At 44.4% G+C, this 57,671-nt stretch carries 50 protein-coding genes and 1 pseudogene (1 of these 51 running past the window's edge); 40 read left to right on the plus strand and 11 right to left on the minus strand.

Annotation, left to right across the window (positions count from 1 at the left end; genetic code table 11):
- Positions 1-892 precede the first annotated feature (892 nt).
- The 9 genes from B151_RS18685 to B151_RS0112315 all read left to right on the plus strand — a co-directional run bounded on the left by B151_RS18685 (position 893) and on the right by B151_RS0112315 (position 10,040).
- On the plus strand, positions 893-1,198 hold the full coding sequence (locus B151_RS18685) for a tyrosine-type recombinase/integrase (RefSeq protein WP_281103937.1): 306 nt from the start codon (positions 893-895) through the stop codon (positions 1,196-1,198).
- A gap of 85 nt (positions 1,199-1,283) precedes the next feature.
- Positions 1,284-1,748: a hypothetical protein gene (locus B151_RS0112280; RefSeq protein WP_020403942.1), complete on the plus strand. Its 465-nt coding sequence runs from the start codon at positions 1,284-1,286 to the stop codon at positions 1,746-1,748.
- Positions 1,749-1,866: 118 nt separating this feature from the next.
- Positions 1,867-3,237, plus strand: coding sequence for a TolC family protein (locus B151_RS0112285; protein ID WP_020403943.1), 1,371 nt, complete (start codon positions 1,867-1,869; stop codon positions 3,235-3,237).
- 34 nt (positions 3,238-3,271) lie between these two features.
- Positions 3,272-4,531 (plus strand): efflux RND transporter periplasmic adaptor subunit, encoded by a 1,260-nt coding sequence (locus B151_RS0112290; RefSeq protein WP_020403944.1) that lies wholly within the window; start codon positions 3,272-3,274, stop codon positions 4,529-4,531.
- A gap of 43 nt (positions 4,532-4,574) precedes the next feature.
- Positions 4,575-7,679 carry an efflux RND transporter permease subunit gene (locus B151_RS0112295; protein ID WP_020403945.1) on the plus strand — a complete coding sequence of 1,035 codons (3,105 nt, stop codon included), beginning with the start codon at positions 4,575-4,577 and terminating at the stop codon, positions 7,677-7,679.
- Between the two features lie 65 nt (positions 7,680-7,744).
- Positions 7,745-8,065: a P-II family nitrogen regulator gene (locus B151_RS0112300; protein WP_020403946.1), complete on the plus strand. Its 321-nt coding sequence runs from the start codon at positions 7,745-7,747 to the stop codon at positions 8,063-8,065.
- Between the two features lie 153 nt (positions 8,066-8,218).
- On the plus strand, positions 8,219-8,785 hold the full coding sequence (locus B151_RS0112305; RefSeq protein ID WP_020403947.1) for a helix-turn-helix domain-containing protein: 567 nt from the start codon (positions 8,219-8,221) through the stop codon (positions 8,783-8,785).
- Between the two features lie 120 nt (positions 8,786-8,905).
- A complete protein-coding gene (locus tag B151_RS0112310; RefSeq protein WP_020403948.1) occupies positions 8,906-9,343 on the plus strand; it encodes a hypothetical protein in 438 nt (145 codons plus the stop codon).
- A 43-nt stretch (positions 9,344-9,386) separates the two neighbouring features.
- Entirely contained in the window at positions 9,387-10,040 is a 654-nt protein-coding gene (locus tag B151_RS0112315; RefSeq protein ID WP_020403949.1) for a class I SAM-dependent methyltransferase, read from the plus strand.
- Between the two features lie 18 nt (positions 10,041-10,058).
- Here the strand turns inward: B151_RS0112315 and B151_RS0112320 are convergent, their stop codons facing one another.
- Entirely contained in the window at positions 10,059-10,679 is a 621-nt protein-coding gene (locus B151_RS0112320) for a rhomboid family intramembrane serine protease (protein WP_020403950.1), read from the minus strand.
- 189 nt (positions 10,680-10,868) lie between these two features.
- On the opposite strand from B151_RS0112320, the gene B151_RS0112325 reads away from it, so the two are divergent.
- From B151_RS0112325 to B151_RS0112340, 4 genes are all read left to right on the plus strand, one after another.
- The gene (locus B151_RS0112325; RefSeq protein WP_020403951.1) at positions 10,869-11,213 is read left to right on the plus strand and encodes a SpoIIAA family protein; all 345 of its coding nucleotides are present in this window, start codon (positions 10,869-10,871) and stop codon (positions 11,211-11,213) included.
- 136 nt (positions 11,214-11,349) lie between these two features.
- Entirely contained in the window at positions 11,350-13,944 is a 2,595-nt protein-coding gene (locus B151_RS0112330; protein WP_020403952.1) for a heavy metal translocating P-type ATPase, read from the plus strand.
- A 44-nt stretch (positions 13,945-13,988) separates the two neighbouring features.
- Complete coding sequence (locus tag B151_RS20175) at positions 13,989-14,165, plus strand: hypothetical protein (RefSeq protein ID WP_020403953.1); 177 nt, start codon at positions 13,989-13,991, stop codon at positions 14,163-14,165.
- A gap of 89 nt (positions 14,166-14,254) precedes the next feature.
- The gene (locus tag B151_RS0112340) at positions 14,255-15,253 is read left to right on the plus strand and encodes a sodium:calcium antiporter (RefSeq protein WP_020403954.1); all 999 of its coding nucleotides are present in this window, start codon (positions 14,255-14,257) and stop codon (positions 15,251-15,253) included.
- On the opposite strand, the gene B151_RS0112345 is transcribed toward B151_RS0112340, so the two are convergent.
- The gene (locus tag B151_RS0112345; RefSeq protein ID WP_020403955.1) at positions 15,250-15,792 is read right to left on the minus strand and encodes a signal peptidase II; all 543 of its coding nucleotides are present in this window, start codon (positions 15,790-15,792) and stop codon (positions 15,250-15,252) included. The genes B151_RS0112340 and B151_RS0112345 overlap by 4 nt on opposite strands.
- A gap of 123 nt (positions 15,793-15,915) precedes the next feature.
- Here B151_RS0112345 and B151_RS0112350 point away from each other — a divergent pair, with 123 nt between their 5' ends.
- From B151_RS0112350 to B151_RS0112450, 18 genes and pseudogenes are all read left to right on the plus strand, one after another.
- Complete coding sequence (locus tag B151_RS0112350; RefSeq protein WP_020403956.1) at positions 15,916-16,245, plus strand: ArsR/SmtB family transcription factor; 330 nt, start codon at positions 15,916-15,918, stop codon at positions 16,243-16,245.
- Between the two features lie 44 nt (positions 16,246-16,289).
- Positions 16,290-18,437, plus strand: a complete 2,148-nt coding sequence (locus tag B151_RS0112355; protein WP_020403957.1) for a heavy metal translocating P-type ATPase — start codon at positions 16,290-16,292, stop codon at positions 18,435-18,437.
- A 105-nt stretch (positions 18,438-18,542) separates the two neighbouring features.
- Complete coding sequence (locus B151_RS0112360) at positions 18,543-18,983, plus strand: hypothetical protein (protein ID WP_157470981.1); 441 nt, start codon at positions 18,543-18,545, stop codon at positions 18,981-18,983.
- 126 nt (positions 18,984-19,109) lie between these two features.
- Positions 19,110-21,623, plus strand: a complete 2,514-nt coding sequence (locus B151_RS0112365) for a heme lyase CcmF/NrfE family subunit (protein WP_020403959.1) — start codon at positions 19,110-19,112, stop codon at positions 21,621-21,623.
- Between the two features lie 147 nt (positions 21,624-21,770).
- Positions 21,771-21,992: an SHOCT domain-containing protein gene (locus B151_RS0112370; protein WP_026166649.1), complete on the plus strand. Its 222-nt coding sequence runs from the start codon at positions 21,771-21,773 to the stop codon at positions 21,990-21,992.
- Between the two features lie 131 nt (positions 21,993-22,123).
- Positions 22,124-22,609, plus strand: a complete 486-nt coding sequence (locus tag B151_RS18690; protein ID WP_020403961.1) for a DUF411 domain-containing protein — start codon at positions 22,124-22,126, stop codon at positions 22,607-22,609.
- A 49-nt stretch (positions 22,610-22,658) separates the two neighbouring features.
- Positions 22,659-23,417, plus strand: coding sequence for a plastocyanin/azurin family copper-binding protein (locus B151_RS19645; protein WP_020403962.1), 759 nt, complete (start codon positions 22,659-22,661; stop codon positions 23,415-23,417).
- A 21-nt stretch (positions 23,418-23,438) separates the two neighbouring features.
- Entirely contained in the window at positions 23,439-24,002 is a 564-nt protein-coding gene (locus B151_RS18700) for a TlpA disulfide reductase family protein (protein WP_020403963.1), read from the plus strand.
- 30 nt (positions 24,003-24,032) lie between these two features.
- On the plus strand, positions 24,033-25,829 hold the full coding sequence (locus B151_RS19650) for a protein-disulfide reductase DsbD family protein (protein ID WP_051069751.1): 1,797 nt from the start codon (positions 24,033-24,035) through the stop codon (positions 25,827-25,829).
- A 53-nt stretch (positions 25,830-25,882) separates the two neighbouring features.
- A complete protein-coding gene (locus B151_RS0112395; RefSeq protein WP_020403965.1) occupies positions 25,883-27,418 on the plus strand; it encodes a multicopper oxidase family protein in 1,536 nt (511 codons plus the stop codon).
- Positions 27,405-28,664: an Lnb N-terminal periplasmic domain-containing protein gene (locus B151_RS0112400; protein ID WP_020403966.1), complete on the plus strand. Its 1,260-nt coding sequence runs from the start codon at positions 27,405-27,407 to the stop codon at positions 28,662-28,664. The genes B151_RS0112395 and B151_RS0112400 overlap by 14 nt, the downstream gene beginning before the upstream one ends.
- A 255-nt stretch (positions 28,665-28,919) precedes the next feature.
- Complete coding sequence (locus B151_RS20450; RefSeq protein ID WP_342665930.1) at positions 28,920-29,282, plus strand: Fur family transcriptional regulator; 363 nt, start codon at positions 28,920-28,922, stop codon at positions 29,280-29,282.
- A 659-nt stretch (positions 29,283-29,941) separates the two neighbouring features.
- On the plus strand, positions 29,942-34,342 hold the full coding sequence (locus tag B151_RS0112415) for a CusA/CzcA family heavy metal efflux RND transporter (protein WP_026166651.1): 4,401 nt from the start codon (positions 29,942-29,944) through the stop codon (positions 34,340-34,342).
- A gap of 22 nt (positions 34,343-34,364) precedes the next feature.
- Positions 34,365-35,564, plus strand: coding sequence for an efflux RND transporter periplasmic adaptor subunit (locus tag B151_RS0112420; RefSeq protein WP_020403970.1), 1,200 nt, complete (start codon positions 34,365-34,367; stop codon positions 35,562-35,564).
- A gap of 72 nt (positions 35,565-35,636) precedes the next feature.
- The gene (locus B151_RS0112425; RefSeq protein ID WP_020403971.1) at positions 35,637-35,966 is read left to right on the plus strand and encodes a P-II family nitrogen regulator; all 330 of its coding nucleotides are present in this window, start codon (positions 35,637-35,639) and stop codon (positions 35,964-35,966) included.
- 61 nt (positions 35,967-36,027) lie between these two features.
- Positions 36,028-36,822 (plus strand): cation efflux transmembrane domain-containing protein, encoded by a 795-nt coding sequence (locus B151_RS0112430; protein ID WP_020403972.1) that lies wholly within the window; start codon positions 36,028-36,030, stop codon positions 36,820-36,822.
- A gap of 114 nt (positions 36,823-36,936) precedes the next feature.
- Positions 36,937-37,916: pseudogene (locus B151_RS20455) on the plus strand (arsenic resistance protein).
- Between the two features lie 36 nt (positions 37,917-37,952).
- Entirely contained in the window at positions 37,953-38,831 is an 879-nt protein-coding gene (locus tag B151_RS0112450; protein ID WP_020403975.1) for a cation diffusion facilitator family transporter, read from the plus strand.
- Between the two features lie 19 nt (positions 38,832-38,850).
- Here the strand turns inward: B151_RS0112450 and merA are convergent, their stop codons facing one another.
- From merA to B151_RS0112465, 3 genes are read right to left on the minus strand one after another with little or no spacing between them, the layout of a single operon-like run.
- Positions 38,851-40,488 carry a mercury(II) reductase gene (merA, locus tag B151_RS0112455; RefSeq protein WP_020403976.1) on the minus strand — a complete coding sequence of 546 codons (1,638 nt, stop codon included), beginning with the start codon at positions 40,486-40,488 and terminating at the stop codon, positions 38,851-38,853.
- A gap of 4 nt (positions 40,489-40,492) precedes the next feature.
- Positions 40,493-41,119, minus strand: coding sequence for a mercuric transport protein MerTP (gene merTP, locus B151_RS0112460; protein ID WP_020403977.1), 627 nt, complete (start codon positions 41,117-41,119; stop codon positions 40,493-40,495).
- Positions 41,116-41,496 (minus strand): ArsR/SmtB family transcription factor, encoded by a 381-nt coding sequence (locus tag B151_RS0112465; protein WP_020403978.1) that lies wholly within the window; start codon positions 41,494-41,496, stop codon positions 41,116-41,118. Before B151_RS0112465 ends, merTP begins: the two co-directional genes overlap by 4 nt.
- Before the next feature lie 272 nt (positions 41,497-41,768).
- Here B151_RS0112465 and B151_RS0112470 point away from each other — a divergent pair, with 272 nt between their 5' ends.
- Positions 41,769-44,984, plus strand: coding sequence for a type ISP restriction/modification enzyme (locus B151_RS0112470; RefSeq protein WP_020403979.1), 3,216 nt, complete (start codon positions 41,769-41,771; stop codon positions 44,982-44,984).
- Positions 44,985-45,694: 710 nt separating this feature from the next.
- On the opposite strand, the gene B151_RS0112475 is transcribed toward B151_RS0112470, so the two are convergent.
- From B151_RS0112475 to B151_RS0112495, 5 genes are all read right to left on the minus strand, one after another.
- Positions 45,695-46,963 carry a tyrosine-type recombinase/integrase gene (locus B151_RS0112475; RefSeq protein WP_157470983.1) on the minus strand — a complete coding sequence of 423 codons (1,269 nt, stop codon included), beginning with the start codon at positions 46,961-46,963 and terminating at the stop codon, positions 45,695-45,697.
- Between the two features lie 314 nt (positions 46,964-47,277).
- Complete coding sequence (locus B151_RS0112480) at positions 47,278-48,240, minus strand: universal stress protein (protein WP_020403981.1); 963 nt, start codon at positions 48,238-48,240, stop codon at positions 47,278-47,280.
- 150 nt (positions 48,241-48,390) lie between these two features.
- The gene (locus B151_RS18710; protein WP_020403982.1) at positions 48,391-49,371 is read right to left on the minus strand and encodes a universal stress protein; all 981 of its coding nucleotides are present in this window, start codon (positions 49,369-49,371) and stop codon (positions 48,391-48,393) included.
- A gap of 112 nt (positions 49,372-49,483) precedes the next feature.
- Entirely contained in the window at positions 49,484-50,632 is a 1,149-nt protein-coding gene (locus B151_RS0112490; protein ID WP_020403983.1) for a DUF368 domain-containing protein, read from the minus strand.
- Positions 50,617-51,318, minus strand: a complete 702-nt coding sequence (locus B151_RS0112495; RefSeq protein WP_020403984.1) for a protein-L-isoaspartate(D-aspartate) O-methyltransferase — start codon at positions 51,316-51,318, stop codon at positions 50,617-50,619. The genes B151_RS0112490 and B151_RS0112495 overlap by 16 nt, the downstream gene beginning before the upstream one ends.
- Positions 51,319-51,520: 202 nt before the next feature.
- Between B151_RS0112495 and lgt the strand changes: the two genes are divergently transcribed.
- The gene (gene lgt / locus B151_RS18715) at positions 51,521-52,351 is read left to right on the plus strand and encodes a prolipoprotein diacylglyceryl transferase (RefSeq protein ID WP_020403985.1); all 831 of its coding nucleotides are present in this window, start codon (positions 51,521-51,523) and stop codon (positions 52,349-52,351) included.
- A gap of 76 nt (positions 52,352-52,427) precedes the next feature.
- Positions 52,428-53,177, plus strand: a complete 750-nt coding sequence (locus B151_RS0112505; protein WP_020403986.1) for a ZIP family metal transporter — start codon at positions 52,428-52,430, stop codon at positions 53,175-53,177.
- 88 nt (positions 53,178-53,265) lie between these two features.
- On the opposite strand, the gene B151_RS0112510 is transcribed toward B151_RS0112505, so the two are convergent.
- Positions 53,266-54,165, minus strand: coding sequence for a mechanosensitive ion channel family protein (locus B151_RS0112510; protein ID WP_020403987.1), 900 nt, complete (start codon positions 54,163-54,165; stop codon positions 53,266-53,268).
- A 136-nt stretch (positions 54,166-54,301) separates the two neighbouring features.
- Between B151_RS0112510 and B151_RS0112515 the strand changes: the two genes are divergently transcribed.
- From B151_RS0112515 to rlmN, 6 genes are all read left to right on the plus strand, one after another.
- Entirely contained in the window at positions 54,302-55,033 is a 732-nt protein-coding gene (locus B151_RS0112515) for a M48 family metallopeptidase (RefSeq protein WP_040517017.1), read from the plus strand.
- An 81-nt stretch (positions 55,034-55,114) separates the two neighbouring features.
- Positions 55,115-55,615 (plus strand): Spy/CpxP family protein refolding chaperone, encoded by a 501-nt coding sequence (locus tag B151_RS0112520; protein WP_020403989.1) that lies wholly within the window; start codon positions 55,115-55,117, stop codon positions 55,613-55,615.
- Between the two features lie 78 nt (positions 55,616-55,693).
- Positions 55,694-56,323, plus strand: a complete 630-nt coding sequence (locus B151_RS0112525; RefSeq protein ID WP_020403990.1) for an RNA polymerase sigma factor — start codon at positions 55,694-55,696, stop codon at positions 56,321-56,323.
- A gap of 3 nt (positions 56,324-56,326) precedes the next feature.
- On the plus strand, positions 56,327-56,659 hold the full coding sequence (locus B151_RS0112530; protein ID WP_020403991.1) for a hypothetical protein: 333 nt from the start codon (positions 56,327-56,329) through the stop codon (positions 56,657-56,659).
- Positions 56,646-57,158, plus strand: a complete 513-nt coding sequence (locus B151_RS0112535) for a Spy/CpxP family protein refolding chaperone (RefSeq protein ID WP_157470985.1) — start codon at positions 56,646-56,648, stop codon at positions 57,156-57,158. The genes B151_RS0112530 and B151_RS0112535 overlap by 14 nt, the downstream gene beginning before the upstream one ends.
- A 52-nt stretch (positions 57,159-57,210) precedes the next feature.
- Positions 57,211-57,671, plus strand: partial view of a dual-specificity RNA methyltransferase RlmN gene (gene rlmN / locus B151_RS0112540; RefSeq protein WP_020403993.1) — the 5' end (the start) only. It continues 652 nt past the right edge of the window; the window shows 461 of its 1,113 coding nt (coding positions 1-461); the start codon lies at positions 57,211-57,213; its stop codon lies off the right edge, out of view.

Genomic DNA, 57,671 nt, shown 5'->3' on the forward strand with positions numbered 1-57,671 from the left:
TTATGAGTCGACTGCTCTAACCAACTGAGCTACGGGCCCTTGTATGTTTAAAGCCAATGTCATTTTACTGATGACGCCAATTTTGGCTTTTTGTACCCAAGGTTGTACCCCAGATAACTTGCCAAAAACGATTGTACCTCTTGTTAAAAAAAGGTTATCGGTTTATGTGTTCTTGTTAAAGACACCGGCTTTCCTTTTCAGGTCGCTTACAAACTGTAAGCGCGCCAAAGATAAATATCTTAAAACTCAGAGTCGAATGTTTATGAGCCAAATTTTCAAATAAAACCAGATCTTTTGGTTCTAAGAAATGGCTCCCAAATTTTGCTTTTAAGGCTCTTGATTCAATTTGTTGGGGTGAATGTATCCTACAATCTAAAGTGCAGCTAAACGAACGCAGATGAATCGTTCTAATTATTTCAAGGAAACAGTAACTATATACCTCCTAATCCTGGGCGACTATTGATTAAAAAATAACCTCATATAGTAAAAGCCGAAAAAAGTATCTTTTTCATGTTTCAATGTTTCAAATACATAAAAAGTAACTCTACGTATATGTATTCCCTGTTTTTCTTGAAACATTTTATGAAACATTCATGAAACACAATGAAACATTGATACATTTTGGTGAAACAGAAATGTTTCATTCTTGTTTCAAGGATAATGGTCAATAAGTGGTTGTTATTTAATGGTTAATAATATTGAAAGGTTCTGCTATGAAACATGCATGTTTCAGGAAATGTTTCATAAAAATCGAGCTTTAAATATGAATAAAGATCGATTTTAGACTTTTGAAACATTTTTAGGGAAAAAGTTAAAGAATTCTGATTTTTGTTAAAAAAATCTTATAAAACACTATCACAAATTCAAAAAAGAACTGGATGCGTATTTAAAGATTCGTGGTAAGATAAGCCCCAGTGACTATGTGTTTATTTACACGGGTGGAAATACAAAAGGCCAACCGGTTCGGGGTATGAGAGTGTATCGGGAATTTAAGCGCTACTGCAAAGAAGCGGGAATTTCTACCTCACGCACTTTACATGGTATGCGACACCAAGCGTTTACCACTTGGATTGAGAAAGGGTTTCATACGGCTGAAGCAAGCTATATGGCAGGACATTCAAGTCAGAAAGTGACTGAAAAATACACCCATTTGACTGTTAAGCGTCTAAAAGACAAAATGGATAAGCTTCACAATTGACAGCAATATTTGGTATATTTTTAGCATAATTATGTAAGGTGTTTTGCAGCTAATAGTCTATTTTTAGCATTCACAAAATTTAGCTTTGCTTAAAAAAATCCACAAAACAAAGATTTTTAAAATCTCAGCACGACTTCTGCTGGTCGTATTTGCTATGCACGTGTTAAGTGTGCACAGTCTGGCAGAGTCATTGGTGTATTGTTTTGAAGATAATGGCGATGTAAATGTTGAATCAAAGGCAGAGCTTGGAATTTTATTTAATAGTGAAGCTGAGGTACATAAAGAGGACGGTCACGATCACGAACAGGAAACGGTTTTTCACCAAGATAATGACCACCATCAGGATGTTCCTATTTCTTTACTCTGTGCCAAGGAAGACAAGCTAAATCGCTTTGACCAGCATAAAACAGTCGCTGATCTTAAACGAGCAGTTTTTCAAAAAAGCGAAATCACTCCGGTCTCCCGTTCCCTTCAGCAAATTATTTTCTTACCGCCGGTTATAGAAAATTCTATCACCACCAATCTACAGACGGTAGTACTTCTGAATTAGGCCATACAGCCCCTCCTATCCCTAATTCACATTGAGAATGCCCTTCATACTTCACAGGATCATAGTATCCCGTGCGCATTTCTCATCAATCTACAACAGCTAAAAGGCTGAATACTACATGTCAAAATATATCAAAACGATGCTGCTCATCGGCACGCTTGTGCTTGCTGCCGGTTGCGCCAGCGAACGAACGGTACTTCAAACACCATCTGAAAGCACGCTTATAGAACATGAATCCGAGGACTATTCTTCTCAGATTCTAAACAGAAATTTAAACTCTTCGGCCAATTCGATTACTATTGGCGACACGCTGAGCTATCGAACGGCACTGGCTAAAACGCTCCTCGAAAACCCCGGTCTGCAAAGTTATGCCTGGCAAGTTCGGGTTAAGGAAGCCGAGCGCATTCAAGCTGCTTTGTTGCCCAATCCGGAACTGGAAGCCGAAATGGAAAACTTTGGAGGAACCGGCCCTTTTGAAGGCTATGATTCCAGGGAAACCACAATAAGGCTCAGCCAAAAAGTTCTCTTAGGGGCTGATCGGATGAAACGGAAACGACTGGCCGGTTTAAGCACTGAGCTCGCCGGGTGGGATTACGAAACCCAGCGTTTAAATACGCTCACCGGACTCACACAAGCTTATACGTCCGCTTTGGAAGCCCAACTGCAATGGGAACAACAAAAAGAGTTATTAGATGTTGCCCGACAATTTTATGAAAGCGTGTCGGCGCAAGTCGAAGCCGGGAAAGTTTCAAAACTGGAGCAGACCAAAGCCCAAGTGGAACTCTCTCGTGCACGCATAGATCTGGAAAACAGGCGCAATTCGATGCAATCCGCTTTTACCACACTGGCCTCATTTTGGGGAAGTGATCAGGTATCATTCTCAGTATTGTCAGGAGAGTTAGGGATGCCGGATTCTATTCCAGACTACCAATACGTGGCCGAATTTATAGAGCAAAACCCGGATGTAGCTCGCTGGACTACCGAGATTCAGCAACGGGAAGCTTCCCTTTCGTATGAGCGATCCAAAGCCATTCCTGATATAAAAATCAGCGGCGGGTATCGCTGGATGGAAGATCTTGGAGCTGAAGCTGCTTTGGTTGGTGTTTCTATCCCTCTTCCATTTTTTGATCGCAACCAAGGGAATGTAAAGGCGGCTCGTTATGAGCTCAACCTTGCGGAAAAGTTGCGGGAGTCTGCCAGAATTGAGGTGCAAAAAGCCCTTCAAAATAGCTATAACAAGTTACAGGCTGCTTTATATGAGGCCGAACAACTTCAAGCTGAAGTCTTGCCCGGAGCCCAAACGGCTTATAAAGCTGCCCAAGCCGGCTACCGGCAGGGCAAGTTTGATTTCCTGGAAGTACTGGATGCCCAGCGAACTTTATTTACCAGCCGGACCCGCTACGTGCAAGCGCTGGCTGAACTGAACCGTGCCATCGCACAGGTTGAGCGACTGATCGGTACGCCCTTGAATGAAATTTCTACCAACTAATTATTTGAATCCCATGAAACAGAGATTAAAAACAATGAAGATAATCAATGTATTAATTCCGGTGTGGATGTTGCTTTTGAGTGGAGCCCTCATAAGCGGCTGCAGTTCTCAAAATGAAAATACTCCACAAACCGAAAACCACGCTACGGCAGATGAACATGGCAGTGAAGAAACTCAACATACAGAGGTAGAAGGTGAACACTTGGAGGAACAGAGCGAAGGAACCGGTGAAGTTCATCTTTCTCAAGAGCAAATAGCTTCTCTCAGCATAAACGTAGACACCCTGAAAGCCGGGAGTGCAAGCTCCGTGATTCAACGGCCCGCCAGTGTGATGTACGATATGGATCGCATTGCAAAAGTGGGTCCGCGTATTGAGGCTAAAGTCGTTCAGGTAATGAAAGATCTCGGTGACTACGTGGAAGAAGGAGCACCCATTGCTCAAATGAGCAGCGTTGGACTTGGTAAGATCAAAGCCGATTATATTCGCCTCAGAGCAGCCATGAAGAAAGAAGAAGCCCACTTTAAGCGTGAGCAGAGTTTGTACGAGCAGGATATTTCCAGTCAGGCTGAGCTGTTGCAGGCCGAATTGGAATATGAGCAGGCCAAAGCTGAGCTTGATGCGGTCTCGGAAGCGTTGCGCTTGTACGGCTTGTCGCAAAATGACATCCAAAATATTAAGGCCGGAAGTGAAACTCCGCTTTCCTATTTCTATCTGAGCAGTCCGTTAAACGGAACGATTCAGGAGCGGAATCTTTCTCCCGGGCAAACCATCAGCCCAAATGAAACACCGATTCACGTTGCCGACCTGTCTAAGGTTTGGGTGATGATAGATGGGTATGAGCAGGATATCCGCTATCTGGCTACCGGCCAAACTGTGGAGCTTTCGGTACGAAGCATTCCTGGAATCACCTTTGAGGGAACGACCGACTGGATCTCGTACGAGCTGGAAAAAGAAACCCGTACCATGCCCGTGCGTGCGCTTTTTGATAATCCTGATGGACAACTGCGTGCCGGCATGTTTGGTACCGCTCGCATCTACACCAATTCAAAGGAAACCGCTGCCCTCATTCCGGTGGACGCCGTTCAGCAAATCGAAGGCACCGATCGGGTCTTTGTGCCCGGTGATAAGGCCGGAAGTTTCCGTCCGATTGCCGTTACGCTTGGAAATGAACGAGATGGGTTTGTTGAGGTGATCTCCGGCTTAGATCCGGGGCAAACAGCTGTTGTTTCCGGGGCTTTTGACCTGAAATCGGCCTTAACCGCCGCAACCCGGAGTGCAGATCATGGCCACTAATGCAGATCGGATCAACAAAATTATCACCCTGAATATTTGACCTATGCTTGAACAAATTATTGATAAAGTATTAAAGAACCGGCTGACCATCTTTATTTTGGTAGCCGCAGTAGCGCTCTATGGCTACTTTTCCTTTCGGGATGTACCCATAGATTCCTTTCCCGACGTTTCACCCACACTCGTTCAGGTGTTTACCTCCAGTCCTGGACTTTCTCCGGTAGATGTGGAAACCCAGATCAGTTATCCCATCGAGATCTCCATGTATGGATTGCCGAAGCTGGACCGGGTGCAGAGCACCTCCATTTTCGGGCTTTCCAGAGTGAATATTTACTTTGAGGAAGGAACCGACATTTACTTTGCCCGGCGACTGGTTAACGAACGACTGTCGCAGGCCAAAAACGAGATACCGGATGGACTTGGTGAACCCCAACTTGGCCCCATTACCACCGGACTCGGAACAGTATTGATGTACGAGGTTAAGAATAAAGAAGGCTACGATCACTCTCTGATGGACATTCGAACCGCCCAAGACTGGATCGTAAAACCGCAGCTGCGAACGGTGCCCGGTGTTACGGGTGTGCTGTCGATTGGCGGTGATGTTCGTCAGTTCCAGGTCAAAGCCGATATGAATGCCCTCGTTTCTCGCGGTCTTACGCTTGACGATCTTGAAGGTGCCCTCAACAAAAACAATCGTACGGTGGGTGCTTCTTTTCTGGAACGCGGAGGAGAGGAATACCTTGTGCGCGGTTATGGGTGGATTCAACCCGACGAAGAAGGGATTACTGATCTTGAGAATATTATCGTATCCAACGAAAACGGTACTCCGGTGTATGTAAACGATGTAGCTGAAGTGGAATTTGGCTCCGAAATCAAGCGGGGAACGCTGGTTGCCAACGGAGAAGAATCGGTAGGCGGCTTTGTGTTGAAACTCATCGGAACCAACACACAAGACTTGCTGGCCGAAATGGATAACAAAGTGGATGCCATCAACAATGCCCTGCCCGAAGGGATGGTTATGGAAACGTTCTATTCACAAGGTGAACTGGTGGAAAAGGCGGTGGGTACGGTTACCAATGCCCTGTACATCGGGGCCATTCTGGTGCTCATCGTGCTGTACTTTTTTATGGGAGATATCCGATCCACGCTGATCATTATTTCTACAGTTCCCATCGCCTTTTTGATCGCTTTCATAGGCATGAAATGGCTGGGCATATCGGCCAATCTGATGAGTCTTGGTGGACTGGCAATCAGCATCGGGATGATTGGTGACAGCGCTACCGTGATTGTGGAAAACACTTACCGCCTGCTTGAAGAACGTAAAGAGGGAAATATTTCCCTTACACGTATCGTCAGCGAAGCGGCAAGGGAGGTAATCCGGCCCGTATTTTTTGCCACCAGCATCATTATCATTGTATTTCTCCCGCTCTTCTCGCTGGAAGGCGTGGAAGGTAAAATGTTCAAGCCTTTGGCTTTCACGATCACCTTTGCCCTGGCAGGAGCCATCTTCCTGGCCCTGACCTACATTCCGGTCATCTCCAGTTTTATTCTCCCGGATAAAGGCATGGATAAGGAACCCTGGCTGGTACGGAAACTGAAGGATGTCAGCAAACCGTTTATTGAGAAAACGGCCCGGTATCCTAAAATGGTTTTTGCAACAGCGGTGGTGTTGTTTGCAGCGAGCATGGCCCTGTTCCCCTTTCTCGGCACCGAATTTGTACCTACACTTCGGGAGGGTACCTTTGCCGTTCGCTCGGTTTTACCTCCGGGCGCTAACCTCCCCACAACTACAGACTACGCCCGGCGCATACAGCAATCCATGGAAAATTTCCCTGAAGTAGAGAGCATCCACAGCCGTGTGGGGCGGGCCGAGGTAGGGGGAGACCCTGAACCGGTCAATGTGGTCTTCAATGTCGTGAACCTCAAACCATTAGACCGGTGGGAATGGGGACGTGATTACGAAGAACTTCAGACCGCGATGGCAGAAAAACTATCCGAGGATCTACCCGGCGTTTCTTCCAATTTCTCCCAACCTATTCAGCTTCGTACTGATGAGCTGCTAAGCGGCGTTCGGGCCCAAGTGGTTGTGAGTTTATATGGCGATGACCTGGATGTGCTGGCTGAAAAAGCAGGTGAAATCCAGGCCATTGCTGAAGGTGTGGAAGGAGCTGTAGATGTCCGCGCCCAGCAACAAGGCGGCAAACCGCAAATCCTGGTTCGTCCGGATCGTGAGCAGTTGGCCCGGCTGGGAATTAGCATGGATGACTTCCTTAACACCGTAGAAACCGGGATCGGTGGATCGGTATCCGGGCAAGTCTTCGAAGGCATCCGACGCTTCGATATCTTTGTTCGCCTACAGGAATCTCAGCGAACCCACATTGACCAGGTTCGCGATCTACCCATCCGTACGGCTAAAGGAGCATTGGTTCCGCTGTCACAAATAGCCGATGTGGAAGTCTTTACCGGACCAAAGCAGATCTCCCGAAATAAAGCCAGTCGCCGAACCTATGTACAGCTTAACGTGAGAGGACGAGACATGGGAAGCGTAGTCAGTGAAATTCAGCAAAAGGTGGCTGAGCAGGTCGAACTACCGGCAGGATATTTCACCGAATACGGCGGACAGTTTGAAAATCAACAGCGGGCGATGGCGCGGTTGTATGTAGTGGTTCCCATTACGCTGGGACTCATTTTTTTCATGCTGTTTTCCACCTTCAGTAGCTGGAAATACGCTGTGCTCATCTTCCTGAATATACCCTTTGCCACTATCGGTGGTATTGTAGCGCTTTGGGTGTCCGGTCTCTACTTGTCCGTGCCGGCAGCCGTGGGTTTTATCGCCATCTTTGGTATCGCGGTACTCAATGGCGTGGTGCTGGTTTCCTACATCAACCAACTTCGGGAGGAAGGACTTGAAACCCACAAGGCAGTTGTTAAAGCCGCCTTGTTACGGCTACGCCCTGTACTCATGACGGCCTTAACCACCGGTCTCGGACTGATTCCGTTGCTACTGGCAAACGATATCGGCTCGAATGTGCAACGTCCTCTGGCAGCCGTGGTAGTTGGTGGTCTGGTAACATCGACTCTGCTTACACTGGTGGTATTACCCACTATCTACAAGTGGTTCGCTGAACCAGTAGAACACGTTGAACTGTAATTATAAATAGATACAAACCTTCAAGGTATTTGAAACCTTGGAGGTTTCATTAAAACCAACTTACTATGAAAGAGATTAAAGCATTTATTCGTACCAACATGATTGATTACGTCATTGATGGCCTTGAAGCCTTACCAGAACCGCCTGGTATAACCTTATCGGATGTGCGGGGATGGGGGCACGTTAAAGCCGAAGATAAAGCACGGCTCACCAACCGTATAAAACTGGAAACCGTTGTTCCCGATGAACGGGTTGCTGAAATTATTGATACGATCATCCAAAAAGGAAAAACGGGCAATTCGGGTGATGGCAAAATATTTATATCCGAAGTAGATAAAGCTATAAGAATTCGAACTGGGGAAATCGACGATGAAGTGATTCGATAGGCTAAGATTACATCACTTTATACCCCAAGATTGCTGCCATTTGACCGTGGCAGTAGTCATCTGAAATTATATTCGTGATAACAATGAACTGGGATTTTAAATGCACCGCTTCATTGTTGTTACAACAGCAACTTTTTAAACATAACTGTGACTATGAAAGAACAAATTTTTCGTATAAAAAATATGGTGTGTGAGCATTGCGGAGAAGTACTGGAGAGTAAATTAAACGAAGCAGGTTTTGTTGTAGAATCAATGAGATTAGGCACTATAAAGCTCCAGGAACCGGTTAACGGGCAACAGTTTATCAAACTAACAAATATTGTTCATCAAAATGGATTTGAAATCATAAGTGATAAAAGCAGTCAGTTGGTGGAACAAATCAAACATCTGATTATAGATGTTATTCATGGCCGGAATAAACTGGAGGGTAATCTGTCGGAGTATATAGTGGAGAACATTCACAAAGACTATCAACATCTTAGCAGACTGTTTTCCAGTGTAGAGGGAAAATCTATAGAACGATACTTTATTTTACAGAAGATTGAGCGATCTAAAGAATTGATTGTTTATGGAGAGCAAAATTTAAGTGAGATTGCTTTCGAGCTTGGTTATAGCAGCCAACAGCACTTTTCGCGACAGTTTAAAAAAGAGACGGGACTAGCGCCATCGCACTTCAAAGAAATTAAAGAACAAAAAAGAACTTCCATTGATCGCTTGTAACATAAAATTGCATATAGATATCATACATCTGCAAGATTTCTTTGGCGGAAATAGATAGTATGGGTCAAATATTGGTATAAGAAAATATCATTACTGATTAAAAAGGGAGCAATAAATTCTATGGAAATAATTAAAATCGAACTTGGAAAATTATTGAAAAGTGTTTCTGACTCAAGAGATTTTTGCATTGACCGGCTGTTAGGCAGCCTAAAAAAACGGGAAGGAATTTTAAACATAAAAAAAAGTGAATCAGTTACAGATAAGCCTCAACTCACCATTTCTTTTGATCCAGAAATTATTAGTGAACATCAGGTAAAAAGGATGGCCCGGGAAACTGCCAATTCGCTCGATCAAACCTTTGGCCACTTTCAAATTAGATTAAAAGAATTCACAGATTCCGAAAAACTTAAGGCTGCTACTTCTGTTCTGAAAAATATGAAAGGAGTTATGAATGTTTTGATCGTACCAACCGGCAGCCTGATTGTTGAATTCAATAAATATATTACCCAAGAGTCTATTCTAAATGAGATAATTAAGAACTTAAATGTACTAAGCTAAATTTAATGAGTGGGTACTTTTGTGAACAAAAGGCACAATTATCATGGACTATGAAATACTTTCAAAAAAACAAATAAAAGAAATCTACAGTGATTGGGCGGACCGATACGATCTTTCACTTTGGTTGTTCAACCTGATTGGTTTTCAGTATCAGTTTTACAGAAGAGAAGCTATTAAAGGATTATCGCTAAAACTGGGAGATACTGTTATTGACTTGGGATGTGGTACAGGACTAAATTTTTCCATACTCCAGCGAATGGTTGGATACAAAGGCACGATCATTGGAGTTGACTTATCGGAATCGATGTTAGATAAAGCACAGAAACGGGTAAGACGACACAGTTGGAAAAATGTGCAACTGGTCGAGTCAGATATGGCTGATTTTGCTATTCCAGAACATACGGATGCTGTGCTTTCTACTGCTGCATTGACTATGTCGCCAAAATATGATCAAATCATACAGTACGTTGCTGATGAATTAAAACCGGGCAAACGGATGTCTATTTTTGAATTCAAAAAACCGGAAAAGTGGCCTGAATGGTTAGTAGATGTCACTCTTTCATTCCTGAAAACCTATGGAGTACGAAAGGCTCACACGAAAAGAACTCCATGGAAATCTATGGAACAGCATTTTCAGCAATCAGAAATGAAGGAGTATTACTTCGGAGCTGTTTATGTTTGTTCCGGAACAGCTTGAATATAAAAGCTTTATCTATTACCCTCGCCTCTTTAGTCCCCAAAATTTAATTAAGGCGTACCCAAATAGCATTCCACCCAGATGTGCAAAATTGGCCACTCCGGCCTGTGTGCCTAATACTCCGTTCATTAGCTCAATGCCTCCAAATATGGCTACAAAATATTTAGCTTTAATGGGTATAGGAGGAATAAGAAGAACGATATAACGATTTGGAAACATCATGCCAAAGGCAAGCAAAATTCCATAAACCGCCCCCGATGCGCCAACAGTAGGAACGTTGGCATTTACAAATATCAATTGAATAATTGCAGCCCCAATTCCTGTTATAAAATAATAGATAGTAAATCGCTTAGAACCCCAATAGTTTTCAATAGCTTGACCAAACATCCATAGTGCAAAGAGATTGAAAAAGATGTGTGCAAACCCAGCGTGCAGGAAGAGATAGCTCACCGGCTGCCATATTTCAAACTTTCCGGAATCGAGAGGCCAAAGTGCCCCCAATTGGTATAGAAAGTTACCTAAACCCGGAATATTCAACCCTATGAAAACCAACGCGTTTATGATAAGTAAGTTTTTAACCGCGGTTGGGAATACAGAAAATTGTGAGTTTGGTTGATATTGATCGTTTTGATAATTCAAAGTTGAAGTCTTTACTGTTAACTTTTTCTTGTAAATCTTAAACCTGTGGTAGTCTCTTTAAGTTTCGTGAAGTCAGCTTAACAGCAAAATCCTGCACAAGTACCACATAAATCTGCAAGACTCAACAGAGGTAGTATTGTACATTATGGTAAATAATTAGCAACAGTACAGGAATGATCGAAAACTATTATGATCGAAGTTAGTGAACTTAGTGATTCGTCAGTTTTGGTTTTGAATATTTCAGGAAAATTGACAAAGCAGGATCTTGATGAACTTATTCCCATGTTAAAAAATCATATTTCTCAATCTGACGATCCTCACCTTTATATTAGTATGCAGGGCTTTAAAGGGTGGGAAAGTGTAGCCGCAGCCTGGAAAGATTTAAATCTTGATGCGGACTACATTGGATATTTCGACCGAATTGCTATTGTTGGTGAAAAGAAATGGCAGGAATGGGGAACACAATTGGTCGATGCAATAAGCAAAGAAGAACTTAAATACTTTTATACAGAAGAAGCCGACAAGGGATGGTAGTGGATTAACAATACACACGAATAAAGTACCTATGCAAAATTATGTGAATAGTACATAAGAATGCACCGTTACAGCTATTCACAAGCTGGATTAGGTTGAATCCTGGTTCAGCTTTTTTAACTCAAATTAGGACATTATGGAAAAACTTAAACTTGATTTACCTGTTTTATTGCCTGAAATACCTGATTTAAAAGATCAATGTGTGTCCAGGTTAACCGGAACCTTAGAGGGGCGGGAAGGTATTTTTCGGGTGCATGTCAAAAGCGAAGAAAATCCGCCCCAGCTTTGCATTCATTTTGATCCTGATGTCATTACACTGCATCGAATAAAAAGTATTGCCGAACAGACCGGGGCTCAACTGCACGATAAATTCGGTCACTTGTTGGTTGAAGTAGTTGGAAACAGACATGCCCGTCATGCCCGAAGCATTACCCGTATGCTAAATGAATTGGAGGGTGTAGTTGATGCCTTTGCCGGGTCCAGCGGATGGATTCGAATGGAATTCGACAAAAGCAAGACTACAATTAAAGATTTGATAATTTCTCTTCAAGATATGGGGCTCAGCATTAAGCCCGCATCACTCAAACACCGAAATGAAGAGGGTGAAACTCTTCTTAAGAAGGAATCTAAGTCATTGGATAGAAGCCAAAAAATGAACAATGATATAGAAAAACCACCTGCCAAAAATGAAGAGAATCATGAGGAAAGTGAGGCTAAACATGAAGATGATAGCCATGAGCATGATCAAGACCATGCTCATGAAGACGAAGAGTCGCACGATCATACCCACGCCCACGGCGGCATCTTTGGCGAAAAAACCGAGCTGATCTTCTCGCTGATATGCGGTAGCTTGCTCGGCATAGGATTCGGCCTCTCCTATGTGAGCACGGTGCCCGGCTGGGTCTCGCTTGCACTATATGTGAGCTCCTACTTCTTTGGTGGATTCTACCTGGTGCAGGAAGCTTACACCGAAGTAAAAGCCGGAAATTTCGAGATTGATTTCCTGATGCTGGTTGCCGCGATTGGAGCTGCAATCCTTGGTGAGTGGGCTGAGGGGGCGCTTCTGCTTTTCTTGTTCAGCCTTGGACATTCCCTGGAACACTATGCTATGGGTAGGGCACGAGATGCCATCAAAGGGCTTTCTGACCTTGCGCCAAAAACCGCTCTGCGAAAAAAAGATGGAACCACCGAAGAGGTACCTGTTGAGGAGTTGCAGGTTGGAGATGTTATTGTGATCAAACCGAACAGTAAAATTTCCGCCGACGGGGTAGTTATCAATGGCGAGAGCAGCGTCAACCAGGCACCCATCACCGGCGAAAGCGTGCCCGTGGACAAGATGGAATATGACGATCCTGAATCCATCGATGAAGATGCAGATTCTATTGACGATAAGCACCGCGTGTTTGCCGGCACCATCAATGGAAATGGAAGTCTGGAGGTAAAGGTGACAAAACTTTCCAAAGATTCCACACTTTCTCGCCTGATCAAGCTGGTTAACGAAGCCGAAGCTCAGAAGTCGCCGACCCAACAGTTCACCGACAAATTTGAAAAGTATTTTGTACCGTCCGTGTTAGTATTAGTGGTGATATTGAATTTTGCTTTTCTGGTTATAGATGAATCTTTTTCAGCAAGTTTTTATCGGGCCATGGCGGTTCTTGTGGCAGCAAGTCCCTGTGCACTGGCTATTTCTACGCCCAGCGCAGTGCTTAGCGGTGTAGGACGAGCCGCAAGAGGTGGAGTTCTGATAAAAGGCGGTCGCCCCCTTGAAAACCTTGGAATATTAAAGGCGTTAGCTTTTGATAAAACCGGAACCCTCACAGAAGGCGAGCCCAGACTTACTGATGTGATCACCTTTGGTGATACGGAGGAAAACGAGTTGTTAAAAGTAGCTGTAGCTGTAGAAAGTTTAAGTGATCACCCCCTCGCTGATGCCGTGGTGCGTGATGGAAAAGAGAAGTTAGGGGAAACTGATTTTCCCGAAGCCGAAGATCTTGAATCCATTACAGGGCGGGGAGTAAAAGCGAAACTGAACAGTTCTACGGTACATATCGGTAATACGGAATTGTTTGAAGAAGCCGATGGCATCAAGCTTTCCGATGATCTTAAGCAAAAAGTTGAAGATCTGGAAGGCGAAGGAAAAACGACCATGATTGTTCGACAAGGGGATCGATATCTTGGTATGCTTGGGCTGATGGATACCCCACGAGAGGATGCCAAGGAGGTTATTCAAAAACTGCGGGACATGGGCTTGACACACCTGATCATGCTTACGGGCGACAATCAGCGGGTGGCCGATGCTGTTGCTAAAGAGATCGGTATCGACGACCCAAAAGGTAATTTACTGCCTGAAGACAAGGTGGAAGCTGTCAAAAAGCTTCGTGAAGAGGAAGGCGACGTAGCGATGGTAGGCGATGGCGTCAACGATGCTCCGGCCATGGCCAACAGCACAGTGGGCATTGCTATGGGAGCAGCCGGATCAGATGTGGCCCTTGAAACAGCCGATGTAGCTTTAATGGCCGACAAGATTTCCGTTCTTCCGTTTGCTATCGGACTGAGCCGCAAAACCAAATCGATCATCAAGCAGAACCTGTGGATCAGCCTGGGTATGGTGGCTCTGCTTGTGCCAGCTACGATTTTTGGCCTGAGCATGGGTTGGGCAGTCATCGGCCACGAAGGGTCAACCGTAATTGTTGTTTTCAATGCATTGCGGCTGCTGGCGTATAAATCCTAAGAAAGTTTATTTTAATTATACGCCACTCCAAACCCGTGACATTTATGAAATGGACATTCGAAAATCATGAAATGGATTTAAAAAATTTAAATCCACAGGTAAGAAAGAAAGCCCTGGAAATTGCAAACCGTTTGATGGAGAAAGGCAATTACTCCAAAGGTGAAGCTATGAAACAGGCAATAAAAGAAGCCCAGGAATGGTTTTTGGATATACAAGGATGATTGTACAAGATCCATTTCCATCTTTTAATTCCAACTGCCTGAGTTCAAGAAATAACAGACTATGAGTAATTAACTGATAAGGGTGTAAAATGAACGCATGGCTATGGGCCGGAGTATTGATTATAGCAGCCTGGGCTGCTCACTGGGGTGCTGATAAACTGCTGCTGCCTCTAAAGTTGTTACGCAAGCAATGGGGGCTTACGGCCTCTGCCGGAGCTGCATTTTTAGCCATCGTTACCGCAAGTCCCGAAGTGGCCATAAACATTACCAGTGCAGCGCGGGGTGTTTCGGATATTGGCCTGGGCAATTTGCTGGGCTCCAATATTATTTCCATTCCTTTAATCACTACGATTGCTTATCTGGCATCCCGCAGGCAGTTTAAAAACTACCAACAGCATCAAAAACATTTGGAAGAGAATATCTTGGCGCTGAACAAACGCTCGGTGGTCGTGCTCTCGTTGCCGTACCTGGGTATTATTGCGCTGGTGGCCTTGCTGACCCTGCCCGAAGGCTGGCGCGGACTCCAACCGGTTGACGGCTGGATTATGTTAGGAGCATACGCCGCCTTTTTGGCTCATGCAATCATAAGGGGCCGCAAAGAAGGAGAAAAGGTAAGTTGGGATAAAAAGGACATTGTACTTTCTGCGGCCGGGGCAGCAGCCATTGCCATCGGTGCCTTTTTTATCGTTAAGGCAACGGAAAACATAGTTTTGGCACTGGGTATTTCGCAGATCATCGGGGGATTATTTATTACGGGAACGATGGTTACGCTTCCCGAAATTTTTAAAACCTGGAGTGTTGTAAAAGGCGGGGAAGTAACGGCTGGCACTACCAGTGTGATTGCCGATAATGCCATTACCATGAGCGTGGCTTTTTTTCCACTGGCTCTTGTAAATACCCCGGTGGAGGACTTTCAGCTATACTGGGTAAATCTGGCATTTGTCGGTCTTATGCCCCTGCTTTATTCGGTCTTCGTCCATCAAAGCAAATCGCAGCACGGTTTTAGCAGTTGGCAGATTCTTGTGTTTGACACTGCTTATATCTTGTACATTTTAACCATGCTGTTTGTAGTACTGGAGCTTTTTTAATCAGATTGAGCCGTTTCGGTATTCGAAGGTTCCGGTAACAGGCGCCGGTTAAACAATAATAGCAGAATGATAGAAGTGCTTATAAACACGTCTGCCATATTGAAAATATAGGGGAATACCGGATCGCCGCCGATGGAAAAGTTAAAGTACAGGAAGTCATTCACCCGCCCTTGAAGGATATGTCCGTAGCCTTCTATTTTGGCCATAATCAGCCGGTCTATGATATTTCCCAGTGCGCCCCCCAAAATCAGTCCCATACAGATAAGATACCCGGTGGTTGCCTGGCTCAAATTCCTTGCTACGTATATAAAAATACCGGCGACCGCCACCATGGAAATCAGGCTGACAGCCCAGGTGGGAAACCAGTCAATTCCCAGCGCCATGCCGGGGTTTTGGGTGTAGGCAAAGGCCAGCCATCCGGGAATGATCTCCAGGTTTTGCAGGGTCGGTGTGGTACGAACCAGTTGTTTGGTGAGCTGATCGATAAGGGCGGCCAGCAGGGCCGGGGCAAACAAGAACCACAATTTTTTACTGTTCATCAGGCTGATATTATAAAGACATTAAAGGGTGCATCAATTCATGAAACAACGACTGGATTGGTATGTTGTTTTGGATAATATATATTTATATATTTATATAAACATAACTAATCAACCTTTTTTATGCCTGCCACAACCGTTGAAACCGGCACCGAACTGAAATCGAAACTGTTCCGCGGCTTCTCCGACGGCTCCCGCCTTTCCATTTTGGAGATTCTGGTAGAGGGAGATGCCACCGTGGGTGAGATCGTGGAACAAACCGGCTTAAGTCAGCCGAATGTGTCCAGCCATCTGCGCTGCCTGAGCGAGTGCGGACTGGCCCTAAGCCGCAGGGACGGCCACCATATCTATTACCGGGCCAGCGATCCCCGCGTGCACAAAATCATACAGCTTGCTGAAGAATTGCTGGCCGACAGCGCCAAAGGTGTGTACGAGTGCACCCGGTACGGATAGCAGAGCCTCCCTATGTTACCTATTAAAACTTGCACAAAGAGCCCATGAAAAAAGAAAACGAACTGACTCCCCGAACAACTTCCAAACAGAAAGAAAAAGCCCGGTTCAGGGTTTCCAATATAGACTGCGAGCACGATGCGGCCCAGCTGCGGCGCCGGCTGGAAGAAACCGAGGGCCTGGCGGGGCTGGATATCCTTCCTAAGTCTGCCCGGGTCACTATTGATTACGATCCCGATTTTCTCACCCCGAAAGAGATCGAGAAACTGTTGGATGAGGCGGGATTTCCGGTGCAGAAAGACGGCATGATTGAAAAACCCAAGCCGTGGAAAAATCCCAAGGTGGTAACATCGGCCCTGTCCGGACTGCTGTTACTGGTTGGATGGCTGCTTGGCCTTGCGGGAATCCCGGAGACGGTGTCAATCAGCATCTACTGGGTAGCCATACTTACCGGCGGTTACTATTTTGGAAAGGAGGCCCTGCAGGATCTTTGGTTTGAGAAATCCATCGGCATTGAGCTGTTGATGAGTATTGCGGCAGTTGTTGCCGCAGTGATGGGCCAGCCCGCAGAGGGTGCCATGCTGGTGTTTCTATATTCCATCTCGGAGGCCGCTGAGGGCTATACCGAGGAGAAAACGCGTTCTGCGGTCAAAGCGCTTATGGACCTTGCCCCGAAAACCGCCCTCATTTTGCGCAACGGCCACGAAGAAGAAATACCTGTAGAAGAAGTTCAGGTTGGTGATCTTTTTCTGGTCAAGCCCGGTCAATCCATTCCCACCGACGGAGTTATTGTAGAAGGAGCCTCCAGCCTGAACGAAGCCCCGGTAACCGGAGAAAGTACGCCGGTGGATAAATCCGAAGAAAGCCAGGTGTTTGCCGGTACCATCAACGGCGAGGGGTTGTTAAAAGTAGAAGCTACCAAGACCACCGCCGACAACACCCTTGCACGGATTATTCAAATGGTGGAAGAGGCCCAGGAGCGGAAGGGCAAAAGCCAGCGGTTTATTGAACGCTTCGGCAGCCGGTACAGTCCGGCGGTGCTTGCCGCAGGAGTGCTGATCGCCATTATACCTCCGCTTTTGTTTAATGCAGGCTGGGAGACCTGGATCACACGGGCCACCGTTTTTATCGTGGCCGCCGCTCCCTGTGCGCTGGTTATTTCCATCCCCATTACGCTGGTGGCCACGCTTGGAACGGCCGCCCGGAACGGGGTGCTTATAAAAGGAGGAATGTATGCCGAAGAGATGAACAAGGTTAAAGTGGTGGCCCTCGACAAAACCGGAACGCTCACCTCGGGCAAGCCTAAAGTAACTGATGTGGTGGCATTTAACGGGGCGGGTGACGAAAGCCGAATTCTGAAGTTGGCTGCCGGGATCGAAAGCGGCAGCGAGCACCCGCTGGCTCAGGCCATTGTTACCTACGGGAAAGAAAATGAGATAACCCCCGCCCTGATAACCGGCTTCCAATCATTAACCGGAGCGGGAGCAAAAGCAACCATTGACGGACAGACCTGGTATATCGGCAGTCCCGGCCTGTTCCAGAGCCAATTGGGAGTAACCCTGGATGAGTACAAAGCGACGATAGGCCGCCTGCAGGAAGATGGAAAAACCGTCGTACTGGTCGGCCGTGAACAGTCGGTACTGGGATTAATCGCCATCCGCGATACCATTCGCCCCATGGCCAAAACCGTAATTCACGAGTTGCATCAAGCCGGCATCGAAAAAGTGGCCATGCTTACCGGCGATAATGAACGTACGGCCCGGGCCATTGCCGGAGAACTGGGCATCGAAGAGGTGTTTGCCGGGCTCAAGCCGGAAGACAAATCGAATATTATACGAGAACTCTCTGAGCGCTATGAACACATCATCATGGTAGGCGATGGCGTAAATGACGCCCCGGCGCTGGCCGAGGCCACCGTAGGTGTAGCCATGGGCGCCGCCGGAACCGATGTGGCGCTGGAAACGGCTGATGTGGTGCTGATGGCCGACGATCTGGAAAAACTGGTCTACGCCTTGAAACTGGCAAAACGGAATCAAAAAGTAATCAATCAAAACCTGGCTCTTTCTGTTGTCGTTATAGCCGGATTAATTGTCGGTGCTGTTACCGGGTACTTTACGCTCCCAATAGCAGTAATAGGGCATGAGGTCAGCGAGTTTCTGGTGATCGGAAACGGGCTGCGCATGCTGCGTTCCTGAAAAAAGCTAAACAAGGCTTTATAAAGCTATAGGAACTTTTATTATGGTTCAGGTATTCTTAACTTTGTGATTGTTTAAGCCAACCTCATAATGAACTTCTTCCGGTTGACGAAAGATTTTAAAAAATATCGTATCACGGCAACCGCACTGCTTATGGTGCTGGGCATCCATGTGGTTATGCCTGTGGCTGTTCTGGCAGCAGACTACTGCAACGCTGAATCAAATGCACCGGCTGACACCGGAATTTTGATTGAAGACTGTTGCGATCTAAAACGCAACAGTGCAGCAGACCGAGATCAGGATATTGTGGGTAACTGCACCTTCGAGCGGTTCTGTAATTCTCTGCCGGCCCATTCATTTGGAGAACACAAAAGCTTGCTGCCGTCAAAAAAACAAAGTAATCCTTTACCGGCGATATCCGGCTTTGTTCATACACTTTATTCTGTCGATAAGAACCGGGAAACGTTCAGCCACACTTCTTTAGATACTTTATTACTCTATCCCGGCCCGCCCGTCTTTTTGCTGAATAGCACCTTTCTGAAATAGCCGGCGTTTTGAACAAATCATGAGCCTTTTCCAGGGCTTGTAAGTGATTTTAAATAATCAGTAATCACAATATTCTACACAATACCGCTTTCACTAAATTATTTTTCATTCCTAATTTAAATACACGTGCTGGGCACCATCGGTAATATTCTTATCAACATCGCTTTTTTATCGGGCATTCTCTCCCTGATCGGCTATTTCCTATATTCAAATAAAGAGAATAAACGATTTCTAATCCTATCAAACTGGTTGTTCGGTCTCAAGGGACTACTGATTCTTGCTGCTTCCGGAATCCTGATCCACCTGATCCTGACACACCAGTTTAACTACTACTACGTTTATAATTATACCAGCAGTGATCTTCAGCTCAAATACCTGATCTCTGCTTATTGGGGCGGACAAGAAGGGAGCTTCATGCTATGGATTCTCTTCTCTGCACTTACGGGATTTGGCCTGATGAACTGGGTGCGCGAGCCCTACCGCGGGCCGGTACTGTTCTTTCTAACGCTCAATCAACTGTTTTTACTGTCGATGATTCTGGGCCTTGATTTTGGTGCCTTTAAAATCGGGGCATCTCCTTTTCGAACCCTGGCTGAGGCCATGCCCAATGCTCCGTTTATCCAGTCGAATCCCGATTTTGTACCAGCCGATGGTAAGGGGCTGAACGATTTGCTGAAAAGCCCGTGGATGATTATCCACCCGCCTGCACTGTTCCTCGGGTTCTCTCTGATGGCCGTACCTTACTGCTTTGCCATGGCAGCTCTCTGGAAACGCAAATATCACTCCTGGGTTAATGCGGCTCTTCCGTGGACGCTTGCGGCCAACCTCTCACTGTTCACCGCCATCTTTCTGGGTGGTTACTGGGCGTACGTTACTCTCTCGTTTGGCGGCTACTGGGCATGGGATCCGGTCGAAAATGCCTCTTTTATTCCCTGGTTGATCGGTACGGCCGGCATACATACCATGCTTATACAACGAAAAAGCTCCACTTCGCAGAAAGCCTCTATCATTCTAGCCATGCTGGCATACGTGGCGGTAGTCTATGAAACTTTTCTGACTCGATCAGGGATATTGGCCGATTCTTCCGTCCACAGTTTTGTGGATCTGGGATTGTACAATCAGTTGTTGCTATTTATGGTAGTCATTGTGGGTGTGGGCATCGGTATGCTGATTTATCGATATAAAGACCTGCCCTCCCAGCAAAATGAGTCCAGATTCCTCAGCAGGGAATTTATGACTTTTGCCGGGGCCATGGTACTATTCCTGATCGGGATGGTGATGGCTCTCGGTACCAGTTCTCCCATTATAGGGCGGCTGTTTGTGGAAAATCCTACGCCGCCGGAAATCAGTTTCTATAACGAGTGGACCACTCCGCTGGCTATTATTGCAGCCATATTGACTGTCATCGGTCAATACCTGTTCTGGGAACGCCACAGTGCAGAATCATTGGCTGAGGAACTTCTATGGCCCTTAGTCGGTGCCTCTATTGGCACCATTGCCACTATTGTGATTGGTAATGTCCGTGATTTATACTACATGATTTATCTGCTATCGGCCTGGTTTGCCCTGTTTGGTAACGGTTTTGTCATGTTCCGGCTAGCCCGCAGGAAGCCCCGCCTGATCGGTGGATCTCTGAGCCATATCGGTTTTGGGATCCTGCTGTTGGGATTCCTGGGCTCTTCAGCCTATCAGAGCAATCTGCTTGATATGCAAACGCGAAACTACAACGTCGCTGTCAAAGAGGGCGAAATCAGAGACAAGGAGGGTTTTACGGTTTCAGAGCCGATCACCCTTTTGGAGCTTAAACTCAATGAGCCGAAAGTAGTGAACGATAAATACCTGGTTACCTACCAGGGCTATACCCTTCGAAACCAGGATCGGCCCGGCCAGCAGGAATATAAGATCAAGTTCGAAAACATCAATCAAAATGGAAGCGGAAACGCCTTCTATCTATATCCGCAAGTGTATCCTATGTCATCGGCCGACAAAATTCAGTGGTCGGTAGATGTGGACGTAAAAGCCGGACTACTTAGCGATGTGTATTTATATGTGGCCGGCAGTTCATTTGTGGAAGGTAAAAATGAAGAGTACAAAAAGATGAAGAACCTTCGTAGCGGGAATAATATTCAGCCCGTCTCCCAAGAGGGCCTAGAAGCTGAGCAGGACACTGTACCTACCCAGAAAATTTCCCTTGCACGGGGAGACTCAGTTCGGATGGGGAATTATACCTTTATCTTTCAGGATTACAGCCCCGTAGATCAATCTCAACTTCCCGACAGCACCTCCATCGCTGTACGTGCTTTGGTGGATATCATGTATGATGCCAGCCAAACCCCGTACCGCACACAACCCTTATTCGTGCTTTATGCTAAGGATGGTAAAAACTGGGTGTATTCCCCGCCTGTTAAACTTGCTGAACATAATATTGAAGTTCAGTTTACCAGCATAGAGCCGGAAACGGGAAAAATTGAACTGACCATTGAGGGTATTAGCGAAAAACCGAAAGAAGAGTGGGTATTGTTGATGGCCGAAGAAAAACCGTTTGTATCGCTGGTATGGCTGGGCACCTTTGTGCTGATGGCCGGATTCAGCGTATCCATCCTCCGGCACTGGGATCGTGAACGGAAAAGACACCGATAGCAAGATGAAGAAGAGCGAGGGCTGAATTGATTACTCCTCCCTTGCACGAAACCCATCGCGGCAGGCACGGGTGACGCCAGCCTGCCGTTTATAACTATATACAGGTGACCCGATATATCGGGTCGTCTCAACTAAACCAATAAAACTATGATGGACTGGTCAACTTTTTGCGGAGGCGGTATGCTGATGATGATTGCGTGGTTAACACTGATTGTTCTGGGCATTGTAGCCCTGGTCAAATGGATATCGGGAACAAAAGGCGAGGACTCAAAACCTGATTCAGCGCTTGAAATATTGCGCAAACGATATGCCAGCGGAGAAATAACCAAGGAAGAATTTGAAGAACGCAAACAGAATCTTAACCAATAACAAAACGAGGAAAAGTTATGGACATGGATAACAATGATGATGGGCGGTGGCAGTCAGAACGGGAAGGACTGAGTAGAAAATAAAATTTCTGTTTTAAATAGTTATTTAATCCATAACAAAAGAGGAATATCATGAAACACATAAAACAGTTCTTGCCATTCACTCTTGTTCTTCTCCTGGTGGCAGGTATATCGGCCTGTTCCCAGGAAAAGCAACCCAACGCAGAAACAAAGCATTCATCGGCTGCCAAAACAGTCAGCGTAACCATGTACAAAAACCCAAACTGTCAATGCTGTTCTAAATGGGCAACATACTTGGAAAACAATGGGTTCTCAGTTGAAGAAATACCGACAGATACTCTTGCTTCCGTCAAGAAGCAGAAAGGCGTCCCTGATCAATTAGGGGCCTGTCATACGGCGGTGATCGACGGGTATGTAGTAGAAGGTCACGTACCGGTAGAGGCGATCAACAAAGTGCTAAAGGAACGCCCTGAGGCCAAAGGCATTGCCGTACCTGGCATGCCGGCTCAATCCCCCGGGATGGCGGAAGTTCCCGGACCGGTTGATGTATATTTCTTCAACGGACCAGACCAAGTGGCCTATTTTGACAAGTTCTGACTAATTAAAGATGATTACCTGTTTTAACTCCTTTTACCCCTAATATGCGATGACATCTAAAAATAAACTTAAATACCTGTTTATTCTGGGAGTGTTGATTGCCGCCGGTTTCGCCCTGGCGGATTCTCTGGGCTTTTTTAACCCGAAGCCCTACACGGCGGTAAACCACGGCTCGCATAATCACTACGTGCCGGACAACCGGGATTCCGGTGTTGGTATCAACCGATTTCCCATGGAGGAACCCGGACCCGGAGAGATGATTACCCCGACGGGGCAAATCGTAAAGACAGCCGAATGGGAACAGCAGCAAAAGACGGCCGCCGAAAGCTCTGAAAAGGGGAAGGCAACCGGTGATAATATTCGAACCATTGATATCACCGGTACCGACCAGATGAAGTTTGTTGTTGAAGAGGAAGGAGAAGGGCTTGCTACGGGAAGTTCTATCAAAACCTTCAACGGTAAATCCTACTTGATGCTGAATCAGATACAGGCCAAGCCTGGGGAACTACTCAAGATTCGCCTGAGAACGCTTAGTCAGCTCAAACCCCAGATGATGGCACATAACTGGGTACTGCTGGACCAAGGCGTTAATGCCCAGGCGTTTGTCAATGCGGCCAGCCGGGAAAACGACTACATCCCCTCCACCAGAGAAAAAGACATTATCGCTAATACCGGAATGGCTGCCGAGGGAGAAACTGTAGAAATTTCTTTTACCGTCCCTGATGAACCCGGCCGGTATGAATTCCTGTGTTCATTTATGGCCCACTTTGCCGCCGGAATGCGGGGACAATTAATCGTTCAATCATGAATAAATAAATAAACAGATATTATGAAGTACTTAATACTTTCAGGATTATTAATTTTTATTGCCGCTTGTGGAGCTAAACAAGGCGAGTCTCAACAGACCGAGACTAAGCGCGTTGAGCGGCTCGATCCGGCTTCCGCTCCCCTGTATGCTGCCCAAAAACTGGCACAAGCCACCGATTTTGAAGTGACACTTTTAAGCGGTGAAACCTTTCGGCTTTCCGGCCAAAAAGGGAAAGTCGTCTTGATGAACATCTGGGCTACCTGGTGCCCGCCCTGCCGCGAGGAAACCCCCGAATTAGAGGAGCTATACCGAAAATATAAAAATGAGGGATATGTCACGCTCGGGGTCTCCATCGATGAGCAGGGTGAATCGGTAGTGCGCCCGTTTATGGAAGAGTTCGATGTCACGTATCCGATGTACATCGACACCGACGGTACCGTCATGGACAAGTACGGCCCTACCATGGGCATCCCCACCACCTATATTATCGGCCGGAAAGGCAACATGCGGTACTTTACGGTAGGTGCGGTTACAAAAAAAGAGCTGGAACCGAGGATTAAAGAATTGCTGGCAGAAGAAAGCTAAGTGTCAACTATTGAAATCTTTCAACGCCCTATGAAAATACACCAATTCATTATTGTTTCACTGGCTGCCCTGCTTTTATCCGGATTAGGGATTATAGTTACAGCCCAACCGACGGGCAGCACCGGAAAATTGGCCACCGAGGTCCGGCTTTCTCAAAATGTGGTTCCGGCCGGAGATTCCGTTGCCGCCGCTGTGGTGATGAACATTGATGAGGGCTGGCACGTTAATGCTCACCAGCCCACCCTCGATTACCTGATCGGTACGGAGTTAACCATCGATGAGCAAGCCGGTTTCAGGGTTTCAGGAATTCAATATCCAGAATCAGAGGAATTTAACTTTGCTTTCGCCGGGGAACCGCTGGATGTGTATCAGGGCGGTGCTCCCATATTTTTCACACTGGCAACAGCCCCCGCCCTGGCCCCCGGCTCCTATACCCTTACCGGCAGCCTGCGCGTGCAGGCCTGCGATGACAAATCCTGCCTGGCGCCTTCCACGCTGGATATATCCATTCCTGTGGAAGTTGTGGCGGCTAAAACGGCCTTCAAAACGATCAATCAGGGACTGTTTACCGAATATTCTGGCAGAGAAGGGTGGGACTCCCCGGCTTCCCTGACCGACAATTCCATCGCCTCGATGTTCAGCGAACGGGGCACGATTCTGGCTTTTCTGGGGATATTCCTGATCGGACTGGCGCTCAACCTCACCCCCTGCGTCTATCCCATGCTGTCGGTCACAGTCTCTTTGTTCGGCGGGCAGGCGGAAAAAGAAACCCGTACCCGGAAGACGTTTATGATGGCCTCGATCTACGTGCTTGGGATCGTCAGCATGTACAGCGTGCTGGGCGTGGCGGCCGCCTACACCGGCAGCCTGTTCGGTAATTGGCTTCAGAGTTCAGCGGTTCTGGCAGGAGTCGGTATTATCCTATTGGCCATGGCGCTGAGCATGTTCGGACTGTACGAGCTGCAACCCCCGCAATGGCTGATGCAAAAACTGGGCAGCGCCGGGGGCAGCGTAGGCCCGGCCGGCCATTTTCTGTCCGGGGTGATGGTGGGCATTTTTGCCGCCCCCTGTATCGGTCCGCCGGTCATTGCGCTGCTGACCTTCGTGGGCGCCCAAGGCGATCCGCTGTTTGGTTTCTTTACCTTTTTTGTGATGGCCCTCGGGCTTGGGCTTCCGTATCTCATCCTCGGCACCTTCAGCAGCCTGCTTTCCAAGCTGCCGCGATCCGGCCAGTGGATGGTATGGGTGAAAAAAGTGTTTGGCGTGGTACTGGTCGGTGCTGCTCTGTTCTTTCTGGCACTGGCCTGGTTTCCGAAATATGTGCTGTACACCCTGCCGCCAACGCTGATCCTGGGTGGGATCTACCTCGGCTTTATAGAATCATCGGGCCGCAACCGGAAGATTTTTTCGCGCGTGAAGCGGGTGGTGGGTGTTGCCGGTATGATAGGCGGACTGCTTATCATTGTAAACCTGACAAAATCTACCGTTCAGTGGGAGTCCTATCATCCCGACAAACTGGAGGCAGCCGTTTCAAAAGGAACGCCGGTGGTGCTGGATTTCACGGCCGACTGGTGCGTGCCCTGCCTGGAACTGGATCGCATTACTTTCACCAATCCGGATGTGATTGCGGCATTGCAGCCATACCGGACAATAAAAGTGGATCTCACCGATTACGGATCGCCCGAAGCCGAAGCGCTCCGCAAACAGTTCGATGTGGCCGGGGTGCCGACGATTATTTTTCTGGACGATGAGGGAAATGAAATTGAGGAGGCCCGCATTACCGGGTTCGTAGATGCTGAGGAATTTTTGAAGCGAATGCCTGAATAAAGGATTGAAAATTAGACAAGAAACAAACACAGAAAATTAAATACAAAGCCGTCATGAAACGTAAAGAATTCCTTAGACTTGCAAGTATCGGAACCGGAATAGCAACACTTTCACCGGCCCTGCTGGCCTGTAGCCCGGAGGGGAAAAACAGCATCATCTTTCCGGAGGATGCCTTTAGCCGTCCACTGGCATTTCCGGAAGAGATTCGTGCCACCGATTTTGAGCTGGCTGCTGAAACCGCCCGGAGAACACTGGCCGGAGATACCGCCTCGGATGTCTATACCCTGAACGGCTCGCTGCCCAGCCCTACCATCCGTGTGAAGAGGGGTGAAAGCCTGGCTATCGACTATCAGAACCGCATCGACCAGGAAAGTATCATTCACTGGCACGGGCTGATCGTCCCGCCCGAGATGGACGGCCACCCCAAAGACGCCGTGCAACCCGGACAAACCTACAACTACCGGTTCGATGCGGATCAGCGGGCAGGCACCTACTGGTACCATCCGCATCCCGACAAGCTGACCGGACCGCAGGTTTACCGGGGACTGGGCGGTTTTTTCATCATTGAAGACGAAGAAGAGCAGTCGTTCAATTTACCGTCCGGTGATTACGAACTACCTTTAATCGTTCAGGATAAACGCATCAGCGACCGGGGCCGCATAACCTATAACCTGAACAGGATGGACCGGATGATGGGCTTCTTTGGTAATTCCCTGCTAGTGAACGGCATACAGGCACCCTACCACGAAGTAAGCAATCGCTTTTACCGGCTCCGCCTGCTGAACGGCTCCAACGCCCGCATTCTGGATTTTTCCTTCAGCGACAACAGCTCATTTTATGTGATCGGCAGCGACGGAGGACTTCTCGGCCGCCCGTATGAAATATCGTCTATCACCTTGGCGCCGGGCGAACGGGCCGACCTGCTGGTGGACTTCAGCGGCTATAACGTGGGAGAGAAGGTTCAGATGACCGCCGAACCCCGAAACGGTATGGGCGGGATGATGAACGGAGACGGCGGTGGCATGATGGACGGGAGAGGGATGATGAGAGGCTCCGAAAACAGGAGGGGGATGCGTGGAATGATGGGCAGAGACAGACGTAATTCTGAAAATGGCGGAGCCTTCCTCGAATTTCGTATCACCAAAGAGGAAGATGATTCCTTTCGTTTGCCGCAAATACTTACAGAGCTATCATTTCCCAACGAAGATGACGCCGGCCGTACCCGCCGCATCGAACTGACTATGAAGATGATGCAGGGGGCGGCTATCGATGGTAAGTTTTTCGAGATGCTGCGGGTGGATCAAAAAGTTCAGCAAGGCGCACTGGAGGTCTGGGAGTTCAACAACCGCACGATGATGGCGATGCCGCATCCCATGCACCTGCATGCCACCCAGTTTAAGGTACTGGAGCGCAGCGGCGGCAGCCTGGCCCCGCACGAGCGCGGCTGGAAAGATACCGTCCGCGTGGATGCCGGAGAAACCGTGCGGGTGCTTACCAAATTTGATGCTGAAAAAGGGCTCTACGTTTTTCACTGCCACAATCTGGAGCATGAAGACAACGGAATGATGGCCAATTTTGAGATTATATAAAGCCATGCTCGTTTTAACTGTTGATCAATGTTTCATATACAAATACAAAAAGTTCTGCATCCTGCTGGCGGTATTTTTTGGGGGTTTAACCGTCCCGCTTTGGGCACAGCAGGCACAACTTTCTGATAAGACACAGGTAAGCCTTATCACCGCCTCGCCGGGCAATGAACTCTATACAATTTTCGGCCATACAGCGCTTCGGATTTCCGACCCGGTCAACAACATTAACCGCACCTACAACTACGGCACCTTCGATTTTGATACAGACGGATTCTACTGGAAGTTTGCCCTTGGCAACCTGCAATATTTCCTTTCGGTAAACCAGTTTGAAAATGCAAAAGAGGGTTATCTGAAGGCCGGTCGCGCCATCACCGAACAGAAGCTCAACCTGAGCCCGCAGCAAACCCAACAGCTGTTCCGCTATTTAGAAAACAATGCAAAACCCGAAAACCGGTACTATTCTTATGAGTTCTTTTATGACAACTGCACCACGCGGGTCTATGATGCCCTCAACACAGTCATCGGTGATTCGCTCCGGTTTCAAAAACCACTAAATCCAGCAAAGAATAGTTTTCGGCAGTTTATTAATCCCTACCTGAAATCCGTTTCCTGGGTAAAATTTGGGATTAACTTGCTGTTGGGTACTCCCGCCGACCGCAACCCACCCGAGTCGGAAACGCTGTTCTTACCCGACCTGTTAAAAGAGGGATTTTCACACGCCCGGATTCAGCAAGCTGATACAAGTCTTGCCTTGGTTTCAGAGCAGAGATTTTATGCCCCTCAGAAACGGTCTGTCATTAGTCCTGCGAGTGTAAGCCCCACTTTAAGCTTTTGGTTTTTGCTGATTACAAGCCTGCTTGCCGGGTTTTTCTATAGAACTAATCACACATTCTGGTTTTGGTTCGACCGTCTGTTATTCGGGATAATTGGGTTGATTGGAGTGTTGATCATTTTTTTGTGGTTTTTTTCTTCGTATCCCTCAACCAAATGGAATTGGAATATAGTGTGGTCTGCCCCGGCTTTGTCGGCCTTTATATTTTCTTTTATGGGCAGAAAACGACTTTCAGAAAATTATAAAGTGTTTTTGGTACTATATGCAGCTATTCTTCTGCTCTTTCTCCTAAGCTGGTCATTTATTCCTCAACAGATCCCCTCTGCAATTTTGCCTCTTCTTTTTTTGTTGGGATTTCGGAGTATTAAAAAGCAATCCGAATCAGTAAATCAGGAAATGGTCAATGTGTTATAGCTTGCCAATCTTTCACTTATTTAGAATTTTGGAAACGAAAGATAACTGCCCCGAACCCATATATTTATGTCAAAATTACCAAATATGAGTTTCAAAGATTTTAGTGGTAATTTAGAATTGAATTGGGAAAATTTATACAGGCGACCGGCCCTATGTATGAATATTACTTGTACACATTAATCAACGAATATTATTTCAATGAAGATGACTATTCATGAAAAAAGATTGCAGAGCAGAGATATACAACCGACCGCTATGCGCATGCGGATTCTTCTTTTCATGGCTGAAACTAAGTCGGTAATAAGCCTATCAGATCTTGAAGAAAAGTTTACCCATGCAGATCGGACAACGCTTTATCGTACCTTAAAAACATTCTTAGAACATGGTTTGGTGCATCAAATAAACGATGCAAGTGGGATAACTAAATATGCCCTTTGTTCTGAAAACTGTACCTGTTCGTACCCGGATGATGTGCACGTTCATTTTTATTGTTTATCCTGTGAACAAACATTTTGTTTTCCACATCTTGGCATTCCTAACTACGATCTGCCCGAAAATTTTACTCCATCCAACGGCAATTTTGTGATAACCGGGAGTTGTCCTTCCTGTTCTTCCTGATCTTTGCAATTGAGTTGCATTACAAATAATCCTTATTATCTGCATTCTACTTAATCACAATATTTCCCCTTAAAGAATTGTATTTTTTCAGAGCATACATACGTAATCTGAATGTTGCGACAATCGCATCTTTTCTTTTTTCATGGGCAGGGTTTTTCTTTTTTCTACCCTTAAGTGTTTCTGTATTAGCAAGTACTCATGATGTTTCCTCTACCTACAACTTAGATAAAGGCTGTTTTGAAATTGTATTACAACATTCAGAAGAGACTAATTCTGAGTACAAAACAGTTGAAAAAAAGCACCATCAATTTCAAAATCAGTGCTGCTATGATGATGCACTGTTAAGAAATGAGTGCCCGGACTGTAAGTTTATGTTTCCAATCATTCCTTATTTGTTTGGGAACTATGGTGACCCTGTTGTTCAAATTACGTTACCTGTATATCTAAAAGACAACTTATCCCCTCCAATAACTCTTAAAGTTATTAAAGTCACACAACTTCTGATTTAATACCTGCCTTTCTCTATTTAGCAGAAACAAATTCTGCCCCATCCATTTTTTTCAACGAGCTGTTTAACCTCTGGTCATTCTGTGGTTTCAGCCAAAGTATTTGAAAAAGATCGGCATCAAAGACTAATCTATATTCACTCAGCTGTAAACATGATCAACAAAATTATTGCCTTTTCGATTAAGAACAAGTTTATCATCGGCTTGTTTATCCTGTCTCTAATAGGAGTAGGATTATATTCTATGATGACCATTAATCTAGGTTCGGTTCCTGATATTACAAATAATCAGGTACAGGTGATTACGGTATCGGAAAATCTATCTACCGAAGACATTGAACAATTTGTAACCTATCCCGTGGAGCTTGCCATGGGTAACCTGCCAGGAGTAACTGAAATCCGTTCGGTATCCCGATTCGGGTTATCCGTGGTTACCATCGTTTTCGAAGATGATATGGGTACCTATTTACCCCGGCAACTGGTACAGGAAAAACTCAGTGAACTGGGCGAAACGATCCCCGAGAATTTTGGAAGTCCATCCATGGGGCCCATTTCAAGTGGATTAGGCCAAATTTACGAGTACTCCATTCAGGTGGACCCTGCATATGAAGATCAATATACGCCTGATGAATTGCGCACAATACAAGATTGGATTATTAAGCGCCAAATGGTGCTCCTGGAAGGGGTTATAGAGGTCAACTCCTTCGGTGGAGGCATCAAACAATATGAAGTAGCCATAAGTCCTGATAAACTAAATGCAATGGGAGTTAGTATTTCAGAAGTATATGAGGCAATGTCCAGGAATAATGTAAATACCGGCGGGGCCTATATCGAGAAAAACAAGATGGCTAATTTTATTCGTGGCGAAGGATTGATACGCAGCCTTGAAGATATAGAAAACATTGTAGTCAAGAACGAAAACGGACTACCCATCCTAATCAGAGATGTAGCAGAAGAGGTTACCTTTGGAACTCAAATTCGTTATGGAGCTTTTACTCAGGATGGTGAGGAAGCAGTAGGTGGCATTATTATGATGCTGAAAGGCTCAAACCCGAATGCAACCATTCAAAACGTTCAGGATAGAATTGCTGAAATTCAAAAGTCACTGCCTGAAGGTTTAAAGATTGAGCCTTTCCTTGATCGAAGTGCTCTTATTGAACGAACCACCAGTACAGTTACCACAAACCTGGTGGAAGGTGCATTGATTGTAGTTTTCGTTTTGGTAATACTCTTAGGAAGTTTACGCGGAGGGTTAATAACCGCCTCACTTATTCCGCTTTCCCTTCTTTTTGCTTTTATAATGATGAAGGCCACCGGGGTGTGGGCCAATCTAATGAGCCTTGGAGCCATCGACTTCGGTATTATTGTTGATGGAGCCGTAATTATAGTGGAAGGCACGGTTCATGAAATTGAAAAAAGGGTGAAATCCGGAAAACGTGCTTTTAGTAAAACACAGATGAATGAAATTGCCTACAAGGCAAGCAGCACCATGATGAATGCTGCCTTCTTTGGACAGTTGATCATCCTTATTGTATTTGCCCCTATCCTGTTTCTGGAAGGAGTAGAAGGTAAGATGTTCCGTCCTATGGCATTCACCTTTGGGTTTGCTGTATTAGGTGCTATTATTTTATGTCTTACCTATGTACCAATGGTCTCGGCACTGTTTATGAAACCCTCACAAAATAGAAAGGGATGGTTTGCCCGGTTCGAGCGAGGCCTCGATCGGATCAGCAACAAACTTATATCCTTTATTCAGAAGGGCTACGATCCGGTTATCCAATGGTCGTTAAAGCGAAAACCTGTTGTGATTGTAGCTGCCATACTGCTTTTTGGCGGTGCGATGTTCACCTTTTCGAGAATGGGAGGTGAATTTATTCCACAACTGGATGAGGGAGATATTGCCATGCAAGCCCTATTCCGTCCGGGCAGTGGATTATCAGAGGCGATCGATCAATCCAAGAAAATTGAGACGACACTGCTGGAAGAATTTCCAGAGATAGAAACAGTAACAGCTCGAATTGGGGTAGCTGATATTCCCACTGATCCTATGCCCATGGACATTGCCGACATGTACATCATTCTGGACAAGAATAAAGAAAACTGGATCTCTGCCGAATCTAAAGAGGAGCTGATAGAAAAAATAAAGAGTAAACTCGATCAGACCATGATAGGTGTGAATTTCGTTTTTACCCAGCCGGTAGAGCTTAGGTTTAACGAACTTTTGGAAGGTGTACGAGAAGATATCGCCGTAAAGCTATACGGAGACGACATAGATGTATTGGCGGAGAAAGTTCAGGAAATGGCTCAAATTATTCAAACTATTCCAGGGGTGGGTGATGTGAGTCCCGAACGTACGGCTGGACTACCTCAAATGACCGTTAGGTATGACCGGCAAAAAGTGGCTCAATATGGACTGGATATCACGAAGCTCAATCAATACGTAAGTTCAGCTTTTGCCGGAGGTGTTGCTGGAGTTGTATTCGAAGGCGAAAGACGATTTGATCTTGTGATCCGCTTTGATGAAGCTCATCGTACTGGCATTGAGGATATTCGCAATCTGTATGTAGATCTGGAAAACGGTGCACAGGTGCCGGTTAAAGAAGTGGCGGATATCAGTTATCAGCCGGGGCCTATGCAGATCTCGCGAGATAACACCTTTCGCAGGAGCTATGTTGGTGTGAATACACGCGGGCGGGATGTGGAATCGGTGGTTTTGGATATTCAAGAAAAACTGGAGGCCGAATTGAATCTGCCGCCGGGTTATTACATTACTTATGGGGGTGAATTTGAGAATCTGCAACGGGCCAAGAACCGATTGGCTATTGTAGTGCCTATAGCCCTGTTTCTTATCTTTGTGCTACTGTACTTCGCACTAAAATCGTTCTCACAGTCGGTAATGATCTATCTGGCTATTCCCCTGGCTTCTATTGGAGGTGTCTTCTTCCTGGCTTTACGTGGAATGGACTTCAGTATTTCTGCCGGAGTTGGTTTCATTGTATTGTTCGGAGTGGCTGTGCTAAACGGCCTTGTGCTCGTCAGCCGGTTTAATTCATTAAAAATCGAAGGTGTTATGGATTTACAAGAACGAATTTTGACAGGTACCAAAGAGCGACTTCGCCCCATTTTATTGACCGCTACGGCGGCTATTATGGGTTTTCTTCCGATGGCGTTTTCAACAACAGCCGGTGCTGAAGTACAGCGGCCGCTGGCCACTGTTGTAATCGGCGGGTTGATTAGCGCCACGCTGCTTACGTTGGTCGTGCTGCCCATCCTTTATGCGTACATAGAAAAGCGTAAAATGAGAAAACACAAGCCGGGTAGTACTTCTATGGCCTCCGTTGTGTTGCTGATTATTGGTGGAAGCCTGCTGCTTTCTCCCGATTCTGTACAGGCTCAGGAACAGGTGCTGAATGATACCCTCCCGCAAATTGCTCTGGATCAGGCCGTTCAAAAAGCGATAGCAAATTATCCTTCTCTTGAGGCAGCCAGGCTTGGAATTGACAACAGGAAGGCTCTTCAAAAAACAGCCTGGGACTTTGGCGATACGAACCTCTTTACCGGAGGTGAAGAGTTCGGCAACGGTTCGGACGGTGTTACTACAAAATTTGGCATTCAGCAGCAGTTTGATCTGTTCGGTGTTTTACCAAGGCTAAATCATCGGAATGAACAAACAGAACTTGCCAGGCTGAACTATGAATTGTCTGAGTTAGAGCTCAGGCTCCGGGTAAAGCAGGACTGGTCAACGGTTTTCATCGCTAAACAACAATATGAGATCTATAATCGCCTGAACCAGCAATTCAGGGATATTGCTAGGGCTGCGGAAATAAAATTTGAAACGGAGGAAATTTCCCGGCTGGGATATCTTAATATCATGAATCAGGCCAACCAAATTACCATACAAACAGAACAAGCCTTCCGCGATTATGGGGCTGCTGTTCGAGCTTTTAACAAATGGTTTGAGGGGGACTCGTTATACACGGTTCAAAGTGTTTCAGCCGAACAGCTTGTTCAACCTTTACAGGTAGATTCTACATTCGACCATCCGCTGATTGCTTTATATCAACAAAAAATTGACGTGGCGGAAGCATCGATTAAAGAACAAAGAAGTCAGTTTTTACCAAGTTTTCAAGCCAGTTATGGCTGGCAGGAAATAGCTGGGCAAGGTGGCTTTAATTCCTATGAGATCGGGATCAGACTTCCGGTATTCTTCTGGTCTAAGGCCGGGAAAACTCAATCCGCCCGGATTGAACGAAATATTGCCCGTCAAAACCTAGACCAGGCTCAGAGAGAATTCAACAGTACCTATAACAGTATCCGGGAAAATTATCAGAAATGGTTGCGCTCGTGGGAATATTATCGACAGGAAGCACTCCCTCTTGCCAAAGAACAACAGCAAGGTGCCATCACCTCTTATGAAGAAGGAGCCATAGACTATGTGGCTTTCTTTCAAAGCATCAGAGATGCCATTCGCATTGAAATCGACTCATGGAATGCATTTGGCAATTATCTGAATAGCCATTTCCAATTAGAATACTACCTCAACAAAACTCAATAACAGATTTTAAATCAACAAAAAAATGAATAAATCTAATTTATATATAATTTTATTGGCTGTCCTTGCATCTGTTTTTACAGCCTGCGGCGAGATCAATAGCGATGAAAAAGAACAAGAAGCAACAGAACTTGCCGGTGTGGCTGAGGCAGAAGAAAACATGGTTCATCTGTCGGAACTGAAGTTCAACAGCCTTGGAATGAAACTGGATACTTTGTCCCTGCGCTTTCTCTCAGAGAGCGTAGAAGCAAATGGTCAGCTGGAAGTTCCCCCGCAGCATGAGGCAAGCGTAACTGCGGTTTTGGGAGGTAATATTGGTTCCATAGAAGTTATTGAGGGAGATCAGGTGTCAAAAAATCAGACTATTGCCTTCCTTTCCCATCCTAATTTAACCAAAGTCCAAACTGAATACGTACGGTTGTATCAGCGCATGTTGTATTTAGATCATGAATTTAAGCGACAAGCAAGGTTATATGATGAAAAGGTAGGCTCCGGCCAAACTTACCAACAAACTAAAGCCGAATACGAATCAGTTAAGGCGGAGGTCAAAGGTTATGAGGCTCAACTGAATCAGCTTAACCTGGACGTTGAACAAATACAAGACGGAGATATTTATTCATCGGTGCCGGTAGTAAGCCCTATTGATGGTTACATTGAAAAGGTTCTGGTTCAAATCGGTCAGTATGTAGATCCCCAAACAACCATGTTCGAAATTGTGGATAACGAACATGTTCATGCCGATTTGATGGTCTTTGAAAAAGATGTGCACAAAGTTAAAAGGGGCCAATCCATCTCTTTTACTGTACAGTCAGTACCGGATCAAATACTTACAGCTACCATTTACTCTGTAGGCAAACAATTCGAACAAAATCCTAGGGCAGTGCATGTGCACGCCGAAATTGATCAGAAGGCAAGTTTCCTGATTCCCGGGATGTATATCAACGGCACGATTCACACTTCAGAGACTAAAGCCTTTGCTTTGCCTGAGAATGCCATTGTTGAGGACGAGGGTAAAACCTACCTATTCACCGCAGAACAACAAGAGGAAAACGGAAATACCGAATGGTCTTTCACTCCGGTAGAAATTATGACCGGCATTGAGGAAGATGGTTGGGTTGAAGTGAAGTTGTTAGAACCATTGCCGGATGGAGCACGAGTAGCTTGGAACAATGCCTATTACCTGATCTCTGAAATGAAGAAAAGCCAGACTTCCGACGATGATTAACAAAAACTTTCCGGCAAAGCCATATTCATGTTTTTATGGCTTTGCCGGGGTTAATGCATAACACATAATATTATGAAAGAAATAAAAGCCTTTATAAAACCAAACAGAGTAGAAAATGTAGTTGCAGCACTCCAAGAAGCAGGACATGAAAGTGTTACGCTTTCCAAAGGAAAAGGTACCGGAGCATACAAACAGAAAGATGCGTCCCCATCGCTGGATTTTCACTTTACGGACAGTCCAGTCGTAAAATTAGAGCTGGTATGTCAATGCAAAGAATCCGATAACGTTGTTCAACTTATCTGCGCCAATGCCAAAACACCGGAACGCGGTGACGGCATCATTTACGTTACAGATATTCAAAAAGCGTTTAGGATTAAAACCTGTGAGCCTTTTGAGGGGTAAGGAACAGGTGATTCTTTGTCACAGTTAAGTTGAAGATGAAAATAATCCCATATATTCAACCATGAAAAAATCCACATTTAATATTCCACAAATGGACTGCTCAGCCGAAGAGCAAATGATTCGAATGAGGTTGGAAGAGTTTGAAGATATTAAATCTCTAAACTTTGATATCCCGAATCGTACATTAGAAGTGTATCACGAAAATAGGCTTAATGAGATTGAGAAAGCCCTTGACTCCCTGAGTTTGGGTTCTAAATTGAATTCAACAAAAGAGGCTCAAATGTCGCCTTTCGCTTCTGATGAGCAGCAACAAAAGAACATTCTATGGTGGGTTTTAGGGATCAACTTTCTCTTCTTTATCATTGAAATGACAGCCGGATGGATTATCAATTCTATGGGGCTGATTGCAGACTCACTAGATATGCTGGCAGATTCATCCGTATATGCGCTCAGCCTTTTTGCTGTTGGAGCAGCGGTAGCAAGAAAAAAGAAAGTAGCAAAAATTAGCGGCTATCTTCAGATGGGTCTGGCATCACTGGGATTTCTTGAAGTACTGCGGAGGTTTCTTGGAGTGGGTGAAATGCCCGACTTTCATTGGATGATCATTATTGCTTCAACGGCTCTTGTTGCAAATGTTTTTACCTTATGGCTTATCAATAAAGCGAAAAGCAAAGAAGCACACATGCAGGCAAGCACAATTTTTACCTCCAATGATATTATTGTAAATGGTGGTGTAATTTTGGCCGGAATTCTTGTTTATGCACTGGATAGCAGGTGGCCGGATCTGCTCATCGGAGCTATTGTGTTTAGTTTTGTCATGAGAGGAGCAGTAAGAATTTTGAAACTCTCGAAATAAAAGATTATGAGACTAAATTAACGACAAAAGACGATGAAAAACCATCTTTTATCTTTTCGATCAATTTCGGCGTTCTCACGACAGGACTTCTGGAAATGAGCGGAGTATATTAGTATGAATTCGATTAACAGATATCAGTCACTTATTATAGCGCTGGCAGTCATTGCAGGTTTGCTGGCTGGGCAGGTGGAAACAGTGGCATCGGTTGCCGGATATGTGATCGTCCCTTTTTTAATGCTCATGCTATTTGGGCTATTTCTTAACATCCCGATCAACGATCTGCTGAAGAGCTTTTCCAATTTAAAATTCTTTTCAGCAAACCTGGCCATCAATTTTCTCTGGACACCCTTTTTTGCCTGGGTACTGGGCTACCTGTTTCTTCAGGATCACCTAAGCCTTTGGATAGGTTTTGTCATGTTGATGATAACCCCCCCTGTACGGATTGGTACCTGATTTTTACCGGTATTGCAAAAGGAAATACGACGCTTAGTGCCTCTGTGCTTCCTCTGAACCTGATTTTACAGGTGATTTTATTACCCGTGTTTTTACTACTCTTTTTTGGTGCATCCGGTTCGGTGAACCCGGCATTTCTGTTTGAAAGTATCGGCCTTGTGTTGATCGTACCCTTTGTTGCAGCGCAAGTCACAAAATATCTGCTCCACAGGTTCAAGCAATCCGTATTTCTTGAAACCAAGCTGCTGCCTTTTTTTTAGCTATCTCAGGTACTATTTCTTGGGTTAGCGATCATGGCTATGTTTGCATCTCAGGGTGATTACCTTCTTCAAAACATCAAAACTGTTCTTATTCTGCTGATCCCCCTAATGATATTTTTCGCCATAAATTTCCTGGTGAGTCGCTTTACAAGTTATCTGCTCCATTTTGATTATGAAGATTCGGTCAGCTTAAACCTTACCACACTTGCAAGAAATTCACCCATTGCATTGGCGATAGCTCTTACAGCTTTTCCCGACAGTCCCCTGGTAGCACTGGCTTTAATCGTTGGGCCTTTGATAGAATTACCGGTGCTGGCTTTGATATCTCAATTATTACTGAAAATCAGAGATAGCAGAGTTTCGGAAATCACAAAATCATGAAAAATTCTTATTGACAAAAAATAAACCCCAACCAACATGTCACACGATCATTCACACGAACACGAGCATGGAAACATCAAACTCGCCTTTTTTCTCAATTTTGGATTCACCATTCTTGAATTTTTTGGAGGTATGTATGTAAACAGTGTGGCCATTATCTCCGATGCCCTGCACGATTTGGGAGATAGTCTATCCTTAGGACTCTCCTGGTTTTTGGATCATAAATCTAAAGAAGGAGCAAATTCATCCTTCACCTTTGGTTATACCCGGTTCTCGCTGCTTGGTGCTTTGATTAACAGCTTGGTACTGATCGCTGGATCTGTCTTTGTGATCAATGAAGCGGTTGCCAGAATTTTATCGCCGGAACATACCGATGCTCAGGGAATGCTTCTTTTTGCCATCGTGGGGGTGGCAGTGAATGGGTACGCTGCATGGAAGGTGAGTCATGGCAAAACCCTTAATGAACGAGTTATTTCCTGGCACCTGTTGGAAGATGTATTGGGTTGGGCCGCCGTTCTTGTAGTGTCTATTGTATTACTTTTCAAAGACATTCATTATTTAGATCCTGCACTGTCTCTCTTTATTACTGCCTATGTACTTTGGAATGTGGTAAAACGATTGAAGGAAACCCTACACATTTTCTTACAGGGAACTCCGGATGATATAAGCATTGATGAACTGCGAGAAAAATTCCTCGAGCAAGATATAGTGGCCGATACCAATCACCTGCACTTATGGTCGCTGGATGGAGAAAAGCATGTGTTTACTGCTCACCTCATTCTTAAAAATGTAGAAAGCTATTCAGACATTCTGGAAGCCAAAAAGAAAATTCGTGATATTCTTAAACCTTACAACTTCAGCCACAGCACGATTGAAGTGGAGCTGGATGAGGGAACTTCATCTTTGATTGAGTGAAACGGTTATTGATACTCTTTTAAACCGCACAGCAGCTCAATTTCTTCACGTCTTTGTCGAAAGTGAGAGCCGCAAGTTTAATTCCTTCAGAAAGGGTCAGATAGGGATGAAATTCTGACTTGAGCGACTGAATGGTTACCCCATGCCTCATAGCCAGAGCCAGTTCCATCAATAGTTCCGAGCCCTCCGGTGCCAAAATGCGAGCTCCAATCAAGTGGTCATTATCTTTGTTTCGGATTAACTTGATAAAACCACGTGTATCTCTCGCAGCAATGGATCGGGGTACATTATCCAGCGTAAGTTTAGTTGCTTGATAGTTAAGTCCCGCTTCTTCCGCTTGCTGTTCGTCCATACCCACTCCGGCCACCTGTGGATCAGTGAAAATAACCCATGGTAAGACTGAAAAATCGGCTTTTCCATGACTATCTCTCATCGCATTTTCAGCAGCGATTTTTCCTTCATAAGCAGCCGTATATACAAACTGCCGTTCGCCAAGTACATCGCCGGCGGCAAAGATGTTGGATGTATTGGTTCGCATGGTTTCATCCACTGGAATATAGCCGCGACCTTCGGTGTCAATCCCTGCGGATTCAAGATTCAGGTTCCCTGTATTTCCCTGCCTGCCGGTAGCGACCAATATCTGATCAGCTTCAAGTTTTTTTTCCTCTCCATTTACCGTAAAACGGATGCTTCTATTTTTATCTGTTTTCGTTACTTCCAGAATGTCTGTATTCGTCAAAATGGTTAATCCTTCCTCTTCCAAATATCCCGTTAAGGCTGTTGCAAGCTCTTCGGGTTGATCACTTAACACATGTTCTGATCGCTGTAGTACCGTCACTTTGCTTCCCAGTCGACTAAAGAGTTGTGCATTTTCAAGAGCAATATATCCGCCACCCAAAATGATGAGATCTTCCGGGAGCTGCTCAAGTTCATAGGCCGATTCATTGGTCAGATATCCCGCTTCTTTGAGTCCGGGTATTTCAGGAATAAACGGGGAAGCTCCTGTGGCAATTAAAATGTTCTCGGCGGTGTAGGTTGAATTATTTACCTGAACCTGATTTGTTTGAATTAACTTTCCGTACCCTTCAATAAGGGTGATGCTTGGATCATCCTTTATCACATTCACATACTTCTCCTGCCGCAGGTCCAGAACCATCTCCCGTTTTTGCTCAATCACTTTTTTGAAATCACTAATGGTTGCCGTGGTTTCAATCCCTTCAAATCTCGGATGGGAAGCATTGTGAAAGGCTTCTGCTGTTCGGATCAGTGTTTTGGAAGGCACGCACCCCACATTTACACAGGTTCCACCGGTTGGCAGACCTTTATTGATAATCAGTGCGGTTCCTCCCAATTCACTGGTTCGGATAGCCGCAGCAAAAGCAGCCGAACCGCCCCCGATAATAATCAACGAGTAACGGTGTTCACCAGACTGCTCTTTTCCGGTTTCGCCAACTACCTGATACTTACCCGTCTCATTTACGGCTTCAATCACTGAAGCTTTATCAAGGGTGGATTCATCAAATGATACCGTAGCCGTTCCGTTGGGGTAGCTTACATCCGCCTTCTGTATTCCGTTTAGTTTGGATAGATTATTTTCAATAGACACGGCGCAATGATCACACGTCATGCCCGCTATGTCCAGTTCCAGTTCTTTCATCCTATTATTCGTTTTCTTGCTCTTGTTGAAGGTTGGCTGTAAATCCGGTCTTATTGATCGCATCCTGAAGTTCTTTTTCCGTGAGCTTCGTTTTCAAATACGAAATAGTAGCCGTTCCGCTGTCGTAGGATACCTCGGACTCAACAATTCCATCCAGTTTACCCAACTCATTTTTTACACTGGCTTCACACCCAGCGCAGGTCATGCCCTCCACATTAAAGGTTACATGTTCTACATCTTCCTCGGAAACATATTGTACTTGAGTGGGTTGAGCGTCAGAGAAAAACCAATGAGAGTAGTTTGGAAAAGCCAACAAAAGTGCCGCCACTACGGTTACGATGCCAAGAAACGATTTAGACTGGGTGAAACGGGCTTCTTCAGGATCACATTCACAGTCGATCTCTTTTGAGGGCTTCAGTTTTTGGTACCATGCAAACCCAAGTAAAAGAACAGTCAACCCAATTAAATAAGGTCGAAATGGGTCCATGAATGAAAACGTAGAGGCGATACCACTTGTGCCTGCCAGAATAGCCAGCACCGGAGTGATGCAGCAAAGGGAGGCGATAAATGCAACTCCGAGTCCCGCACCCAGCCATTTGGTATCAGAATTATTTTTCTGTTGCTTGTTCATGCGGCTAATACCTCCATAATGGTATTGTTTTCAATTTGGTTGAAAAGTGGTTTCAAAAGATCGTCATAAGGTTTTTGCAGGGAATAGAAAATGAGCTTTCCCTCTCTTCTTGAATCTAAAAGTCCGGCGTCTTTCAATTTTCGCAGGTGTTGTGATACCGCCGGTACGGTCATATCTAAAATATCGCTCAAATCGCACGGGCATAAATCTTTCTCCGTGCTCAACAAGAACAGGATTTTCAGGCGTACATCATTTCCGGCCAGTTTCAATATGTCGGATAGTTTTAAGATGGATGATTCTACCGCATGGATAGAATCAATGCAGCGGTTGATCTGGTTCAGATCGGCTACATCTCGAATACAGGATTGTTTGCTCATAGGAATTATTATTTAAGTGATTGCTTAAATATATAGTCAATGAAACGTTTAAGCAAATGATTAAATGAGGAAGTAAGTTAGGTACATACCCGTGTCTAAGGGCGGTTACTTATAAAAAAATTCGGAATTATTGAGTGAGATTATAGTATCCAAAGGCGTGATCATATATTGAATAAAGGAAACGTTGTTTATAGCCATCATTGGCAGGAAGAAATTACATTGTCTTTGAGCACTGATTTTGTTAGCCTAAGCGCCAACCAAATTGTTTATCTATGACCATTCAGGAATACGTTGATCAGTTAAATCTAAGATATAAATCAGGCATTTCGAGGGAACACAGTTATCGGGGCGATTTGCAAACGTTGCTTGGGGAGCTGTTGCCGGATCTGCTTATAACCAATGAACCCTCACGAACAGATGTTGGAGCCCCCGATTATATCCTCACTAAAGGCAAAATTCCCGTTGGATACATTGAAGCCAAAGATATAGGCGATCCGGATCTTGAGGGTATGAAGAGGAATAAGGAGCAGTTTGAACGCTATAAAACCGGTCTTCCGAATCTGATCTTTACTGATTATCTCAATTTCCGTGTATATCGGGATGGAGAATTCCTGACATCCGTTGCTATTGCTGAAATCAAAGACGGTAGCATCGTTGGGTTGACTGAGAACTACAACGAGTTTGAAAACATCATCAAAGATTTTGGGACACATGTGGGGCAAACCATCCGCAGTGCCAATAAGCTGTCGAAGATGATGGCCGGTAAAGCCCGAATCCTCGCTGATGTTATTGAAAAAGCCCTGAATGCCGATGAACAAAAGCAGAAAAACAAAGTAAACGAGACGGCTAATAATACCCTGCGGGAACAACTTGCTGCATTTCAGAATGTGCTAATTCATGATATCAGCGCTAAGGAATTTGCAGATATCTATGCACAGACCATTGCTTACGGTATGTTTGCTGCTCGATTACACGATTCGACTTTAGATACCTTTGATCGACATGAGGCAGCTGCGCTTATTCCAAAAACCAATCCTTTTCTTCGTAAGCTTTTCCAATACATAGCCGGTTATGACTTGGATGATCGTATCACATGGGTGGTAGATGGATTAGCTGATATTTTCAGAGCTACCGATGTTGATGGCCTTCTCAAGAATTTTGGCAAAGCTACTCAGCAGCAAGATCCCATCATACATTTTTATGAAACATTCCTGGCTGAATACGATCCCAAGCTTCGGAAAAGTCGCGGAGTTTGGTACACACCTGAGCCAGTGGTGAACTTCATTGTACGAGCGGTTGATGATATTCTGAAAGACGATTTTGGCCTCAAAGAAGGTTTGGCTGACACCTCCAAAACAAAAGTGAAGGTAAAAGTCCCCACTCACGACAAGCGTCACAAGGGTGGCATGGTTGAAGAAGAACGAGAAGTCCATAAAGTACAGATTTTAGACCCGGCTGCTGGGACTGGAACATTCCTCGCTGAAGTGATCAAACAAATTCATTCCAAGTTTGAAGGACAGCAAGGCATTTGGGCCACCTACGTGGAAGAACACCTGATCCCCCGCCTGAATGGATTTGAGATATTAATGGCCAGTTATGCAATGGCACACCTGAAACTGGATCTGCTGCTACGTGAAACTGGTGTCGAGCCAAGTGGTAGTGAACGGTTTAGAGTATATCTCACCAACTCCCTGGAAGAACACCACCCCGACACCGGTACTCTTTTTGCCGGGTGGCTAAGTGAAGAAGCCAATGAAGCCAACCATATCAAACGCGATACTCCGGTGATGGTGGTTTTAGGGAACCCCCCATATAGTGGTGAAAGCGCTAACAAAGGTAAGTGGATTATGAAACTAATGGAGGACTACAAAAAAGAACCGGGTGGTAAGGTGAAATTGAAAGAGCGAAACCCCAAATGGATTAACGATGATTATGTGAAATTTATTAGATATGGTCAGCATTTTATTGAAAAAAACGGGGAAGGAATTTTAGCGTTTATCAATCCTCATGGGTTTTTAAACAACCCTACTTTCAGAGGAATGAGATGGAATTTACTTAAGACCTATTCTAAAATTTATACGATTGATTTACATGGCAACTCAAATAGAAAAGAAAAGACACCTGAAGGTGGGAAAGATGAAAATGTATTCGATATTCAGCAAGGGGTGTCTATTAATATTTTTATCAAAGAAAAAGATTATTCTGAAGAGTTGGCAAAAGTATTTCATAAGGATGTCTATGGATTAAGGGAGAGCAAATATGGCTTTTTAAATGATAATGATATTTCAAGTATTGATTTTGAAGAGCTTAAAAATGTAAAACCAAATTACTTTTTTTCACTAAGTAATTATGAACTTCAGAAAGATTTCCACTCAGGAATTAAATTAACAGAATTAATGCCAACAAGTACAGTTGGAGTGGTTACATCAAGAGATGATTTTGTAATAGATTTCAACAAGAAAAAACTTATAAAAAGAATTGAAGACTTTGAAAATCTTGATTCAGATTTACTTATAAAGAAATATGGTATTAATGAGAATAAGAGTTGGACAGTTAAGGAGGCAAAAAGTGATATCGGTAATGTGTCAAATGATTTGGTGCAGAAAATAAGTTATAGACCTTTTGACGAAAGGTTTATTTATTACGATGATGCTTTGATTGAACGAAGCAGAAGAGAGGTAATGCAAAACTTTCTTAAGTATGAAAATATTGGATTGATTACAGGAAGAAGTAATAAATCCCCAACATGTGACCACTTTTATATTTCTCAGAATCTTTCAGAGGCAAAATGTGGTGAAAGAACAACCCAGTCGGCTATATTTCCTTTATATCTCTACCCCGAAGAATCCACCCAACAAACCCTCGATGGCAAACCGGATCGTACACCTAACTTAAATAAAAAGATTTTAGGTGAAATAGCGAAAAAGCTTGGACTAAAATTCACTCCGGAAAAAGAGGAAACAGAAGGCACATTTGCTCCTATTGATCTACTCGATTACATCTACGCAGTACTGCATTCCCCAAGCTACCGGGAGAAATACAAAGAGTTTCTGAAAATCGACTTTCCAAGAGTGCCTTACCCCGAAGACCCCGAGCTTTTTTGGCAACTCGTAGAACTTGGTGGAGAGCTGCGCCAAATTCACTTACTGGAGCATCCGGTTGTAGAAAAATTTATAACCACCTATCCCGTTGCAGGAAGCAATGTAATTTCCAACCGGCTTACAAAAACAGATCCGGGATTTATTCCGGAAGACGATGATGAAACTATAGGCAAGGTCTGGATTAATGATGAGCAGTACTTCGGTAAGGTTCCCAAAAAAGCCTGGGAGTTCTACATCGGCGGCTACCAACCTGCTGAAAAGTGGCTCAAAGACCGTCGGGACCGTAAATTATCTATTGATGAAATTCGTCATTATCAAAAAATCATCGTCGCCCTTATGGAGACAGATCGGTTGATGCAGGAGATTGATGAAGTGTTGGACGTTTAAAAGCTTTCCTGGAATTCTGCGGAGTTATATGAGTAAACTGGAATAAAACAGCATTTAATGCAGCTCGGTATTTAAAAAAAGACTCCCCAAAGGCGAAAATAGCTCAATTTTTTTAAACGAATCTCAAAAAGGCTCAATTAAACAGTAATTTATAAGTTTCAAATCACGAATTATTTCTAATATCCCTCACATCTTTCAAAGAAATTGACAGTAAGTATTAGTTAACGAAAGTTATTAGCCTAAATGTGGCCTAATTCAAGTGATTTGTTATAAGGAATCATTCAATAATGACTAGATACCGAAACCCGAATGTCTATTTCTTTCAAATAAATAAAGAAAAACCTATGCTAAGCTGCTAAACACTGCTAAGTTTTTTAAAAGATGGTCCGGTTTATATAAAAGAAGGGATATTGGTTTTAGCAAAGATTTAAAGAAAATGCTAAGAACTGCTAAAGTGTGCTAGAGATTTTAGCAGCTTTTAGCACCTGTTAGCAGACCTTAGCAGTTAGTTATTTGTAAATAAACGATGATTTAATGGGTGTTTTGATAGATTTTGGGTCAATCTTAGCAGTTTAGCAGAAAAAGCCCTGGATTTGTTTAAACTTTTTTGAATACTGACTATCCGAATCAATTTTTTCTAAAAACACTGGGGTTAACAGCTGATTATCTACTGTTTATTTCCATAAAAAGTAGGTAATCATAGCTATGAGTTAAGCAGAATAACTCGTTTCACTGAAGAAATAGTTGACTGTATCAATCTGAGTCGCTGGCTTCTTTTGCTCTTCCTTAGCTTCTTCAGCTTTTCGCTTTTCTATCTTATCCATTTTTCTTTTGAGGTTCTTTACCGAAAGGTGCGTGTACTTCTCGGTAACCTGCTGGCTGGAATGTCCGGCCATTAAGGAAGCCTCTGCAGTATGAAAACCATCCTCAATCCAGGTAGTGATGGCCTGATGTCTCATTCCGTGAAGGGTTCTGGTTGTAGGTACTCCGGCTAACTTCGCATAGCGCTTGAATTCGTAATACACCCGATCACCACGTACAGCTTTGCCTTTGGTTGGTCCTCCCTGATAGATAAATATGAAATCATCATTTTTTACAGAACCCCGAATTTTTAAATAATCTTCCAAATACCCACGAAGTTCTTTGCAAATTGGAATAAATCGCTCTTTTCTTCCTTTTGTCGGGCCCAGATAGATAAAGGTGAGTTCATCATCTACATATTCAAGATTTTGCCCTTTTAGTCCCGAGTATTGTAATTCAGGTGTATGACCAACTTCATGTTTACGCAATCCGGCATAGTAATAAAGAGCCAGAATAGGCTTAAACCAGTGCTGAACTTTTCTGGGGTCAAATTCCGGAAGTTTCTTTTTTCGCTCTAGTTCTTCGTCAAATTTTTCAAAAACCGACATGAGTTCTTCTTCAGAAATCATTTTTGGTCGAATACTGGATCGGACTTTGGGTAATTCTTCCCTTATCTGATCGATCAGATCTTTAGTCACAATCTTCCGTTTTTTTAAATAATACCACCAGGTTTTTAGATGTTTGAAATAAAATCCCATAGTGGCTGTTTTAATCTCTTTTCTGAGAATGACCCTTTCAAAATGCTTGAGGTGTATCCTGCGTGGATCAATTTTTTCAAGATCATTTAATTCCACAAAATATTCTAAAACTCTTTTATATGCAGCAATAGTCGCAGGTGATAAATGTTTCTTGGATTCATAAAACATATCTATCGCCTCCCGAACCGTTCGGCAGTTGTAGGGGTTTTCCACTTCTTTTAAGGCTGCAATAGGGTCAAAACTGGGATGGAATGGATCAATTTTACCGAGGCTCTCCAAGCGCTCCAGCTTCGAGATCATTTTGAGTGCTACATCCTTATGCCGGGTTTTAAGCGATTTAGTAATGGTTTGAGAAACGCCTTTTACGGAACTATGATATCGGACATAATAATAGCGGTTTCGTTTCTTGAGATATGCCATGATAAGTCTCCAAAAATGTACCCCAAAACGAACCAGATTCAAGGGAATGGAAGGGAATAAAAGTGTACAAATCATTCCCTAAAATTCGCTTACAAAAGTAAGTAAAGGGGCTTTTTTTTTAACTATTGAGGCACTTTTTGGCGTTTTCAGTACTTTAAAAACACACAAGATAAGCTTCGTACTTTCCGCCTTATGAGTCGACTGCTCTAACCAACTGAGCTACGGGCCCATGGAGTTGGTCTCTTTTTAAGAGGGTCGCAAATTTACAAGGTTTCCCCGCCAGATAAAAGCCTTTTTTACTTTTTTGGCAGCCTTTATTCAGGCCGCATGGTCAGCAATGGTTTCTCAAGATGTTGCGCTACAATTCCGGTGGTGGAACCTAATAGAACACGAGCTATACCTGTCCGGCCGTGTGTACTCATCACCACTAAGTCGGCATTCTCATTGGCATAATCGTAAATCTCTGAATGAGCAGAAAATCCTTTCTTCACAAGGCTTACCACTCGTACAGATTCGCTTTTTTTATTCTCTTTTCGGGTCATCATATCTTCAAAATCAGTACCTGTTGATTTTATACTCAGTCCCAGTTCAGGATGTTTTCCAAAATAACCCTGAATATTCTTAATTAGTGCTTTATATACCGATTCATCATCTTCAATGGTCATTGGCAGCACTTCCATTCCCAAAGTATAGGGCTCAATAATATGCATAAGTGTGATTCGTGCATCGAAAGCAAGCGCCATTTCGAATGCTTCGGCCAAAGGAGTTGCCGATTCATCAGAACCGTCAACCGGAACCAATATTTCATTGATACCCTTTTTATCGAATGCTTTATTCAGACTTAAGACCGGTTTTTCGGAATATCGTATCACTTTCTCGGTGATGTTACTTCGGGCATCTTTGGTCTCATGTTTACCCTTATTCGCCATAATGATAAGATCATACTGGCTGTTTTTCGCTTGTTCTGCGATCACATGTGAGGGTTTTCGGCCCACTAAATTGATTAACTGACCCCGGTGCTCTTTGGGAAGATATTTTTCTGCGATCTCATGCATTTTTTCGTTGGAAGCTTTCAGCACTTTGGGATACAGATCTTTCTCCATGTCGAATGGAACGCCAAGATGTTCCATACTTTCATCATAATAACTCATTAATGGTATTACGTGGATCAGATCCACGGTACTGTCATACAGCTCCACAAACCTGGCAGCCATTTTTACAGCCTCTAAAGATGCTTCCGAAAAATCAGTGGGAACTAAGATGTGACGCGCTTTCATAACAACCTCCTCTGTTATTAGTTGTTTATGCGATCTTAACAAAAAACTGTGAAGGTTGAATGAAGAATTTTAGCGTTACTTTTTGTGAGGCATAGCCCCATCCTGCTTAAAGCATTACATTTCTGAAAACAGAGATCCCAAGTCTGTTCTCTATTTCTTCAACTCCGGCTTGATCGTGACTTGAGGAATTTCAAGATGTTGTATCACCTGTTCAGCTGTTGAGCCGAGTAACATCCTGGAAAGTCCTGTTCGTCCGTGTGTACTCATCACCAGCAGATCTGCATGTTCATTCCCATAATCGATGATCTCGTGGTGAGCTGCAACCGACTTCAGAATCACCGTTTTGAAATCCAGTGTCTGTTCTTCTCCATCCACCGTATGAATCAGTTTATCCTGAAACTGTTTCTCTCCATCTTCAACCCGAAAATCATGCTCTTTAAAATCCTTGAAAAAAGACCTCAGCCGGCCTTTAAGTCCGCCATATACTGCTTCTTCATCAATACCGATTGACATGGGCTCAACACCATGCACATCATGCGCGTACATTTCGATCACATTTAGAATCTCCAGCTTGGCACCAAACTTAAAAGCGAGATCAAATGCCATCGGAATGGCTGCCAGGGAATGATTGGAAAAATCACAAGGAACTACGATGGTGTTGATCTTATCGGATTTCATTTTCTCCGAAAGCGTCAATACAGGAGTTTTAGACCTTCGAATGACTTTATCAGTTGCACTACCATGAAAGAATTCACCCACATGTGACCCTTTTGCACTCATCATCACCAAGTCATATTTACCTTTCTCAATTTGTGAAAGAATGGAATCGGAGGGCTTTCGGTCAATGGTGACGATATACTCTCCCCTTTTCTCTTTTTTCTTGATATGCTTATTGGCGAAAGCAGAGAGTTCTTTTCGCTGGTTTTCGATCAGCTTGGGATAGATGTCCCTGTCCATACTCAGAGGCACTCCAATTTTGTCAAAACTATCCCCAAGATATTTTGAAAGCGGGATCACATGCATCAGATCTACCGTACAATCGAAGCTTTCGATAAACAGATCGGCTGACTCAAGCGCCACATTACTCTCTTCTGATAGATCGGTGGGAATTAGAATTCGTTTGACGTCCATGGCTTCTCCTCAATTTGATTTATAACCTATTATTTAAAATAAGTTAATGGACGATAATGTTCCATTCCCCAATAAAAAATAATTTAACCCAATTTAAGGGATTTGAGAAGGATCACTTGTCTCTCAGCCGCTCCAATCCCCCTACCATAATCATTCCAACAATTATTCCGGCTACTCCGCCCCAAACGTTGGGATGATCCGCTTTTTTGGCTCCAATCCAGCCGGGAATATATGGTTCAGATTTGATCAGTTTGTTTTTGACCGTCTCAATTTCAACCTGCTTCATCTCATCAAAATTGGATTCAGCATTTCGGATCTTTCCTATACGTTCATATTCCGGAAGATTTGTACTCTGTGGGTTTTCCATTAATTCCTGAGCCCGGGGATCGGTCATGTACACGACCTCTGTTTCCCGTACCTGTTCTACGAACTCTCTGTGCTGATAAGGCCAAATCACATATAAAGAACCTATCAGGAAACCGATCAATACCGCTATGGTTTGCGAATGATATTTGGATAACAGCCAGGATAAAAACCGTGAGAAAGCGGCTAATCCTACAATGGCACCAAGTATAAAAGGCAACAAGCCTATTAGTCCGTCTACAGTTTCAACTCCTCCCAGCTTGCCGATCTGCGAAAGCAGGTAATCATACTTACGCATGATAAGTAACAGGTATGAACCGGAAATTCCCGGTAAAATCATGGCGCAAATAGCTATGCTTCCACTTAAAAACACAAAAGCGGGGTGTTCCGGTGTATCTGTTGGCACCAAAGAGACGATCCATATGCCAAATGCTATCCCTATGAGCAACATCAAAAACTCTATTTTTGAAAAGCGTTTCAATGTTTTGATCAGGATATAAATGGAGCCTACGATCAAGCCAAAAAACAGGCCATAGACGATCTCAGGATGGGTAAACATATATACCTGCAAGGGTACTACTTTTGTAAAAAAAGCCAGTGCAGAAAATATACCCGCAAACAAAGTGACCAGGAAAAAAATATGCATTTCCTGAAAGGCTTCTTTCCACTTCAAGGAAAAGAAAAGCTTAAGAAACCGTCCGTTTACACTTTTGATGGCATTCAACAGTCGTTCATAAATACCTACGATCAAAGCCATGGTGCCACCGCTAACGCCCGGCACAATATCCGCCGATCCCATCAAAAACCCTTTGAGGGCTAAAAACGGAGCTTCTTTAAATGTGGTGGTATCTTTTGGGGAGGTTGATTTTTTTGGATCAGCCACTATGATTCTCCCCATCCCTTTTCGCCGATGAGGGGTACAAATTTAAAATCGGCCAATTCTTCTCGATCATATTCATTTTCTGAAACTCGTGTAATACGCAACATCATTTGTTTTTCATCATTTCCAACCGGGATCACTAATCGTCCGCCAATAGCTAATTGTTGCACCAGATCATCCGGAACCACCGGGGCGCCGGCCGTTACTACAATGCCATCGTAGGGTGCATAAGTGGACCAGCCAAGGGTTCCGTCGCCTACTTTCAGCATGGCCCGGTATCCCAATTCATGCAGCGATTCTTTTGCTCTGTGATATAATTCCTTATGCCGTTCCACACTGTAAACTTCGGCTCCCAATTCACATAAAACCATACATTGATAGCCAGAACCGGTCCCAATTTCCAATACTTTATCTCCACGATCTATCCCCAATAATTCGGTTTGAGCCGCTACGGTAAAAGGCTGAGAGATCGTCTGCCCCATCCCAATTGGAAGCGCAGTATCATTGTATGCCTTGGAATGCAGGGCTGTGTCGATGAGCCGGTGTCGGGGTATTTTTCCTATGGCCTGAAGTACCTGTTCATCTTCAATGCCCTTTTTGCGGAGCTGCTCCACCAACTGCCTTCGCGGCCTTACAAATCTACGATCGTCCTGCACCTTTTTTTGATTAAATCCCGGTTCTGTTGAAGGATTAAGTATAGGCATTTCGTTCAAAAAATGAGGGTAGAATTTGATTCTTATGGATCTAATTTTTTAGCATGGATATTGATAAGAAAGCGGAGGCGCCGCCTTATTTGGCAAAACTCCTGAAGGCGTAGCCTTTGGAGATCTTTAGAACCGGAGAAGTTTATTTTTTTATCAAAGGCAGCTTTGTATTTTTGAGATGACCTAATCATCAACACGACCTATGATCTTAGCTTTCTTGGAAACTCTCAAATGGGGTATCGATCCCGTTATATTTGAACTCGGTCCGCTTGCCCCACGCTGGTATGGACTATTATTTGCCGGAGCTTTTGTTTCGGGCTATATGTTTGGGGTAAGAATGTGGAAAGATTCCGGACGAAAGGTTGAGGAGATGGAAAGCGTGCTAACCTGGATCTTGGTCGCCACGGTAATTGGAGCCCGCCTGGGCCACGTGATCTTTTATGATCCCTCCTATTACCTGCGTAACCTTGGCGAAGTTCTCGCTATCTGGAAAGGGGGACTCGCAAGCCATGGGGCTGCGATTGGGATCATCATCGCTATGTATTATCTCGCGAAGAAACATGCGAATATGAGTTTTTGGTGGTTAGCCGATCGTGTTGTGATTCCGACTGCGGTTGGGGGAGCTTTCATCAGAACGGGGAATTTTTTCAATTCCGAGATCTACGGCCACGAGACGGATTCTGTTTTTGGTGTCATTTTTACCAATCTGCCCGGACCCATGGGTATGGTGCCGCGGCATCCAACCATGCTGTATGAAGCGGTGTTATGTATCGCCGTTTTTGCCGTGCTTTGGTTTATCTACAAAAAATATAAAGCACATCCTCCGGAAGGTTCTTTGTTTGGAACATTCCTTATTTTACTGTTCACCGGCCGTTTTTTCCTGGAGTACACTAAGATCCCACAAGCTAATTTTGCCAGCGACTGGATGTTCAACATGGGACAATTACTGAGTATCCCTATGGTTTTGATCGGAATTTATATTGTCGTGAAGATGGTGGATTGGAGAAAGCCGGGGCCTGACGCTTCTATTTAATTCCATTCTAAATTTGTCGGAAAGGTAGCTAAAACCTTGTAAGGCAGGTATATTCATCGCTCAATAAACCAAGCGTATGGAATTTTTATCCTCGACCGTATTTTTAGTATTTGCATATGCCCTGCTAACGGCTGTAGCTACCGGTATAGGAGCAATACCTTTTTTCTTCATCAAAGATATTTCCCCCTCCCTTTTAGGGAAATCAAATGCAGCTGCTTCGGGCCTGATGCTTGCTGCCAGTTTCAGCCTTATCATGGAAGGGTACAACATTGATCAGTGGATGACCTTAGCCGGAATGTTGGCCGGTGTGATCATTATCATCCTTGCCAACAATTGGATGGAAGGTCGCTCGGAGGTTAAGATCACAGACGTAGCCAGTGGCAAACGAATGGCTATGATAATGTTTCTGGGTATCATGACCGTGCATTCCTTTGCTGAAGGTGTGAGCGTTGGTGTGTCTTTTGCCAGCACCATGGAATTCGGGATATTTATTGCTATTGCAATCGCCGTTCATAACATCCCGGAAGGCCTGGCCATCAGCTTGGTGATGGTGCCCCAGGGTACCTCTCCCCTCAAAGCTGTTTGGTGGAGTATTTTTTCCAGTTTACCACAACCTATTATGGCTGTTCCTGCCTTTTTATTCGTTGAAGTTTTCAGGCAATACCTGCCTTTTGGATTGGGGCTTGCAGCCGGGGCCATGATATGGATGGTTTTTGCTGATTTGATCCCTGAAGCTTTGGAAAAGTGTGAACCCAAAAAAGTAGGCCTTTGGGTTACCCTTGCCATTTTAGCTATGAGTGCATTTCAGATCTTGATTGGGCACTAATCGCTCCTACGCAGAGCATAGGAGCGAGCTGCTTTAAGACAGCGTTTCAGAGCCACTTATTCTTAGATCATTAAATTTGAAGTTTGAATCAATTTGAACCGGGCTTCCCATTTTTGAGCATGGAGTCCAGCTTTTCGCCACCTCGAATTCCAAAATCCAGGGTAGTGATGGGATATGGGATCATGATGTCGTTCTCATCAAAGGCTTTTTTGAGTGTGATCATAGCCTCACTTCTTGCTCCAAGATATTGCGGAAGGGTATTGAACTTGATCCAAAACCGAAGCTTGAAATCTACCGAGCTTCCACCAAAAGAATCATAATACAATTCCACGTCTCTGGATTGATCCCGATGTTCTAAATCTTCGATGGCTTCAATAGCAACTTTTCGGGCTTTCTCAAGATCATCCCCATAAGATACCCCACAACTTAGGTCAATTCGTCTCATTCCTGTTTTGGTGAAATTAGTGAAGGGATTTTCATAAACCGATTTATTGGGAACATATACGATCTGTCCTTGCGGTGTTCGAATCACTGTATTTCTAAGGTTTAGTTTTTCAACAGTTCCAAAATATCCGTTTGTATCGATGATATCCCCGATCCCAAAAGGATGCCGAACTGAAAGCAATACTCCTGAGATAAAATTCGAGGCAATATCCTGAAAGGCAAAACCTAAGGCCAAACCTATGATACCTGCACCGGCAAGCAGACTGGTAACGGCTCCATCCAAATTTAAAATACTGAGGGCAAAGAATATTCCTGTTGCAAGCACCAATACCCCAATAATAGTCTGGATTAATCCGGTTACTGTTTTGTTGGAGGTTACCCTATTCAACACCCGGCCTACTGTTTTCTTGATAAACTTTGCAAGAGCATAAAAGATGACCATTACCAAAAGTGCCATTGCAAGATTGGGCAGCATCTCGATGGCAGTAGTAATCCAGCCTTCTAATTTTCCAACTACGGTATCATAAATATTATTTAGTTCCATAACTCCTTATGTTTCATTTCTGATTATATCTTCTACAAAAGTTTTAGCTCGTGTATTGTTCCATTTATTTTTGTAAGTAATTATTTATCAGCAATCTGATTCCTCATGTTCATTCTATTTATCCCATTATTGATTTATGCCGCGTCATAAGATCTATCAAAAAAAGCATATTCAGGTGGATGGCCTCTGCATCGAGGTTCTTCGAAAGAATGTGAAAAACTTAAATCTCAGGGTTTATCCTGCCGAGCATACCATTCGGATTTCTGTACCGCGACGAACCCCGGATGAGATCGTACGAAGTTTTATTGAAGACAAGCTTCCCTGGATTCGCAAGCATTTAGCTAAAAAAAACAGCAGAAAACCTCCCCAAAAAAACCTTCAATACACCACCGGTGAAAAGCTTCTTGTTTGGGGGGATGAATATGAACTTCAAGTAAACGAAATAAACAGCCCACCAAAAGTAAACGTAACGGAGCAGGTTGTTCACCTGAAGGTCAGGCCCGGCACCAATTTAAATAAGAGAGCAATGGTGCTTAAGGAATGGTACAGGACGCAATTGAAAGAAGAAATTCCGAAGCTGATCGAAAAGTGGGAACCGATCATGAAGGTATCAGTCCGGGAATTTGGAGTGAAGGATATGAAAACAAGATGGGGAACCTGCAACATCCGGGCAAAACGAATATGGCTGAATCTTCAACTGGCAAAAAAACGACCCGAGCTGCTTGAATATGTGGTTGTCCATGAAATGACTCACCTGCACGAACGCCTTCATAACAAACGATTTTATGGGCTGATGACGAAATTCCTTCCTGATTGGAAAGCATTACAGGATGAGTTGAATGGAAGAAGTTCAATGAGATCTTGCTAAAAAATTTATTCTTTCCCCGAAAGCTTTCAGTAGATCTGTCATCTAAGTAAATGAACACCAACTTAGACGGAGAGGAATCTCATGACAACAACTATTCGATCATTTACCATTCTACTTGTACTGTTTGCATTTACTGCCAATGTAAATGCACAACAACGATTTAATCGGGCTGACCGACCCGGATTCAATCAAGGTCAGTGTGCACAAATGTCCGGAACCCAAAATGCTCCGCAGCATACCCGCTTAATGGCGATGTTAGATCTCACCGAAGAGCAAGAAGAAGGAATTAACACGATACATCTCAACGGACAAAAAGAGATGTTGGAGCTTCGAACTACTCTTCAGCAAAAACGTGCAGAGCTTCGTACACTTTCAGTCGGTAATAATTACGATGCCGCTAAAGTGTCGCAGTTAGCCAATGAGATTGGAAGCCTGCAAGCCCAAATGATCACAAAACGAGCAACACATCAGCAACAGATCAAACAGCTTCTTAATGAGGAGCAACGCATCAAATTTGACAATTTCCACGTGAACCAAGGCCAGAGAATGGGTAACAAACGCAATGGTGGGTGGAATCAATAAGCAAGGTTTAATGTAGCTTGAGACCAAAATGCAGGGAGTAGCATCTCTGCATTTTATTTAAGTATTGGACTAAGTATAATGTCATTCGTATCCCAAACAGTATTAACCCAAACTGCCGGTGCCATCGAGGACTCAGAACTCCTAAAGCAGCTTCAACAAGGTGATGAGGCTGCTTTCAAACACTTGGTAAATAAGTATAAAGACCGGGTCTATAACACCTGTTTGGGATTTTTGCGGAATCCTCATGATGCTGAAGATGTATCACAGGAAGTATTCATAAAGATCCATCATTCGATTGCTGATTTCAGAGAAGAAGCATCTCTGTCTACCTGGATATACAGAATTGCTGTTACCAAATCACTGGAATTGATCCGATACAGAAAAAGGGGAAAGCGTTCAGGATTTTTTAAAGCCCTAAATTCTTTTTTCAATGAGCCGGATGAGGCGATGGATGAATCCGGTTTTATGCACCCCGGTATTCAGCTGGAAAATAAAGAAAGAGCCCGGGTGCTTTTTGGAGAGATCGACAAGCTTTCGGAAAAGCAACGAACAGCCTTTACATTACAAAAAGTGGAAGGATTGAGTTATCAGGAAGTGGCAACTATAATGGAAATGACCGTGCCCGCAGTAGAATCTTTGATCCATCGCGCTAAAGAAAATCTAAAAAAGCAGCTTTATGAATTTTATCAACAAAATGAACTGGACTGAGCTATGAAAAACAAAGATCACATAGACCACGAAGTACAGAAGACCTTAGAGTCGCTGGATAACATGGAACGAGCTAAAACAGATGCTTTTTTTTATAGTCGGGTGCAATCAAAATTGCAACATGAAACACTACAAACTGCTTCTTCACCGGGATTGGGATTTGCTTTTTCTGTAGCTGCGGTAATTCTGATCATCATCCTGAATATATCCACTATACTGATCGGCAGCACTGTTTCTGGCGAAGATGCCCAGTCTTCATCCAACTACCCCGCAGAAACTTTTGAAGAATACCGGGTTTTTGACCTGAATTATTACAACCAACTTGAGGACAATTAACATGGATCTTGAGAAGAAATATAAATGGACACTCACCGGCTTCATCATCATGGTGATTCTAAATATTGGAATTCTGATCACTTTATGGGTAAATGCACCGGAAAACCGGCCCTGGAGAACCGGCCGTGAATCCCAAAAAGAGATGCATTCATTTTTCTTTGAACAGCTCCAACTGTCAGATGCCCAAATGGATACTATATCTGCAATAAGGCAAAGTCATTTCAAGGAAATGCGATTGTTACGTAAAGAACTGGATGATAAACGTCGGGATTATATTGAGTTTGTTCTGGGACCAGACTCCGGCAATAAGGAGGTTCGGGATTCTTTGTTAAATGTGCTGACTATTCACTTTTCGAAGATGGAAAGCAAAATGTATTCACATATGGAACAAATGCGCCGGTCATTATCTGAGGATCAGCAAGCAACTTTTCGTGAAGTGATGAAGCAGTCGCTAACAAGAGAACAGCAACATGAGAGGCGACGCCAAAATCACCGTTAATGGATATGTACAAGATTCGAAGTTCGGTCGGTAATTCCGTATCTTTTGGGCTATGGAAAATACCGTATCTACCCAAAAAACCGACCTAAAATCTCTCACCAAAGACGAGCTGAATCACTTTTGTCAGGAGCTTGGCTTGCAAAGCTTTCGCGCCGACCAAATTTTCCAATGGCTCTATCAAAAAGGAGTTTCTGATTTCGAGGAAATGACCAATCTCTCTAAAGACTTAAGGGAGAAACTGAGAGAAATGGCCACCATTAACCGTATTCAGCCCGTTCAGCAGCAGGAAAGTAAAGACGGAACCATAAAATTTCTTTTCCAACTGAATGATCCTGAAAAGGAATATAAAGTTGAAGCGGTTCTCATTCCCGACTTTTTCGCTGATGGCGCTGCACGACGGCTGACAGTTTGCGTGTCATCTCAGGTGGGATGTGTATTCGGATGTGCTTTTTGTGCTACCGGGAAAATGGGCCTTTTTCGGAATCTGTCACATGGCGAGATTGTAGATCAGGT

Source organism: Gracilimonas tropica DSM 19535 (genome assembly GCF_000375425.1).
Lineage (GTDB): Bacteria > Bacteroidota > Rhodothermia > Balneolales > Balneolaceae > Gracilimonas > Gracilimonas tropica.

Coding starts and splice junctions, on each gene's coding strand:
- B151_RS0112285 (WP_020403943.1), top strand. CDS start 1,867: ATGTCAAAATATATCAAAACGATGCTGCTCATCGGCACGCTTGTGCTT.
- B151_RS0112290 (WP_020403944.1), top strand. CDS start 3,272: ATGAAGATAATCAATGTATTAATTCCGGTGTGGATGTTGCTTTTGAGT.
- B151_RS0112295 (WP_020403945.1), top strand. CDS start 4,575: ATGCTTGAACAAATTATTGATAAAGTATTAAAGAACCGGCTGACCATC.
- B151_RS0112300 (WP_020403946.1), top strand. CDS start 7,745: ATGAAAGAGATTAAAGCATTTATTCGTACCAACATGATTGATTACGTC.
- B151_RS0112305 (WP_020403947.1), top strand. CDS start 8,219: ATGAAAGAACAAATTTTTCGTATAAAAAATATGGTGTGTGAGCATTGC.
- B151_RS0112310 (WP_020403948.1), top strand. CDS start 8,906: ATGGAAATAATTAAAATCGAACTTGGAAAATTATTGAAAAGTGTTTCT.
- B151_RS0112315 (WP_020403949.1), top strand. CDS start 9,387: ATGGACTATGAAATACTTTCAAAAAAACAAATAAAAGAAATCTACAGT.
- B151_RS0112325 (WP_020403951.1), top strand. CDS start 10,869: ATGATCGAAGTTAGTGAACTTAGTGATTCGTCAGTTTTGGTTTTGAAT.
- B151_RS0112330 (WP_020403952.1), top strand. CDS start 11,350: ATGGAAAAACTTAAACTTGATTTACCTGTTTTATTGCCTGAAATACCT.
- B151_RS20175 (WP_020403953.1), top strand. CDS start 13,989: ATGAAATGGACATTCGAAAATCATGAAATGGATTTAAAAAATTTAAAT.
- B151_RS0112340 (WP_020403954.1), top strand. CDS start 14,255: ATGAACGCATGGCTATGGGCCGGAGTATTGATTATAGCAGCCTGGGCT.
- B151_RS0112345 (WP_020403955.1), bottom strand. CDS start 15,792: ATGAACAGTAAAAAATTGTGGTTCTTGTTTGCCCCGGCCCTGCTGGCC.
- B151_RS0112350 (WP_020403956.1), top strand. CDS start 15,916: ATGCCTGCCACAACCGTTGAAACCGGCACCGAACTGAAATCGAAACTG.
- B151_RS0112355 (WP_020403957.1), top strand. CDS start 16,290: ATGAAAAAAGAAAACGAACTGACTCCCCGAACAACTTCCAAACAGAAA.
- B151_RS0112370 (WP_026166649.1), top strand. CDS start 21,771: ATGATGGACTGGTCAACTTTTTGCGGAGGCGGTATGCTGATGATGATT.
- B151_RS18690 (WP_020403961.1), top strand. CDS start 22,124: ATGAAACACATAAAACAGTTCTTGCCATTCACTCTTGTTCTTCTCCTG.
- B151_RS19645 (WP_020403962.1), top strand. CDS start 22,659: ATGACATCTAAAAATAAACTTAAATACCTGTTTATTCTGGGAGTGTTG.
- B151_RS18700 (WP_020403963.1), top strand. CDS start 23,439: ATGAAGTACTTAATACTTTCAGGATTATTAATTTTTATTGCCGCTTGT.
- B151_RS19650 (WP_051069751.1), top strand. CDS start 24,033: ATGAAAATACACCAATTCATTATTGTTTCACTGGCTGCCCTGCTTTTA.
- B151_RS0112395 (WP_020403965.1), top strand. CDS start 25,883: ATGAAACGTAAAGAATTCCTTAGACTTGCAAGTATCGGAACCGGAATA.
- B151_RS20450 (WP_342665930.1), top strand. CDS start 28,920: ATGCGCATGCGGATTCTTCTTTTCATGGCTGAAACTAAGTCGGTAATA.
- B151_RS0112415 (WP_026166651.1), top strand. CDS start 29,942: ATGATCAACAAAATTATTGCCTTTTCGATTAAGAACAAGTTTATCATC.
- B151_RS0112420 (WP_020403970.1), top strand. CDS start 34,365: ATGAATAAATCTAATTTATATATAATTTTATTGGCTGTCCTTGCATCT.
- B151_RS0112425 (WP_020403971.1), top strand. CDS start 35,637: ATGAAAGAAATAAAAGCCTTTATAAAACCAAACAGAGTAGAAAATGTA.
- B151_RS0112430 (WP_020403972.1), top strand. CDS start 36,028: ATGAAAAAATCCACATTTAATATTCCACAAATGGACTGCTCAGCCGAA.
- B151_RS0112450 (WP_020403975.1), top strand. CDS start 37,953: ATGTCACACGATCATTCACACGAACACGAGCATGGAAACATCAAACTC.
- merA (WP_020403976.1), bottom strand. CDS start 40,488: ATGAAAGAACTGGAACTGGACATAGCGGGCATGACGTGTGATCATTGC.
- merTP (WP_020403977.1), bottom strand. CDS start 41,119: ATGAACAAGCAACAGAAAAATAATTCTGATACCAAATGGCTGGGTGCG.
- B151_RS0112465 (WP_020403978.1), bottom strand. CDS start 41,496: ATGAGCAAACAATCCTGTATTCGAGATGTAGCCGATCTGAACCAGATC.
- B151_RS0112470 (WP_020403979.1), top strand. CDS start 41,769: ATGACCATTCAGGAATACGTTGATCAGTTAAATCTAAGATATAAATCA.
- B151_RS0112475 (WP_157470983.1), bottom strand. CDS start 46,963: ATGGCATATCTCAAGAAACGAAACCGCTATTATTATGTCCGATATCAT.
- B151_RS0112480 (WP_020403981.1), bottom strand. CDS start 48,240: ATGAAAGCGCGTCACATCTTAGTTCCCACTGATTTTTCGGAAGCATCT.
- B151_RS18710 (WP_020403982.1), bottom strand. CDS start 49,371: ATGGACGTCAAACGAATTCTAATTCCCACCGATCTATCAGAAGAGAGT.
- B151_RS0112490 (WP_020403983.1), bottom strand. CDS start 50,632: ATGGGGAGAATCATAGTGGCTGATCCAAAAAAATCAACCTCCCCAAAA.
- B151_RS0112495 (WP_020403984.1), bottom strand. CDS start 51,318: ATGCCTATACTTAATCCTTCAACAGAACCGGGATTTAATCAAAAAAAG.
- lgt (WP_020403985.1), top strand. CDS start 51,521: ATGATCTTAGCTTTCTTGGAAACTCTCAAATGGGGTATCGATCCCGTT.
- B151_RS0112505 (WP_020403986.1), top strand. CDS start 52,428: ATGGAATTTTTATCCTCGACCGTATTTTTAGTATTTGCATATGCCCTG.
- B151_RS0112510 (WP_020403987.1), bottom strand. CDS start 54,165: ATGGAACTAAATAATATTTATGATACCGTAGTTGGAAAATTAGAAGGC.
- B151_RS0112515 (WP_040517017.1), top strand. CDS start 54,302: ATGCCGCGTCATAAGATCTATCAAAAAAAGCATATTCAGGTGGATGGC.
- B151_RS0112520 (WP_020403989.1), top strand. CDS start 55,115: ATGACAACAACTATTCGATCATTTACCATTCTACTTGTACTGTTTGCA.
- B151_RS0112525 (WP_020403990.1), top strand. CDS start 55,694: ATGTCATTCGTATCCCAAACAGTATTAACCCAAACTGCCGGTGCCATC.
- B151_RS0112530 (WP_020403991.1), top strand. CDS start 56,327: ATGAAAAACAAAGATCACATAGACCACGAAGTACAGAAGACCTTAGAG.